The sequence below is a fragment of the Arthrobacter liuii genome (assembly GCF_014639275.1).
GTDB classification, from domain to species: Bacteria; Actinomycetota; Actinomycetes; order Actinomycetales; family Micrococcaceae; genus Arthrobacter; species Arthrobacter liuii.
The window spans coordinates 1-53,746 of sequence record NZ_BMFW01000027.1 but is presented as its reverse complement, the minus strand read 5'-3'; the positions used below and the strand labels follow the sequence as shown (position 1 = coordinate 53,746).

Annotated in this window: 50 protein-coding genes and 3 pseudogenes; 30 read left to right on the top strand and 23 right to left on the bottom strand. The window is 65.8% G+C overall.

The features are described from left to right. Positions 1-130: 130 nt before the first annotated feature. Positions 131-661, top strand: a pseudogene (locus tag IEW19_RS18815) (DUF3100 domain-containing protein); the annotation flags it as partial. Positions 662-876: 215 nt separating this feature from the next. On the opposite strand, the gene IEW19_RS18810 reads toward IEW19_RS18815, so the two are convergent. Beyond that, a complete protein-coding gene (locus tag IEW19_RS18810; RefSeq protein WP_188573109.1) occupies positions 877-1,428 on the bottom strand; it encodes a hypothetical protein in 552 nt (183 codons plus the stop codon). Between the two features lie 172 nt (positions 1,429-1,600). On the opposite strand from IEW19_RS18810, the gene IEW19_RS18805 reads away from it, so the two are divergent. Beyond that, positions 1,601-3,127: an anti-phage dCTP deaminase gene (locus IEW19_RS18805; RefSeq protein ID WP_188573108.1), complete on the top strand. Its 1,527-nt coding sequence runs from the start codon at positions 1,601-1,603 to the stop codon at positions 3,125-3,127. 334 nt (positions 3,128-3,461) lie between these two features. Here the strand turns inward: IEW19_RS18805 and IEW19_RS18800 are convergent, their stop codons facing one another. Together IEW19_RS18800 and IEW19_RS18795 are read right to left on the bottom strand one after the other, a co-directional pair. Beyond that, positions 3,462-5,528 (bottom strand): ABC transporter ATP-binding protein, encoded by a 2,067-nt coding sequence (locus tag IEW19_RS18800; protein WP_308420016.1) that lies wholly within the window; start codon positions 5,526-5,528, stop codon positions 3,462-3,464. Next, a complete protein-coding gene (locus IEW19_RS18795) occupies positions 5,525-7,273 on the bottom strand; it encodes an ABC transporter ATP-binding protein (RefSeq protein ID WP_188573113.1) in 1,749 nt (582 codons plus the stop codon). Before IEW19_RS18795 ends, IEW19_RS18800 begins: the two co-directional genes overlap by 4 nt. 227 nt (positions 7,274-7,500) lie before the next feature. Here IEW19_RS18795 and IEW19_RS18790 point away from each other — a divergent pair, with 227 nt between their 5' ends. Then, positions 7,501-8,736, top strand: coding sequence for an MFS transporter (locus IEW19_RS18790; RefSeq protein WP_188573107.1), 1,236 nt, complete (start codon positions 7,501-7,503; stop codon positions 8,734-8,736). Here IEW19_RS18790 and IEW19_RS18785 read toward each other — a convergent pair. Both IEW19_RS18785 and IEW19_RS18780 read right to left on the bottom strand, forming a co-directional pair. Continuing rightward, positions 8,690-9,805 carry an SDR family oxidoreductase gene (locus IEW19_RS18785; protein WP_188573106.1) on the bottom strand — a complete coding sequence of 372 codons (1,116 nt, stop codon included), beginning with the start codon at positions 9,803-9,805 and terminating at the stop codon, positions 8,690-8,692. The genes IEW19_RS18790 and IEW19_RS18785 overlap by 47 nt on opposite strands. Before the next feature lie 162 nt (positions 9,806-9,967). Continuing rightward, positions 9,968-10,783 (bottom strand): LysR family substrate-binding domain-containing protein, encoded by an 816-nt coding sequence (locus tag IEW19_RS18780; protein WP_229748585.1) that lies wholly within the window; start codon positions 10,781-10,783, stop codon positions 9,968-9,970. Between the two features lie 250 nt (positions 10,784-11,033). Here IEW19_RS18780 and katG point away from each other — a divergent pair, with 250 nt between their 5' ends. Next, positions 11,034-13,328: a catalase/peroxidase HPI gene (katG, locus tag IEW19_RS18775; protein WP_188573105.1), complete on the top strand. Its 2,295-nt coding sequence runs from the start codon at positions 11,034-11,036 to the stop codon at positions 13,326-13,328. Positions 13,329-13,405: 77 nt separating this feature from the next. Here katG and IEW19_RS18770 read toward each other — a convergent pair whose 3' ends face one another. The 5 genes from IEW19_RS18770 to IEW19_RS18750 all read right to left on the bottom strand — a co-directional run bounded on the left by IEW19_RS18770 (position 13,406) and on the right by IEW19_RS18750 (position 17,727). Then, complete coding sequence (locus tag IEW19_RS18770) at positions 13,406-14,638, bottom strand: GAF domain-containing sensor histidine kinase (RefSeq protein ID WP_373283626.1); 1,233 nt, start codon at positions 14,636-14,638, stop codon at positions 13,406-13,408. 298 nt (positions 14,639-14,936) lie between these two features. After that, a complete protein-coding gene (locus IEW19_RS18765; RefSeq protein ID WP_188573103.1) occupies positions 14,937-15,122 on the bottom strand; it encodes a hypothetical protein in 186 nt (61 codons plus the stop codon). 112 nt (positions 15,123-15,234) lie between these two features. Further along, the gene (locus IEW19_RS18760; RefSeq protein ID WP_188573102.1) at positions 15,235-15,627 is read right to left on the bottom strand and encodes a VOC family protein; all 393 of its coding nucleotides are present in this window, start codon (positions 15,625-15,627) and stop codon (positions 15,235-15,237) included. Between the two features lie 103 nt (positions 15,628-15,730). Further along, a complete protein-coding gene (locus IEW19_RS18755; RefSeq protein ID WP_188573101.1) occupies positions 15,731-16,390 on the bottom strand; it encodes a response regulator in 660 nt (219 codons plus the stop codon). After that, positions 16,387-17,727 (bottom strand): sensor histidine kinase, encoded by a 1,341-nt coding sequence (locus tag IEW19_RS18750; RefSeq protein WP_188573100.1) that lies wholly within the window; start codon positions 17,725-17,727, stop codon positions 16,387-16,389. Before IEW19_RS18750 ends, IEW19_RS18755 begins: the two co-directional genes overlap by 4 nt. A gap of 166 nt (positions 17,728-17,893) precedes the next feature. On the opposite strand from IEW19_RS18750, the gene IEW19_RS18745 reads away from it, so the two are divergent. The 3 genes from IEW19_RS18745 to IEW19_RS18735 all read left to right on the top strand — a co-directional run bounded on the left by IEW19_RS18745 (position 17,894) and on the right by IEW19_RS18735 (position 20,372). Next, positions 17,894-18,997, top strand: a complete 1,104-nt coding sequence (locus IEW19_RS18745; RefSeq protein WP_188573099.1) for an FtsX-like permease family protein — start codon at positions 17,894-17,896, stop codon at positions 18,995-18,997. 31 nt (positions 18,998-19,028) lie between these two features. Further along, on the top strand, positions 19,029-19,745 hold the full coding sequence (locus IEW19_RS18740) for an ABC transporter ATP-binding protein (RefSeq protein ID WP_188573098.1): 717 nt from the start codon (positions 19,029-19,031) through the stop codon (positions 19,743-19,745). A gap of 153 nt (positions 19,746-19,898) precedes the next feature. Beyond that, the gene (locus tag IEW19_RS18735; RefSeq protein ID WP_188573097.1) at positions 19,899-20,372 is read left to right on the top strand and encodes a sensor histidine kinase; all 474 of its coding nucleotides are present in this window, start codon (positions 19,899-19,901) and stop codon (positions 20,370-20,372) included. Between the two features lie 213 nt (positions 20,373-20,585). Here IEW19_RS18735 and IEW19_RS18730 read toward each other — a convergent pair. Then, a pseudogene (locus tag IEW19_RS18730) lies at positions 20,586-21,196 on the bottom strand (NADPH-dependent FMN reductase). 227 nt (positions 21,197-21,423) lie between these two features. Here IEW19_RS18730 and IEW19_RS18725 point away from each other — a divergent pair. Further along, positions 21,424-21,576, top strand: a complete 153-nt coding sequence (locus IEW19_RS18725) for a hypothetical protein (RefSeq protein WP_188573096.1) — start codon at positions 21,424-21,426, stop codon at positions 21,574-21,576. Here the strand turns inward: IEW19_RS18725 and IEW19_RS18720 are convergent. Continuing rightward, the gene (locus IEW19_RS18720) at positions 21,573-22,043 is read right to left on the bottom strand and encodes a DUF4383 domain-containing protein (protein ID WP_188573095.1); all 471 of its coding nucleotides are present in this window, start codon (positions 22,041-22,043) and stop codon (positions 21,573-21,575) included. The two genes, IEW19_RS18725 and IEW19_RS18720, sit on opposite strands and share 4 nt — an antisense overlap. A 261-nt stretch (positions 22,044-22,304) precedes the next feature. Here IEW19_RS18720 and IEW19_RS24290 point away from each other — a divergent pair, with 261 nt between their 5' ends. From IEW19_RS24290 to IEW19_RS18700, 5 genes are all read left to right on the top strand, one after another. Next, the gene (locus IEW19_RS24290) at positions 22,305-23,636 is read left to right on the top strand and encodes an exo-rhamnogalacturonan lyase family protein (protein ID WP_268236300.1); all 1,332 of its coding nucleotides are present in this window, start codon (positions 22,305-22,307) and stop codon (positions 23,634-23,636) included. A 107-nt stretch (positions 23,637-23,743) separates the two neighbouring features. Continuing rightward, complete coding sequence (locus tag IEW19_RS24285; RefSeq protein ID WP_373283625.1) at positions 23,744-24,943, top strand: exo-rhamnogalacturonan lyase family protein; 1,200 nt, start codon at positions 23,744-23,746, stop codon at positions 24,941-24,943. Positions 24,944-25,180: 237 nt separating this feature from the next. Continuing rightward, positions 25,181-25,909: a polysaccharide deacetylase family protein gene (locus tag IEW19_RS18710; RefSeq protein ID WP_188573094.1), complete on the top strand. Its 729-nt coding sequence runs from the start codon at positions 25,181-25,183 to the stop codon at positions 25,907-25,909. 134 nt (positions 25,910-26,043) lie between these two features. Next, entirely contained in the window at positions 26,044-27,000 is a 957-nt protein-coding gene (locus IEW19_RS18705) for an SRPBCC family protein (RefSeq protein WP_188573093.1), read from the top strand. Between the two features lie 437 nt (positions 27,001-27,437). Then, the gene (locus tag IEW19_RS18700) at positions 27,438-28,079 is read left to right on the top strand and encodes an NADPH-dependent F420 reductase (protein ID WP_188573092.1); all 642 of its coding nucleotides are present in this window, start codon (positions 27,438-27,440) and stop codon (positions 28,077-28,079) included. Between the two features lie 71 nt (positions 28,080-28,150). On the opposite strand, the gene IEW19_RS23680 is transcribed toward IEW19_RS18700, so the two are convergent. Beyond that, on the bottom strand, positions 28,151-28,417 hold the full coding sequence (locus IEW19_RS23680; RefSeq protein WP_229748584.1) for a hypothetical protein: 267 nt from the start codon (positions 28,415-28,417) through the stop codon (positions 28,151-28,153). Next, on the bottom strand, positions 28,414-28,683 hold the full coding sequence (locus tag IEW19_RS23675) for a hypothetical protein (RefSeq protein ID WP_229748583.1): 270 nt from the start codon (positions 28,681-28,683) through the stop codon (positions 28,414-28,416). Before IEW19_RS23675 ends, IEW19_RS23680 begins: the two co-directional genes overlap by 4 nt. 156 nt (positions 28,684-28,839) lie before the next feature. Between IEW19_RS23675 and IEW19_RS18690 the strand changes: the two genes are divergently transcribed. Continuing rightward, positions 28,840-29,193 carry a hypothetical protein gene (locus tag IEW19_RS18690; protein ID WP_188573091.1) on the top strand — a complete coding sequence of 118 codons (354 nt, stop codon included), beginning with the start codon at positions 28,840-28,842 and terminating at the stop codon, positions 29,191-29,193. Positions 29,194-29,245: 52 nt separating this feature from the next. On the opposite strand, the gene IEW19_RS18685 is transcribed toward IEW19_RS18690, so the two are convergent. From IEW19_RS18685 to IEW19_RS18675, 3 genes are all read right to left on the bottom strand, one after another. Beyond that, the gene (locus IEW19_RS18685; protein ID WP_188573090.1) at positions 29,246-30,178 is read right to left on the bottom strand and encodes a threonine/serine dehydratase; all 933 of its coding nucleotides are present in this window, start codon (positions 30,176-30,178) and stop codon (positions 29,246-29,248) included. Beyond that, complete coding sequence (locus IEW19_RS18680; protein ID WP_188573089.1) at positions 30,175-30,444, bottom strand: hypothetical protein; 270 nt, start codon at positions 30,442-30,444, stop codon at positions 30,175-30,177. Before IEW19_RS18680 ends, IEW19_RS18685 begins: the two co-directional genes overlap by 4 nt. Before the next feature lie 181 nt (positions 30,445-30,625). Then, positions 30,626-31,504 carry a hypothetical protein gene (locus IEW19_RS18675; protein ID WP_229748582.1) on the bottom strand — a complete coding sequence of 293 codons (879 nt, stop codon included), beginning with the start codon at positions 31,502-31,504 and terminating at the stop codon, positions 30,626-30,628. 161 nt (positions 31,505-31,665) lie between these two features. On the opposite strand from IEW19_RS18675, the gene IEW19_RS18670 reads away from it, so the two are divergent. Further along, complete coding sequence (locus IEW19_RS18670; protein ID WP_188573088.1) at positions 31,666-32,865, top strand: N-acetylglucosamine-6-phosphate deacetylase; 1,200 nt, start codon at positions 31,666-31,668, stop codon at positions 32,863-32,865. A gap of 94 nt (positions 32,866-32,959) precedes the next feature. Here the strand turns inward: IEW19_RS18670 and IEW19_RS18665 are convergent, their stop codons facing one another. The 3 genes from IEW19_RS18665 to IEW19_RS18655 all read right to left on the bottom strand — a co-directional run bounded on the left by IEW19_RS18665 (position 32,960) and on the right by IEW19_RS18655 (position 36,101). Then, positions 32,960-33,787 (bottom strand): MBL fold metallo-hydrolase, encoded by an 828-nt coding sequence (locus IEW19_RS18665; protein ID WP_188573087.1) that lies wholly within the window; start codon positions 33,785-33,787, stop codon positions 32,960-32,962. A gap of 154 nt (positions 33,788-33,941) precedes the next feature. Then, on the bottom strand, positions 33,942-34,820 hold the full coding sequence (locus tag IEW19_RS18660) for a Rieske (2Fe-2S) protein (protein ID WP_188573086.1): 879 nt from the start codon (positions 34,818-34,820) through the stop codon (positions 33,942-33,944). Positions 34,821-35,081: 261 nt separating this feature from the next. Further along, entirely contained in the window at positions 35,082-36,101 is a 1,020-nt protein-coding gene (locus IEW19_RS18655) for an Lrp/AsnC family transcriptional regulator (RefSeq protein ID WP_188573085.1), read from the bottom strand. 136 nt (positions 36,102-36,237) lie between these two features. On the opposite strand from IEW19_RS18655, the gene IEW19_RS18650 reads away from it, so the two are divergent. Both IEW19_RS18650 and IEW19_RS18645 read left to right on the top strand, forming a co-directional pair. Then, entirely contained in the window at positions 36,238-37,476 is a 1,239-nt protein-coding gene (locus IEW19_RS18650; protein WP_188573084.1) for a M20 metallopeptidase family protein, read from the top strand. Positions 37,477-37,544: 68 nt separating this feature from the next. Further along, complete coding sequence (locus IEW19_RS18645) at positions 37,545-38,834, top strand: MFS transporter (protein ID WP_188573083.1); 1,290 nt, start codon at positions 37,545-37,547, stop codon at positions 38,832-38,834. Positions 38,835-38,934: 100 nt separating this feature from the next. Here IEW19_RS18645 and IEW19_RS18640 read toward each other — a convergent pair whose 3' ends face one another. After that, complete coding sequence (locus IEW19_RS18640) at positions 38,935-39,786, bottom strand: hypothetical protein (protein WP_188573082.1); 852 nt, start codon at positions 39,784-39,786, stop codon at positions 38,935-38,937. A 204-nt stretch (positions 39,787-39,990) separates the two neighbouring features. Between IEW19_RS18640 and IEW19_RS18635 the strand changes: the two genes are divergently transcribed. From IEW19_RS18635 to bcp, 7 genes are all read left to right on the top strand, one after another. Beyond that, positions 39,991-40,791, top strand: a complete 801-nt coding sequence (locus IEW19_RS18635) for a hydroxypyruvate isomerase family protein (protein ID WP_188573081.1) — start codon at positions 39,991-39,993, stop codon at positions 40,789-40,791. 108 nt (positions 40,792-40,899) lie between these two features. Next, complete coding sequence (locus IEW19_RS18630; protein ID WP_188573080.1) at positions 40,900-41,778, top strand: 2-hydroxy-3-oxopropionate reductase; 879 nt, start codon at positions 40,900-40,902, stop codon at positions 41,776-41,778. A gap of 211 nt (positions 41,779-41,989) precedes the next feature. Continuing rightward, positions 41,990-43,780 (top strand): glyoxylate carboligase, encoded by a 1,791-nt coding sequence (gcl, locus tag IEW19_RS18625; protein WP_188573079.1) that lies wholly within the window; start codon positions 41,990-41,992, stop codon positions 43,778-43,780. A gap of 2 nt (positions 43,781-43,782) precedes the next feature. Continuing rightward, positions 43,783-44,976 (top strand): glycerate kinase, encoded by a 1,194-nt coding sequence (locus tag IEW19_RS18620; RefSeq protein ID WP_188573078.1) that lies wholly within the window; start codon positions 43,783-43,785, stop codon positions 44,974-44,976. Further along, positions 44,969-46,312, top strand: coding sequence for an allantoinase AllB (gene allB, locus IEW19_RS18615; RefSeq protein ID WP_188573077.1), 1,344 nt, complete (start codon positions 44,969-44,971; stop codon positions 46,310-46,312). The genes IEW19_RS18620 and allB overlap by 8 nt, the downstream gene beginning before the upstream one ends. A gap of 9 nt (positions 46,313-46,321) precedes the next feature. Next, the gene (locus IEW19_RS18610; protein ID WP_188573076.1) at positions 46,322-46,984 is read left to right on the top strand and encodes a winged helix-turn-helix domain-containing protein; all 663 of its coding nucleotides are present in this window, start codon (positions 46,322-46,324) and stop codon (positions 46,982-46,984) included. 81 nt (positions 46,985-47,065) lie between these two features. Then, positions 47,066-47,545, top strand: a complete 480-nt coding sequence (gene bcp / locus IEW19_RS18605; RefSeq protein WP_188573075.1) for a thioredoxin-dependent thiol peroxidase — start codon at positions 47,066-47,068, stop codon at positions 47,543-47,545. Between the two features lie 66 nt (positions 47,546-47,611). Here the strand turns inward: bcp and IEW19_RS18600 are convergent. Together IEW19_RS18600 and IEW19_RS18595 are read right to left on the bottom strand one after the other, a co-directional pair. Beyond that, positions 47,612-48,042 (bottom strand): annotated as a pseudogene (locus IEW19_RS18600) (MFS transporter); the annotation flags it as partial. Between the two features lie 169 nt (positions 48,043-48,211). Beyond that, positions 48,212-48,481, bottom strand: coding sequence for a hypothetical protein (locus IEW19_RS18595; RefSeq protein ID WP_229748581.1), 270 nt, complete (start codon positions 48,479-48,481; stop codon positions 48,212-48,214). Between the two features lie 262 nt (positions 48,482-48,743). On the opposite strand from IEW19_RS18595, the gene IEW19_RS18590 reads away from it, so the two are divergent. From IEW19_RS18590 to uraH, 6 genes are all read left to right on the top strand, one after another. Beyond that, the gene (locus tag IEW19_RS18590) at positions 48,744-49,856 is read left to right on the top strand and encodes a PP2C family protein-serine/threonine phosphatase (RefSeq protein WP_188573073.1); all 1,113 of its coding nucleotides are present in this window, start codon (positions 48,744-48,746) and stop codon (positions 49,854-49,856) included. After that, positions 49,853-51,811, top strand: a complete 1,959-nt coding sequence (locus IEW19_RS18585) for a glycosyltransferase (protein ID WP_188573072.1) — start codon at positions 49,853-49,855, stop codon at positions 51,809-51,811. Before IEW19_RS18590 ends, IEW19_RS18585 begins: the two co-directional genes overlap by 4 nt. Continuing rightward, positions 51,811-52,143 (top strand): STAS domain-containing protein, encoded by a 333-nt coding sequence (locus tag IEW19_RS18580; RefSeq protein ID WP_188573110.1) that lies wholly within the window; start codon positions 51,811-51,813, stop codon positions 52,141-52,143. The genes IEW19_RS18585 and IEW19_RS18580 overlap by 1 nt, the downstream gene beginning before the upstream one ends. Then, on the top strand, positions 52,136-52,561 hold the full coding sequence (locus IEW19_RS18575; protein ID WP_188573071.1) for an ATP-binding protein: 426 nt from the start codon (positions 52,136-52,138) through the stop codon (positions 52,559-52,561). Before IEW19_RS18580 ends, IEW19_RS18575 begins: the two co-directional genes overlap by 8 nt. Positions 52,562-52,739: 178 nt before the next feature. Continuing rightward, on the top strand, positions 52,740-53,237 hold the full coding sequence (uraD, locus tag IEW19_RS18570) for a 2-oxo-4-hydroxy-4-carboxy-5-ureidoimidazoline decarboxylase (protein WP_188573070.1): 498 nt from the start codon (positions 52,740-52,742) through the stop codon (positions 53,235-53,237). Then, positions 53,234-53,572: a hydroxyisourate hydrolase gene (gene uraH / locus IEW19_RS18565; protein ID WP_188573069.1), complete on the top strand. Its 339-nt coding sequence runs from the start codon at positions 53,234-53,236 to the stop codon at positions 53,570-53,572. The genes uraD and uraH overlap by 4 nt, the downstream gene beginning before the upstream one ends. Positions 53,573-53,746: the final 174 nt, after the last annotated feature.

The following is a 53,746-nucleotide window of genomic DNA, read 5'->3' as shown; positions in this document are numbered from 1 at the left end:
CAGCGACCATCGCCATCAACGGCACCACGCAGACGTTCGCCCCCGATATTGCCGCCGAGCAGCAGGCCATTCTCGATGCCATCCGCAACCCAAAACTCACGCACTAACGAAATGAGCCAAGTCAGGTGGTGCTCCTGCTGTTTCTGCTGCCGACGCCGAGCGCGAGGCCGCGCAGGCTGAGGAGAACCGGCTGTTCCGTGAGCGGGTGGCGGAGTCCTCGGCCGAGATGAAGCTGCCGCTGTGGCTCTCCTTGTCCGTGCTGACGGTGCTGGGTATTGGAACTGCTTCCGTTGCGGCGAAGGGGTTGTCGCTCTCGATCGTGCTGGGGTACGTGATCATGGTGGCGCTGGTCCTGGTGAGCATTGCGCTGGCCAAGGTCACTCGGAAGATCTCGGCGATCGTGTTCATCACGACCATCGGCGCATACATCTCCAGTCCATGGTTCTTCGGGGCCGAGGCGCTGAACGCGGCGGTCAAGACCGTGGACTTCCTTTCCATCGCCACCGTGATGCTGACCCTGGCCGGCCTGTCCCTGGGCAAGGACATCCCGCTGCTGAAGAACATCGGCTGGAAGATCATCCCGGTGGGATTGGTGGCCATCACGGCCTCGTTCCTGCTGTCCACAGTCATTGCAGAGTTCGCGCTGGGGCTGTGGCACTGAGGTAGTTATTGGGCCGCCCCGGCTGGGTGGCTGGGCGAGGCGGACGACGGCGGTTGGCATCCGCCGTCGTCCGCTTTGTCTTGCAGGTGGGATGGAACCCACGTCGACAACTTCCGGCCGTGATTCCAGCTTGGCCTCCGTCGAGCAAGTACGGCCGGGCTTGCACGACCCTAGTAATCAGACGACGCTCGCATCGAAGGGCTCATGCATAGGGTCTATGGACGGCAACCGGTACGAGTTACTGGGGCAGTCTCCTCACAACGTATGCGAAGAAAGTTATTGTACTTCTCTCGAAATAAAACTTGATCCGGAATTCGTTCATGGGGCGGAAGCTCCGAAGAGGCGAGAGACTCGGGCAGGACCGCAGACATTTCAATGAGGCCCTTGATGGCCGAATCACTACCCTGGACCCACACTTCATTCGCCTGCCCCTGGAACTCAAATCTAGCCAGTCGAAAACGAACCTCGGCATCAGCTTTTGCTTTATCTTCATTTGCCCTTGAGAGTTCATCCCAAGAATAGAAGTACTTGTTAGCAGCTTCCAAGTAGCCCTTATATGCCACATCTCGCTTATCTTGAGATCGAGCGATAACTCCCGCGGCAATCTGTTTCTCCACGCCACCTAGTGCGGCGTTAGCTCCGATTCCTGCTCCAACAAGCGCAAGCACTGCACCGAGCAGTCCCACGAACACGGTCATCAGGTTTCTATGCCGGTCCCAGAAGCTTTCGGTGCGAGCAGGGCGAGTAATCTTCCGGTCATTCTTCACGTCAGAATCCTACTACTCGATTTACAACTCTATCACTCAGCCATCCAGGCACCGACTCCGTCAAAAAGTGCCTTCAATTGATTCAGTGCAATAGCAGCTGTTGGATGTGGCGCGCCCTTCGGATCACAAGAGGACACGAGAATACTATGATCATGGCGACCAAAGGAGCAGCATGCTGATCAGTGACACCCGCGAGCAAGATTTCGAAATAGTTATCGGACTGGTAGCCCCAATTGGAACGGATCTGGACCAGGTGATCACTAGCATCGAGAACAACCTTCGTGTATATGGATATGACAGCACATCCATACGACTAAGCAAACTGCTGCGGGGCGGCACTATAGAATCTTCAGGGGCCACCGAGGCAGGAATTTCAGGAGCGTCATACTACGAAGATCGCATGAACCTCGGTGATCTTTTGCGAAAGAAGTTCAACAGCGGTGATGCCGTCGCTGCGCTTGCTGTTGCAAATATTGTTGGCACCAGAAAAAATGCCACGGGATCGCACTCTCAGCGTCGTCGGCATGCCTGGATACTCAGAACCCTCAAACATGAAGATGAAGTTAAACTTCTCCGTACTGTATACGGAAGCCGATTCATCCTGGTCGGTGTTCATCAAGATGATTCTCAACGCGCCTTGTCTCTGAAACATCAAGTGACTTATGCCGATCCAACCGTTGCGAACGCTGCCGCGAAGGTCGCCGACCTGATGGCACGCGACGAGCAGGATGCCATAAATAAATTGGGCCAACGAGTGAGGGAAACCTATTCAATGGCCGATTATTTCATTAACATGAATGATGATCCAGAAAGAGAAATAGCGCGATTTGCATCTGTTTTGTTTGGCTCACCGTTTGAAACGCCCACCCAAGATGAACAGGCAATGTTTCACGCCTTCGCGGAAAGTCTCCGTAGCGCAGATCCAGGACGGCAAGTCGGTGCCGTGATCGCCGACTCTCAGGGGCTACTTCTTGCGCTCGGCTGCAATGACGTTCCAGCCGCGGGCGGCAGTATCCCTTGGCCGGGTAGCGACGGTGATGCTCGCGACTTCCGGAGGGGCTATGACTTCAACAAGCAGATGACCAATCAAACGATGTCAGAGCTCCTTGACATACTTGCCGAAAGCGGAGCGCTCACTGAGAACCTCGTTTCTCTTACGCGAGAGAACCGACTGGCAGAGGTGCTTGGCCTTGGCGATGGGAAGGTGAGGAAAGCCAGGATCATGTCGTTGATCGAGTTCGGTCGTATCTCGCATGCTGAAATGACTGCCATCACGGCAGCTTCAAAGCTTGGTACACCCGTGGACGGCGCCACCCTTTACACGACGGCGTTTCCGTGCCACATGTGTATGAGACTCATAGTCGCTTCAGGCATCAAGAAGGTGGTTTACGTGGACCCGTATCCGAAGTCTCTCGCGTTCGAAATGTACAGTGAAGCATTGTCTACGATCCCGTCGGACGACTCTCGGGTCCTCATTGCTCCGTTCTGGGGTGCGTCTTGGAATATATTCCGACAGGCGTTTCTGTCTGAGGGTCGTTCGAGGGACAAAGACGGTAGGTTTGAACTACCGAAACCGAGGGAGCAACGGATGAAGCTAGCTCCAGCTGATCCTCTGTTGGGTGCGGAGGAGACTGAACGACAACTCTTGATAGCAGTAGTAGAAAGACTCAACAGTAAGGACTCACCCGATGAAAACTGATGACATGGAAACCTTGCCGCAAACCGCTGTGCAGTGGTTTACAGATTTAGCTTTGGATGCTCAGAGAGACCTGAACACTCTACCTGAGTCTGCCCAACCGATTTGGTTCAGAACAGAGACACACCTTGTTGCTCCCGGATCAACATCTGAGTAGCAGCACTTCCTGTTCGCAGTCGATCGGAGGACGGACTGCTGAAGGGCATGTAGCTGGCCTCCTGATGTGGCAACTTCAATAAGTCGGACGACCATAGGCACAAGCTGCAAAGTTGTCAGACGCCCATAAAGAAAGACATCTGCCCAGCACATCTATAGTCCCGATCTGACAGGTAGCCCCTCAAACCTCCGCAACAGGCGCCGCGAACTGGGCCTCGTACAGCCGCGCGTAAGCCCCGCCGGCGGCGAGCAGTGACGCGTGGTTCCCCTGCTCCACGATCTGCCCGTTCTCCATCACCAGGATGAGGTCGGCGTCCCGGATCGTGGACAGGCGGTGCGCAATCACGAAGGACGTCCGGTCGGACCGCAGTGCGCTCATCGCCTTCTGCACCAGCACCTCCGTCCGGGTATCCACGGACGACGTCGCCTCGTCCAGGATCAAAACAGAAGGCTGCGCCAGGAACGCCCGGGCAATCGTCAGCAACTGCTTCTCGCCGGCCGACACGTTGGAGCCCTCGTCGTCCAGCACGGTGTCATACCCCTCGGGCAGGGACTTCACGAACCGGTCCACGTACGTCGCCCGCGCCGCCTCCAGCACATCGGAAGAAGAAGCCGCAGGGCGCCCGTACGCGATGTTGTCCCGGATGGTCCCGCCGAACAGCCACGTATCCTGCAGCACCATCCCCATCCGCGAGCGCAGGTCGTCCCGGGTCATGGTGGTGATATCCACGCCGTCCAGCGTGATCCGCCCGGCGTCCAGCTCGTAGAACCGCATCATCAGGTTCACCAACGTGGTCTTTCCGGCCCCGGTCGGCCCCACAATCGCCACCGTCTGCCCCGGCTCCGCCACTAGGGACAGGTTAGAGATCAGCGGCTTGTCCGGCGAATATGAGAAAGACACATCCTCGAACACCAGCCGCCCCCGCCCGGCACCGTCAGGGCTCTGCAACGAAGCACCCACAGGATCCGCCGACTGCTCCTCAGTATCCAGCAGCTCGAACACCCTCTCGGCGGAGGCAACCCCGGACTGCAGCAGGTTGGCCATGGACCCCAGCTGCGCCAACGGCTGGGTGAACTGCCGCGAGTACTGGATGAACGCCTGCACATCACCCAGCTGCATCGCCCCGGAGGCCACCTGCAGCCCGCCCACCACCGCGATCCCCACGTACACCAGGTTCCCGATGAATGTCATGGCCGGCATGATCAGCCCCGAAATGAACTGCGCCCCAAAGCTCGCCTCATACAGCTCGGCGTTCTTCTGCCGGAACCGCTCCCCCACCTCACGCTGCCGGCCGAACACCTTCACCAGCGCATGCCCGGTGTAGGTCTCCTCGATCTGCCCGTTCAGCTCGCCCGTGTTCTTCCACTGCTGCACGAACAGCTTCTGCGAGCGCTTGGCAATCAGCGTAGTGATCCCCAGCGTCAGCGGGATGGTCACCAGCGCGATCAGCGCCAGCGTGGGCGACAGGATGAACATCATCACCAGCACGCCCAGCACCGTCAGCACTGACGTCACCGCCTGGCTGATGGACTGCTGCAGGCTCTGCGAAATGTTGTCCACATCGTTGGTCACCCGGCTGAGCAACTCGCCGCGCTGGATCGAGTCGAAATACCGCAGCGGCAGCCGGTTGATCTTCGCCTCAATCTGCTCGCGCAGCCCAAACACGGTCCGCTGCACCACGCCGTTCAGCACATACGCCTGCCCCCACATGAACGCCGACCCCAGCACATACAGCACCAGCGCCCACGTCAGCACGCTCGCCAGCGCCCCGAAGTCGATCCCCGCTCCGGGCGTCAGCGTCATGGCGCTGAGCATGTCCGCCTTCTGGTTCTCCCCCGACGCCCGCAACATCGCAATCAGCTGGGCCTGCGACATCCCCGGCGGCAACTGCTTGGACACCACGCCGGAAAAGATCAGGTTAGTGCCCTCGCCCAGCAGCCGCGGCCCGATCACCTGCAGCACCACACCGGCCACGGCCATGGCCAGCACCAGAATCAGCCAAAGCCGTTCCGGGCGCAGCGTGCCCAAGAGCCGTTTGGAAGAGCCGCCGAAGTTCATCGCCTTCTCAGCCGGAACGTTCATCCCGGCAAAGGGTCCGCCCCTTCCGGGTCCGCCAGCGGGACGGGGGATGCGTACGACGTCGGCCTGGCCGGCTTTGCCTCCAGCTGCGGTCCCAGCGGACGCACCTCCGCCGTGCCCGCCTCCCGCGGTTCCGCCGGGTCGGGTTCCCGGGCGCTGCGTGATCATACCGTCTCCTCCGCCGCCAGCTGGGACGAGACAATCTCGCGGTACGTCTCCGAAGTCTGCAGCAATTCGTGGTGCGTGCCGTGCGCAACGATCCTGCCGTCGTCGAGCACCAGAATCTGGTCCGCATCCACGATGCTGGACACTCGCTGGGCGATGATCACCATGGTGGCCCCGGCGGTATTTCGCTTGAGCGCCTGGCGGAGCCGGGCGTCCGTGCCGGTGTCCAGGGACGAGAACGAATCGTCAAAGATGTACAGCTCAGGCCGCTTCACCAGGGCCCGGGCGATGGCCAGCCGCTGCCGCTGCCCGCCGGAGACGTTGGTGCCGCCCTGCGAGATGGGCGCGTCCAGCCCCTCGTCCATCCGCTCCACGAAGTCCCGCGCCTGGGCGATCTCCAGCGCCGTCCACAGTTCATCCTCTGTGGCGTCCGGGTTGCCGTAGAGCAGGTTGCTGCGCACAGTGCCGGAGAACAGGTAGGGCCGCTGCGGCACCAGGCCGATGTGCCCCCACAGCAGGTCCGGGTCCAGGTCCCTGATGTCCACGCCGTCAATGAGCACCGCACCGGACGTGACGTCGAAGAGCCGCGGCATCAGGTTAACCAAGGTGGTCTTGCCCGAGCCGGTGCTGCCGATGATGGCGGTTGTCTCCCCCGCGCGGGCGGTGAAGCTGATCCCGGACAGGACGGGCTGATCGGCACCCGGGTAGGCGAATCCGACGTCGCGCATTTCCAGCTCGCCGCGCCGGGGCTTGCCGGCAAAATCCGCGCTGGTGACCGGATTCTCCGGCGGCAGGACGCTGGAGCTGGTGCCCAGCACCTCGCCGATGCGGTCCGCGGACACCGACGCGCGCGGGATCATCACGGCCATGAACGTGGCCATCATGACGGACATCAGGATCTGCATCAGGTAGCTCAGGAACGCGATCAGTGTGCCCACCTGCATGGACCCGTCCTCGATCCGGAACGAGCCGAACCAGATCACGGCCACGCTGGAGATATTCAGGATCAGCATGACCGTGGGGAACATCAAAGCCATCAGCCGCCCGGCGCGCAGGGCAACATCCGTGACGTCCGCGTTGGCCCCGGCGAACCGCTCCGTCTCCATGTCCTCGCGCACGAACGCCCGCACCACGCGGATGCCGGTGAGCTGCTCGCGCAGGACCCGGTTCACAGTATCGATTCGTGCCTGCATCTTGCGGAACAGCGGCACCATCCGCGTGACAATGAGCCCGACGGCGATCAGCAGCACCGGGACGCACACGGCAATGAGCCAAGACAATTGGGCGTCCTGCCGGATGGCCATGATCACCCCGCCGATACTGAGCATGGGAGCGGCCACCATCAGCGTGGCGGACATCAGCACCAGCTGCTGGACCTGCTGGACGTCGTTGGTGGACCTTGTGATGAGGCTGGGAGCACCGAACCTGGTGACTTCCTGCTCCGAGAACCCGCCCACCCGTTCAAAGATGGCGCCACGCAGGTCACGGCCCAACCCCATGGCCGCCTTGGCGCCGAAGTACACGGCCACCACGGCGCACGCGATCTGGGCCAGCGTGATTAGCAGCATGAAGCTGCCGGTGGACAGGATGTAGCCGGTGTCGCCCCGGGCCACGCCCTGGTCGATGATGTCGGCGTTCAGCGTGGGCAGGTACAGCGACGCGATGGACTGCGCCAGCTGGAAAACCACGACGGCGATCAGCAGCGGCCGGTGCGGCCGCAGGTATTCGACAAGCAGCTTCCAGAGCATGGGCGGCTCCAACGTGTACGAGGTGTCCACAAACGTGGTTGCGAAGGTCAGTGTACGTCCGGAAAGGGCCATTGATCCTTCCAGTTGGCTGGGAAAAACGGCAGTTCTTCCCACGGCGTATTCATCGATCCTGCGGGAGATTCGAAGCCGCCGCTGGGTACTTCAATGGAGAGAACTAAAAGGGCGCGAGGAACGCGCCAACCCACCGCCTGACGGAAGAACGAACGATGCCTGCCACCACACAGAACGCCCCGCACCGCACTGCGAGATTCGGAATAGCCTTCATCGGCGTCCTGCTCATCGCCGTCAACCTTCGCGTGTCCTTTGTCAGCGTGGGGCCGGTCCTGGTTAACATCAGCAGCGACCTGGGGCTCTCCAGCGCCGCAGCAGGGTTCCTCACCGGGCTTCCGCTTATCGCTTTCGCGGTCTTCTCACCCTTGGCACCCGTATTCGCTTCCCGACTGGGCCTGGACCGGGCGATGTGGATGTCCCTGCTGATTCTCGCCTCGGGCATCGTGCTTCGCTCCTTGCCCGTGCCCGGTTTCATCTGGGCGGGAACTGTACTGATCGGCGTGGCCATTGCCTTTCTCAATGTCCTGGTTCCCTCCCTCGTGAAGCGGGACTTTCCGTTGCGGGTCAGCCAGGTCACCGGAAGCTACACCGCTGCCCAGGCCGCCTTCGCGGCAGTGGGGGCCGCCGTCGTCGTCCCCGTGGCGCAGACGTCCCCGGCGGGATGGCGCCTCGCCCTGGGAGTCTGGGCGGGACTGGCCCTCGTCGCCATGGCGGTGCTCCTGCCCTGGCTCCGCCGGCACACGCCAAGCACGCGGCAGTTCGCCAAACCCGAGGCCGCCTACCGGTCGCCCTGGGGTTCAGCCCTCGGCTGGCAGGTGACGGCCTTCATGGGGCTGCAATCCATTGCCTTCTACGTGCTCATGGCGTGGTTGCCCACCATCGAGCAAAGCCGCGGGATCCCGGCCACCACTGCCGGCCTGCACTTGTCCGTCTTCCTGTTGATCAGTGTCTTCGCCAGCCTGGGGACGGGCGGCGTCCTCCACCGGGGATCGGACCAACGGCTGGTTTCCTTTGCCAGCGGGGCATTGGTGTTCGTGACCTTCCTCGGGCTGGCACTCGCGCCGGAACTCATCCTGCTGTGGGTTGTCCTGGGTGCTTTGGGCTGCGGGAGCCTCATCGTCATTGCCCTGTCGCTGTTCAGCCTCCGGACGTTGAACCACCCCCAGGCAGCATCACTGTCCGGCATGGCTCAATCCGTGGGCTACGCCCTTGGCGCCGCGGGGCCGGTGGTCTTCGGCGCACTCCACGATGCCATCGCGGACTGGACGCTTCCACTGCTCGCCACCGCCGGTGCCATGGCCGTTTTAGCGTTGATGGGTCTGTTTGCCGGCCGTGACCGGGTGATCAGGGAATCAGCTGGTCGGCGCGGTACCGGTCGAACAGTGCGGTGAAGGAGTCCAGCGTCCGCCGGTATCCCATGAAGCCGGCATCCCTGCTCTTGCCCATGTCCGTGACCACCTCGATGCCGCGCCCCAGGTCACCGTCCGTGTGCCACCAGGACGCCACCCGGTTCAGGTCCGGTTCGCTGAGGTTGTGGTTCGCGGCAAGCTTCCGCCACTGGCCCTCCCGGCCTGCCATGGACTTCTCAAGGGGACGGGGCTCCCCCTGGTACCCCTCCCACTCCACGCCGAAATAGGCTGCGAGTTTCGGCCACATCCAGCGCCAGCGGAACACATCGCCGTTGACGATGTTGAAGGCCTCATTAGCGGCTTCAGGGGTGGTGGATGCCCAAAGCATGTGCTCGGCAAGCAGGCCGGCGTCCGTCGTGTCCGTCAGGCCGTTCCACTGTGTTTCGGACCCCGGGAAGACGAACGGCTCCCCGCTGTCCCGGCACAGGGCGGCCTGCGCGGCGAGCGTGAGGCCCATGTTCATGGCGTTGCCCACCGCGTGCCCGATCACGGTATGGGCACGGTGCACCGACCAGGCGAATCCCTGCCGGGCCGCCGCGGCCCAGAGTTCATCCTCCTGGGCGTAGTAGAAGTTCGGCACCGGCAGGCGCGGTTCCTCCTCATGGAAGGGAGTATCCGGCATTTCCCCGGCAGCGTAGGCCTCGAACGGTCCGAGATAGTGTTTGAGGCCGGTCATCAGGGCAACGTGGGCCACGTCCTTTCCCCGAAGGGCTGCCAGGAGGTCACGCACCATGCCGGCGTTGACGGCGGTGTTCTCTTCCTCGGTGGGGCGCCGCGACCATGCGGTGAAGTAGACGCGTGAGGGGTTCTCCGGGCCAAGCACAGCGGCGAGGGAAGAAGCGGACGTCAGGTCCGCGGAGAGCCACCGGACGCCGGGGCGCTCGGCTCCGGGGCGGCGGGACAGGGCAAGGACGGCCCAGCCCTCGCTAACCAAGGTGTCCACCAGGGCGGACCCCGCGATGCCGGTGGCTCCCACTACGAGGGCCGTCCGCCCGGTGCCCGCTGCTGATGCTAATCCAGCTACCGCTGCTGTTCCTGGGCCGATGGTCATAGTGCTCCTTCTGGTAGGTGCTGCGTGTATCCGCGCGTCAGCACGGCCTTCCGCTTTGGCGGAGGCCCGAGCGCTGCGTCGCGCCGGGACGTTGGGCCGGGATTGTTTGTGCGACGACGGCCCTCTAGCGACAAGCCGCGGCGTCAGGCAGATATTCCGGCGCTAGCCAGTCGCCACTCCGGAAACGGCAGGCCAGACACGTTCCGCGAGCGCGATGACCGGCGGCAGGGCCGGGTTGTCCGAGTCCCCGTGCCACGCCATGCGAAGGTAGATGGGGAGCGTCTCGTCCAGTACGCGGAGAAAACGCACGTGCGGATCGGACACGTTCTCCGCGACGGAGGAGACGGTCAGGGAGCAGCCTACTTCGGCCCCCACCAGTGCCATGGCGGTCCAGGAATCCGGGGCCCGCTGGACGATTTCCGGGTCGAAGCCCGCGCCCAGGCTCAGCCGCCGCAGCCGGTCGCTGAGGACGGACCCCTCATGCGGGGGCAGTGCGACGAAGGGTTCCCCCGCCAGTTCCCCCATCCGGACTTCTTCGTGTTCCGCCAGCCGGTGGGAGGCGGGGACGGCCATCACCAAGTGCTCCTCCACGATGATGCGGGACTGGACGCCGGCCGGTACGAAATCCCAGCGGCCAAGGCTGACATCCACATCGCCACGAAGCACGCGCGCCAGCGCTGGAAGCGCGAAGTCCTGGCTGTTCAGCCGCACCTCGATGCGCGGGTGGGCCCTGCGGACTTCCCTGGCCAGGACCCCCACCAGGACATGCGTGGAGGCACCCGCATAGGCGAGCTTGACGATCCCCACCTCACCCCGCCCGGCCGCGAGCGCCGTGGCTTTTGCGCGGTCCGTTGCTGCAAGGGCGGCTGCCGCGCCGTACACGAAAAAGTCGTAGTACTCGAGGGCGCTGCCGAGCAGTGCGGCGGTGGCCGCGCGGCGGGGCGTCATCGCTGGCGGCGACGCAGAGGTGCTGGTCATGTGTTTCTCCCTTGAAACAGGCATTGGGTGTGGGCAGAGCCCGTGTCGGCTCTTTGGGCCTGCAACCACGCTAGAGGTGTGGCGCAGGCCACAGTGTTCCAATGTGAAACAGGCCGCCGGCGGTATGCCGGCGGGGTTCGCTTGAGGCGAAGGAGGGTCTTGTCATGGCACCCGTCCGTGTTCAAATAGGAGGGTTGCACCGGCTGCCCGAGTCCAACCGCGGCCTCGGCCCAACGGAAGGAATAAGCACATGACCGATCCCCAAGACCATCCCCCGGTCCCCACTCCCGGGAGCGCGCAGGGCCTGGACCAGAAGGTTGAGGGCGGGTGCCCGGTGGCCCATGGCAGTGCCACCGCCCAGGGCAGTGAAAGCGAAAACCCTGCGATCGATTCCCCGCAGCCCAAGGGGCACCGGCCGCGAACCAACCAGGACTGGTGGCCCAACCAGCTGGACCTCTCCGTGCTGCACACGCACGGCCAGGCAAGCAATCCGCTCGGCCCCGCCTTCAGCTACCGCGAGGAATTCCGGAAGCTCGACGTCGAAGCCCTCAAGCAGGACATCAGCCAGGTCCTGACCACCTCGCAGGACTGGTGGCCGGCAGACTTCGGCCACTACGGCGGCCTGATGATCCGCCTGAGCTGGCACGCCGCCGGAACCTACCGCGTCCACGACGGACGCGGCGGAGCGGGCGACGGCAGCCAGCGGTTCGCGCCGCTGAACAGCTGGCCGGACAACGCCAACCTGGACAAGGCCCGGCGCCTGCTCTGGCCCGTCAAGCAGAAGTACGGCCAGAAGCTCTCCTGGGCCGACCTGTTGGTCCTCGCGGGCAATGTTGCCCTGGAGTCGATGGGCTTCAAGACGTTCGGCTTCGCTTTCGGCCGCGAGGATGTGTGGGAGCCCGAGCAGATCATCTGGGGTCCTGAAGACGCCTGGCTCGGCGATGAGCGCTACACCGGTGAGGGCACCATGGCGGACAACGTCGGTTCCACCGAGATGGGCCTCATCTACGTCAACCCTGAGGGCCCCATGGGCAACCCGGACCCGGTGGCCGCCGCCGCGTTCATCCGCGAGACGTTCAAGCGCATGGCGATGAACGACGAAGAGACTTTCGCGCTGATCGCCGGCGGCCACACGTTTGGGAAGACCCACGGCGCCGGCCCCGCCGACGCGCACGTGGGCCCCGAGCCAGAGGGCGCAGACCTCGAGGCGCAGGGCCTGGGCTGGCTGAGCACCTATGGCAGCGGCAAGGGTGGCGACGCCATCACCTCCGGCCTCGAGGTCACTTGGACGGACAAGCCCACGCAGTGGAGCAACCGCTTCCTGGAAATCCTGTTCGAGTATGAATGGGAACTGGTCAAGAGCCCTGGAGGCGCCCACCAGTGGGTTGCCAAGGACGCCCCCGAGATCATCCCGGACGCCCACGATCCCAACAAAAAGCACCGCCCCACGATGCTGACCACGGACCTGTCGCTGCGCTTCGACCCCACCTACGAGAAGATCGGCCGGCGCTTCCTGGCGAACCCGGACGAGTTCGCGCTGGCGTTCGCCAAGGCCTGGTACAAGCTGCTGCACCGCGATATGGGGCCCGTGGGCCCGCACATGCTGGGCCCGTGGGTTCCGGAAGCGCAGTTGTGGCAGGATCCGGTTCCCGACGTCGACCATGAACTGATCGGCGAGGACGACATCGCCCAACTCAAGGCCAAGCTCCTCGACTCCGGCCTGACCATCCCGCAGCTCGCCGGCACCGCCTGGGCTTCGGCTGCCACGTACCGCAAGACCGACAAGCGCGGCGGGGCCAACGGTGCGCGGATCCGGCTGGAGCCGCAGCGCAGCTGGGAAGCCCACGAGCCGGACCAGCTCTCCACGGTGTTGGAGACGCTTGAACGGGTGCAGGACGAGTTCAATGCGGCACAGTCCGGCGGCAAGAAGATCTCGCTCGCTGACCTGATCGTCCTCGGCGGCGCTGCCGCAGTGGAAAAGGCAGCAGCCGACGCCGGGTTCCCCGCCACTGTGCCGTTCCGCCCCGGCCGCACGGACGCCGCACAGGAGCAGACCGACGTCGAATCCTTCCAGTACCTGCAGCCGCGGGCAGACGGGTTCCGCAACTACCTGCGCCCGGGTGCGAAGCTCCCGCCGGAAACCCTCCTGCTGGACAAGGCGTACATGCTGGATCTTTCGGCGCCGGAGATGACGGCGCTCGTGGGCGGCATGCGTGCCCTGGGCACCAACGTGGGCGGCTCCACCCACGGCGTGCTGACGGACAAGCCGCAGGTCCTGACGAACGATTTCTTCGTCAACCTGCTCTCGCCGGGCACCAAGTGGAAGGCCTCAGAGTCCGGGGAGAACGTCTACGTGATCACCGACGCCGCCACGGGTGAACTGAAGTGGACTGCCACTCCGGTGGATCTGGTCTTCGGCTCCAACTCGCAGCTGCGGGCACTGGCCGAGGTCTACGCGAGCGAGGACGCCAGGGAGAAGTTCGTCAACGACTTCGTGGCCGCCTGGACCAAGGTGATGGAGCTGGACCGCTTCGACCTGAACTGACTCCAGTCCAACGACTGACACGTACGGGGCCGGCTGCCAACGCAGCGGGCCCCGTATTCTTTTGAGCCCCTCACAGGTCAGCCCGGGAAGCTGATGACCGCGGTGGTTCCACCGCCCGGTGTCTCTTTGAGGCTCAACTCTCCCCCATGCGCTTCCGCAATACGCAGGCAGGTGGCCAACCCCAGGCCCGATCCCTGGCCGTCGCCTTCCCGGTGCAGCCGGACCAGCGGTTCCAGCACGCGCTGCCGGTCCTTCGGGGCTATCCCCTTGCCGTTGTCCGCCACCAACACGGTGGTCCCGTGGTAGTTCGAAATGCCGCTGATCCGCACCCCAAGTTCCCGGTCCGGGCTTTGGTAGTTCACGGCATTCGCAACCAGGTTCTGCAGCAGCGTGCGCAGCTGGCCGGGGTCAACATGGAGCTTCAGATCTTCGCTGTCCAGGACAGCGCCAGGCCCGAAGGACAAGCCAAGGTCATTGGCCACCTCGGCGGCCACGGTGTTCAGGGATACATGCTGCCGCTGGATGGCGCCGCCTACCCTTGAGTAGTTCAGGACGTCCTGGAGCATGGCAAGCATCCTGTGGCCGCTGGCACCTATGAGCTGAAGATACTCCACAGCCGGGTGGTCACTGTCCACATCGGGATCGTCCTCGCCCATCTCCACGTAGCCCAGCATGGTGGTGAGGGGACCGCGCAGGTCATGGCTGACCCGGCCTGCGAACTCTGCAAGCTTCGCGTTGCTTTCCCGCAGCTCGTGGAGAGCATTGTTCAGCTGCAGGGTGCGGCGCTGGAGTTCGAGCAGTTCCACTGCCTGACGTGCGAGGATCTCCAACATGGCCACCTGCTCCCCGTTCAGTGCAGCGGGTGAGTCGGAGAATACGCACAGCGACCCGATCACGAACCCTGATGAGGTCTCCAACGGAACGGAGGCGTAAAACCGCACGGCGGCGATTTCTCCGGTAACGAAGGGATTCGACGCGAAACGGGGATCTAGGGAAGCATCGTGAACAACGGTGGGCTCACCTGAGAGGAAGACCTTTGAACACATGGAGTCTTCACGGGAACAGACGGCGGCTTCAAAGCCGACGGCCGCCACCTGCCGTTGCTCGTCCGACGTGACGACGTTGACCACCCCGTACGGGAGCCCACAAAGTTTGGCAGCCAGCTCAACGAGGTTCTGAAGGGGTTCCGTTGAGAGCTCAGCCGCAACGGGCCCTTGGCCGCCGCCGTCCACGGTTGCCAGCCCATATTCCTGCAGGACTTCATCCCGTCCTGCAGCTGAAACCGTGGGCGTTGCCGTTATCGAATGAATCCCAGCCAATGAGCTTCCCCTTTCAGACCACACAAAGGGTCCCCGGGGAGATAGTACAGGCAGGGGCCAGTGGAAGGGACGTTGACCGGCGTTGGATCGAAACATGCGTGGTAAGGCCGCCTTGAGTTTGGGAAGGAAGCCCCCGCGCGAGTCTGGCTCCAGCGCGGGGGCTTCCCGTGCTTCCCGCCGGGGAACTGGCGTGGAGGCCCTTAAAAACTACCGGCCGGTAGGTTGCCCTTACGCCCGATTCCAGCACCTTTGGCCAATCTTGATCCAACCTTGAGTGCTCCCCGGGACGCTAGCCTGCCGGGCCCGCCGCAGCGTCCGGGTCCTCTTCGGGTTCGAAAGTGTTGGGCTCCGCGCCGTCGGAAATCCCGACGCCGTCCTTCCCGCCCGGGATCCCGCCGCCGGCGTTGCCCTTGCCGGCCGCGGTGCCCTCCTGTGGCTCGTCCTCCGGCAGTGAATCAGGTGAGTTGATGGACATCGCTCCTCCTTCGTTGGCTGGGCCTCCACGCTAACAGCCAGTGTTGGAAAAGGCGCCCGAACAGCCTGAACTTTTCCCGAAGCGCACAAGTGCCAGGATGACGGCTAACCTGTCATGAGGAAAGGCCCGGTTCGTAGGTACCGACGCTCCATTCCCGTCCCTGCGGATCGAGGACCCGGGCCCGGCGCGAACCCCACTCTGTGTCCTCCGGCTCAATGACGGAAACGCCGCCGGCGGCGAGTGCCGTCCGGTAGAACGCATCGACGTCGTCAAGCAGCAGATACAGGCCGCTGCCCGTTGACCGCCCCACCAGCGGGGGACGTTCGTAAGCGGCATCATCGCTGGAAACCATCACCACCGCGTCGCCCATGCGGACTTCCGCGTGAACAACCTTGCCGTCGGGGCCATCCTGGCGGCGCACGGGTTGGAACCCTGCTTTTTCCAGCCAATCAAGGGCGGCAGCAGCGTCGGGATAGCTGACGTAGGCAAACAAGCGGCTCTCCATGCGGCGATGCTAGTTTCGCGAAACATCATCTTCAAGAGGCCGCGACCACGGAAATGACGACCGGATACGCCACTGTCCCGCCCCCGTCGGAGAGCAAAGAACATCAGCCCTTGGCCCCCGGCGGCCTGATGATGCGCCGCCGGGTGGCCTCGGCGATGGCGGCGGTGCGGTTGTCCACGCCGAGCTTGCCGTAAATGTGGACCAGGTGGGTCTTCACCGTTGCCTCGGAAATGAAAACCTCCTTGGCGATGGCACGGTTGGACAGGCCTGTGGCCAACAGTTCCAAGAGCTGCACCTCGCGCTGCGTCAGCGACGTGCCTGGGTTGCTGATCCGGTCCATCAGCAACGCCGCCGCGCGCGGTGCCAGGACAGTGCCGCCCGCCGCGGCCTGCAGGACGGCCTGCCGAAGCTGTTCCGGCGGCGCGTCCTTCAGCATGTAGCCGCTGGCCCCCGCCTCCACGGCGGCGAGGATGTCCGCGTCGGTGTCATACGTGGTGAGGATGAGCACCGGCGGCGTCGAGGCGAGCTTCCGGATGGCGGCCGTGGCGGTGACGCCGTCCATCCCCGCCCCCATCTGCAGGTCCATGAGGACAACGTCCGGGGCCTCGCCCAGGGCTGTGAGCCGCGCCAGCTCCTTCAGCGCAGCCTTGCCGTCGGAGGCCTCAGCGGCAATGGAAATGCCCTCGAACCCGGTGAGCATGGCACGCAGTCCGGCGCGGACAACCGGGTGATCGTCCACCAGCAGGACGCGCACCTCCGTCATCGAAGCTCCTTCGCCGAGGCGCCGGCCTGAACGCCGTCCAGCGGCAGCCGGATGGCCACCACCGTGCCCTGGCCGGGTGCTGATTCGACCGCCAGCGAACCGTTCAAGGCGGTGACTCGCTCCCGCAGCGAGCGCAGCCCGAACCCGCTGCCGTCCGCTGCGTCCGCGGCACCGGCCGCAGCTGACGGATCAAAACCTGCGCCGTCGTCGTAAATGTCCATGGTCACCTCGGTGCCCAGGAAGGCCAGGCTGACGACGGCGTTCGCGGCCCGGGAGTGTTCGCGGACGTTGGCGAGGCTCGCCTGCGCCGCGCGCAGCAGGGTCACGCGGACCGGCTGGGGCAGATCCTGCGGTTCGCCGTCCACGTCAAGCCGGCAGCGCAGCGCCAACCCTGAAGGGGCGGCCCCGGTCTGGGTGCTGTGGCACAGGCGCTGCAGGGCTTCCACCAGCGTTGTCCCCTCCAGCCGTGGCGAGGACCGCCCCCGGACAAAGCTGCGTGCCTCGGCCAGGTTGTCCGCAGCGGTCTGCTGCACCAGCGCCAGGCGCGCGGAAGCCGTGGCCGCATCACCGTCCCCCAGAGACTTCTCCGCCGCCCGCCCCAGCAGCACGATGCTGGAGAGCCCCTGCGCCAGGGTGTCGTGGATTTCCCGGGCCAGCCGCTCCCGCTCCGCCAGCACGCCGGCCTGATGCTGGGACCGTGCCAATTCCTCCCGCGTCCGCCGCAGCTCGTCCGCCGCGCGCCGCTGGTTTTCGGCCTCGCGGTAGAGGGCGGCGTAGGCAAGCCCCGTGATCACCGAGAAGATTGCGCCCAGCACGGGCCCGACGACGGCCGCCGCATGGGGAACCGGGGCACCGCTGGCCGCCCATTGCGAGGCGATCACCGCCAACGTCATCAGGGCTATCGCCAGCAGCGCGGCGCGCCGGGGCAGCAGGTGCAGGTGCAGGAAGAAGATGGGGAAGGCCAGCCAGGCGAAGTCAGCGCTGCCGGCAAGCAGGAACGCCCACAGGGCCGTGACCAGGCCCAGCCACAGCAGGCCGTAGCGGCGGGGGTTGAAGCCGATCCGGCCCTCAGCGTGGCGCTTTTCGAGGACGGTCCCGGCCAGGTACACGGCCGCCAGGACGACGGCGGTGCCGGCCCACAGCCAGCCCAGGGAACCTCCGGCCACCAGCATGCGGGCCAGTGCCACGGCCAGCAGCACCGCGAACCCCGTGTGCAGGGTGACCCGCAGGATTCGGAGGATCGCGGCCGAGGACGCGTTTTCGAGGGCATTGAGCGGTCCATTTGCCGGGATGCCGCCGCCCTTTCCGGGTGGTTGCGGGAGGGGCGTAGCAGGCATTCCATCAGCTTATGCCGGGACGGCCTGCACGGGATCAACCGAAAGGTTGATCCCGGGCTCCACCGTTCCATTCCTGCGGATCAACCGTTCCCGTGATGCCGCTTCGGGCCGCCCCCGGGAGAGTGGAAGGACAGAAGAATCCACCCCTGCTGAGAGAAGAAACAACGTGTTCCTGGCAATCCGCGATATCCGCTTCGCCAAAGGCCGGTTCGCCATGATGGGCGGCGTCGTAGCCCTGATCACCCTCCTGCTGGTCATGCTGTCAGGCCTGACCGCGGGACTCGCCGAGCAGTCGACATCCGCCATCGACAGGCTGGGCGCGTTGGCATCCAGGCAGGTGGACACCATCGCCTTCGGCGCGCCCGGTTCCGGCACCCCCAAAGCGTCCTACACGGAGAGCTCCGTGACCGCCGCCCAGGTGGACAGCTGGCAGCACCAGCCGGGCGTCCAGTCCGCCGAGCCGCTGGGCATCACCCAAACCCGGGCGCAGGCGGCCAACGGTTCGGGCACGGCCAACGTGGCAGTCTTCGGCGTTTCGCCAGGCAGTCCGCTGGCGCCTGTTGACGTGTCCGCAGGCACCGCCGCAGTGGGCGCTTCAATAGCGGAGGCCCTCTCCGTTGGCCAAGGCGACAAGATATCCCTCGGCGGCGTGGAGCTTTCCGTCGCCGTGGTGGTGCCGGACCAGTGGTACTCACACACCGGCGTGGTGTGGACGGCGCTGCCCGCCTGGGCCAAGGCGTCGCACGTGTCCGACGGCGGTCAGTTGGCTACCGTCATAGCCGTCACCTACTCCGCCGGTTCCAAGGTGGACGAAGGCGCGGCCGACGCGGCAGCGCATACCGCCAGCGAGTCCCGCACCGGATCCTTCCAGGCCCTGGGCTCCTTCAAGAGCGAAAACGGATCACTGACCCTGATGCAGGCATTCCTGTACGGGATTTCATCCTTGGTGATCGTGGCATTCCTGACCGTCTGGACCATCCAGCGCACCCGGGATATCGCCGTGCTGAAAGCCATGGGCGCCCCGGGTTCCTACATCCTCCGCGACGCCATGACCCAGGCTGCCGTCGTGCTCCTGGCGGGGGCCGCCCTTGGTGGGGCCGTGGGTGTTGCCGCCGGCGCACTGGCCGCCCAGGCCGCCCCGTTCCTGCTGACCGCGGGCACCACGGTGGTTCCCGTCGTCGGGATCGTTGCCCTGGGACTGGCCGGCGCTGCGCTTGCAGTCCGCCGCGCCACCAAGGTTGACGCGCTCCTGGCGCTCGGCGGCAACTAAACACCTCCCCCTCTCCCTGAAAGGAATCCCGATGCATCACTCCCCCTCAGCCGCTCCCCTGCGCCTGGTCAACGTCACCCTCGAATACCCGGACGGCGGCGGAACCACCACCGCCCTGGACCGGGTCAGCCTCGCCGCCGAGGCAGGGCAGCTGGTCTCGCTCGTCGGGCCCTCCGGATCCGGCAAATCCAGCCTCCTCGCCACCGCAGCCACCCTGGTCCGGCCCAGCCGCGGGCAGGTCATCATCGACGGCACCGATACCGCAGGCCTCACGGACAAGGACCTCGCCGCACTGCGCCGCGGAAAGGTGGGCATCATCTTCCAGCAGCCCAACCTCCTCCCCTCGCTGACCGCCGTCGAACAGCTCATCATCAGCGACCACCTTCGCGGCAAGCCCGCCAAGGCGGCGCGGACCAAGGCGGCCGAGCTGCTGGACGTCGTGGGCCTTTCCGCGGGCGCCCGGAAGCTGCCGCACCAACTCTCCGGCGGCCAGCGCCAGCGGGTGAACATCGCCCGGGCGCTCATGGGCAGCCCCAAAGTGCTGCTGGTGGACGAGCCAACCGCTGCGCTGGACCACGAACGCAGCGCCTCGATCATCGCGCTCCTGCGCCAAGTGACCACGGAGTTCGGGGTGGCCACGGTGATGGTCACGCATGACACCGAGTTCGTACCGCTCACGGACGTCGTGGCAACCATGCGCGACGGTGTGATCACCGCCCCGGTCCTCACCCGAAATGGTGCACAGTGAACGCCGTCAGGCGGAGCAGGGGGACCGTCGATCAGCCCGTCACGCTGCGCACGCAGAATTGATCGGATCTTGAGGAAAATCTTGCCCTCCCTAGACATTTCAGGTCCACGCTGGAGTTATTAGACCAACCCAGCTTGTGGGGAGCAGGAAGTCATGGGAAGCAAAGTGTTGGACAACGAAGTCACCACCGTGGGAGGCGTGCTGACCGACCAGCAGCCGCTGGATTTCCACACCTTGGGGCTGGCCGGTTGCATCGACCGGCTCACGTCGCCCCTGCGTCAGCGCGGGACCGTGGTCCGCTGGGATACTCCTCACTGGGGCGTCGAGATCCCGGCGGACTGCGCGTCCCTCCTGTACCAATCCGCCCGCGAGATGCTCAGCAACGCCTACAAATACTCCGAGGCCTCCACGCTGACTGTCCAGCTGGCGGCCGTTGACCACGGCATCCGCCTTGTGGTGGCCGACGACGGCACGGGCTTTGACTGCGAGCTCGCCACGTGCGGGCGGCACCACGGCTACGGGCTGCGGCTCATGTCCGTCGCCGTCCATGAGGCGGGCGGCGCGGTAGAGATCAGTTCCAGTCCCGGCCAGGGCACCAGCGTGTCGGTGACGCTGCCACTGGACTGACCCGCGCTGGACTGACCCGTTTGAACCGGCTCAAACTGCCGGTTCACAGGCTCGAATGCCCGCCGTTGGTGGGATGGCGGGCATCCGTACGCCTGGCGGGAAACGGACCTAGAGATATGAAGTGGAACGGCCGGCTGGCACACGATGAGCGGCCCCCAGGAACCAAACCCGGGAGCCGCTCATCCATGTTCTCTTGACAACCAGACCTACATATCAGCGGGAAAGCTTGGCGGCGTCCGGCTCCAGGTCGCCGATGTGGCCGGGCGCGTTGGCGGCCAGGACCCTTGCCACGAACGCCGCGTACTCGTCCATGTAGTGGCCCAGGAATTTGGCGGTGGACCCATCCTTGACCTCGCCGTCGTCGCCAAAAACCTCTGCCTTGTAGGTGATGTAGGCCTCGGGGGCGTTCAACTGCGGGGCGTCCAGGAAGCTCAGGACGCTGCGCATGGAGGACTGCATCACGGCGGTGCCGATGCTGCCCGGGGAGGCGCCGATGATGCCGGTGGGCTTGCGGGCAAACGAGTTGGTTCCCCACGGACGGGAACCCCAGTCGATGGCGTTCTTCAGGGCGCCCGGGATTGAACGGTTGTATTCGGGGGACACGAACAGGATCCCGTCCGCGGCCTCGATGGCTTCCTTGAGGGCACGGCCTTCGGGCGGGAAGTCGGCGTCGTAGTCGTAGCTGTACAGCGGCAGGTCCTTGATGGTGATCTCGGTGAACTCCAGTTCTTCGGGAGCGAGGTGGATCAAGGCCCTGGCCAGCCTTCGGTTGATGGAGCCGCTGCCAGGCTGCCCACGGAATATCCGATCTTGTACGTTGCCATGCGTGATCCTTTCCAATAGCCGGTCCGCGCCGGCTGGCTGTACGGTGACTGGAAACAGCACCGCCCCGGAACGGGGGTGGTGTCCACTGCGTCACCAGTCCAGCACAAAGGGCCACCCGCGGCCAGAGCGTATGGATGGTCCTTGACAGCCAGGATGCCGCGGCGCTGAATGATGGGTAGCGCAACCGCTCCGGCTTCCGCAGTATCTCCAGCTTCGAGGAGCAGCAATGACTGAAGACCATTCACGGGACGACGACGACCGGGTCCACGCCGAATCACCTGCCGAAGGCGATCCGGACGCGGACCCGGCCGACATCCGTGTGCACAGCCAGGACCCCGCCGAAGGAGCGGACGACGACGGGGCCGCTGCGAAAAGCTAACCCTTCTGTTCCGCGCCGGTCATGTCGCGCCCCAGCACGTAGCCGAGAACTATCATGGCGACGCCCAGTACGGCATGGAGCCAGTTGTCCGCAGTGTTGATGGGGATGAAGTTGGCCCCGGACCCCTGGTCGATCAGCAGGCCATACAGCCAGATCGCCAGGTACACAACGCCGCCGCCGAGCAGGAAGTACCTCGACTGCGCCGCGGTCCTGCCCATGAGCAGGCCCGCCGCACCGAAGAGCAGGTGGACGATGTTGTGGAGGATGGACACCTGGAATACGCCCAGAAGCAGGGCGCCGGAGTCATGACCTGCGAAGGTCATCTGCGAGTAGTTCGTAGTGATGCCGGGAATGAATCCCAGGATCCCCACAAGGGCGAAGATTCCGCCGGAAACAAGGGCAGTGAGTTCGATCGGAGTACGGTGGTGGCTCGCGCCAACGCCGGGATGCGCTGATGACGCAGACATGGTTTTTCTCCCTCAAATCGGATGCGGTGCTGATTGTGCGTACGCGGGGAGGCAGCATTTAGCCCCGTTCCTGCCGCATCCCCCGTACAGTTCCACTTTCAACTGGTCCGGTCAGCGCATTCAGAGTCTTAGGTCCCGAGCTTTTCCGCAGCCGCCTCCGTGGGCCGCCCCTTGCGGCACGTCCCATGCGGGGCTAGTTTTGAAACGTATCAGAAACCGCTTTCAGGACGGCCTAACGCAAAACATATGGAGTTGGAGCACATGGCGGAAACTCTCATCAGGTGGATGGACGGCGGGGCACCTGCAGAGATCAGCGGCGGAACAACGTGGGGCATGCCTTTCGCCCGGGGAACAGTCCCCGGGCCAGGCAGCCTGCGCATGAAGGATGCTGCGGGCAATCCCGTGGCCAGCCAGGCTTGGCCACTGGCCACCTGGCCGGACGGCTCCCTGAAGTGGGCGGGCATGGCACTCCCGGCGACAGGCTCGCCGTCGGACACCTACCTTGTGACGGCCGACGGCGGCGCAGCCCCCGCGGCCAGCCAGCCGCCGTCGGGCGGAGCCTCAGTCACAGTCACCGAAAGTGCCGACGCCATCACCGTGGACACCGGCAGATTGCAGATGGTGATCAACCGCCGCGGCTCCACCCTGTTCAGCAGCCTCTCCCGCGATGGCCGGGCTGTTGCCCGCGACGCACGACTGGTCAGCCTGCTGCAGGACCGCATCCACGAGGGCGCGGGGACAGCACGCCGGGCCGCCTTCACAGGTGGGGTCACCGCCGTCGCCCTGGAACAGAGCGGACCCGTGCGCGCCGTGGTGCGGCTGGAAGGCAACCACCGTCCGGACGCGCCGGAAAGCGGAAGGCGGGACTGGCTGCCCTTTGTGGTCCGGTTCTACTTCTACGCCAACGCCCGCAGCGTGCGGATGGTGCACTCCTTTATCTGGGACGGCGACGCGGAACGGGACTTCCTGTCCGGACTTGGCGTGCGCTTCACGGTGCCGCTGGAGGACGAACCGCACAACCGGCACATCCGCATCGCGGGAGCCGACGGCGGCTTCCTCACCGAGGCGGTCCGCGGACTGACCGGGCTCCGCAGGGACCCGGGCACGGACGTGCGGGAGGCGCAGATCGCCGGGCGGCCCACTCCTGCCCCGGATACCTGGAACCCGGAGGTCTCCGAACGCCTGCACTTGATCCCCGCCTGGGGCGACTACACGCTGACCCAGCTCAGCGCCGATGGATTTGAGCTGCGCAAGCGCACCGCCGCCGGCCACGGCTGGGTGGGAATCTCCGGCGGAACCCGCGCGTCCGGGTTCTGCTCCCTGAGCGATACCCGCGGCGGGCTGGGGATTGGGATCAGGGACTTCTGGCAGTCCCATCCGGGCCAGATGGATATCCGCGGCGCGGCCACCGGCGAAGCCGCCCTGACGGCATGGCTCTTCTCGCCCGAGGCCCAGCCGATGGACCTGCGTTTCTACCATGACGGCCTGGGCCAGGACACGTTCGAAGAGCAGCTCGAAGGCCTGGAGATTACGTATGAGGACTACGAACCGGGCTTCGGCAACCCCACCGGGATTGCCCGCACACATGAGTAACCCTCTTTGCCTATGAAGCCACCCCGTCCATCGAAAGCCTCGCTGCAGACGCCGCGTCGGCGTCCACCCCGGCCCTGCTGCAGGCCACCCCGGATTACCTGCACTCGGTGGGCGTGTTCGGCGATTGGGATCCGGTGGACCGGAGCACTCCGGCACGGGCGCGCTTCGAGGACCGGCTGGACTTCCTCTTCGACTTCTACGCAGGCCAGGTGGAGCAGCGCCGCTGGTACGGCTTCTGGAACTACGGCGACGTGATGCACACGTATGACGTCGACCGGCACGTGTGGCGGTACGACGTGGGGGGCAATGCATGGGACAACTCCGAGCTCTCCCCCGACCTCTGGCTCTGGTACTCCTACCTGCGCTCCGGCAGGGCGGACATCTTCCGTTTCGCGGAGGCCACGACCCGGCACACGGCCGAAGTGGACGTCTACCACCTGGGCCCATGGAAAGGCCTGGGCTCCCGGCACAACGTCCAGCACTGGGGCTGCAGCGCCAAGCAGCTGCGGATCAGCACCCCCGCCTACCGCCGTTTCTATTACTACCTGACGGCGGATGAGCGCACCGGGGACCTGCTCTCCGAACTGGTGGACAGCGACCAGAACTTCCTGGGCCTGGACCCGGTCCGCAAAGTCCGCCCGGACACGGACACCTACCGGCCCAACCGCGGCGCGTTGGGCGTTGGGCTGGGAACGGATTGGGGCTCGCTCGCCGCAACCTGGCTCACGGACTGGGAGCGCACCGGCAATCCGCGCTCCCGGGACCGGCTGCAGGGCACCATGGCGGACATCGGCTCCCTCAAGTATGGCTTCCTCACCGGCGAAGCACTGTACGACCTCGACAAGGGCCGGTTCGATACCGGCCGGGAGCAGATCCAGGTCTCGCACCTCAGCGCGGTCTTTGGGCTCGTGGAAATCTGCAGCGAGCTGGTGGACCTGGTGCCGGATCCGGAGTTCGAACGGGCCTGGCTGCAGTACTGCCGCCTGTTCCTTGCCACCAAGGAGGAGCAGGTGGAAGCCGTGGGCCAGCCGCTGGAGGGCATCCACCTCACGCAGGCACACAGCCGCCTTACCGCCTACGCGGCGGCCAGGTTGCAGGATCGTAACCTTGCCGCAAGGGCATGGGAGAGCTTCGCGGAGGGCGGGGAACACTTGAACCACGAATCAGCGTTCACACTGCGGAAGATCGAACCACCTCACGTACTGCTTCCCGTGGATGAGGCGCCCACGGTTTCCACCAATGACACCGCGCAGTTCGGCCTGGCAGTTATCCAGAACCTTGCCTTGGTAGGGGAGCACTTGGAGTGACATGGCCCCTTGGAACAGACCCGCGACGGCGGCACTTGGGCAGGTGCCGCCGTCGTTCATAACCGCATCCTGCGCATCTTCAGGTAACGCCCGGATAACACCTCTTTGCGGGTGATGAGCGGGTCAGGAGAAGTTACCCAGTCGACGCCTGCCAGCTGTTTACACCCTCTTTAAGCCCGCCATAGGGTGCTCACCTAAACAAGGTTGAAAGCAACCTTGGGAAGGGAACTGAGCACCATGAAGAGCAAGATTGCCACCGCAGCACTGGCCATCGCCAGCCTGGCCATGGCCCTGCTGGTGGGTAGCCCTGCGTCGGCCCAGGCTGCCGACAAACCGCTGATCGGCCTCACATTCGACGACGGGCCCTCGCCCGAGCGCACCGCCTTTGTCCTCGACGTTCTCAAAGAGAAGGGCGTCAAGGCGACGTTCTTCATCCAGGGCTCGCACGCCCAGCAGTACCCCGACCTTGTCCGCCGGATCAAGGACGAGGGGCACGTTATTGGCAACCATTCGTTTGACCACGCCAATTTCCCAGACCTCACCCAAGCGAACCAAAAGCAGGAGATCGACAACACCAACGCCACGCTCAAGGCAATCACCGGCACCACACCCACGCTGCTGCGTTTCCCGTTCGGCAACAGCACCCCCTACTCGCTGAAATACCTCAGGAGCATTGGCATGAGCGGCGGAATCCAGTGGCACTGGGCGGTCGGTGAACCGGGCGACTTCGAGTGCCCCGGTGCAGCTGGAGTCCAGAAGTATGTGCTGGATGAGGTTGCCTCCGGTGCAATCATCCTGCTCCACGACGGCAATGACGTCCTGTCCTGCCCCGCCTCCCAATGGGATTACCTCGCGAGCACCATCGACGCAATCCGGGCCAGGGGCTACGACTTCGGTGTGGTGGCTCCTTCCACCAAACCAAGCGCGCTCAACGAGGGCTCGTATGGCGTCGTCGTGGCTCCCTAGGTAAGCCGTCCTGCGGACGCTTCACCTTTTGTCACCCCGCTCTGGAAACCGGACCAGCCAAAAGGTATGTTGGTAAGCATGCTGATGATTTTTCCCGACTCATCAGTTCCCGGTGACACAGCGAAGGAGACGTTATGAGCACGAAGGTGGAAAAACGCATTCTGGTGAATGTACCGGTGAGCACCGCTTACAACCAGTGGACCCAGTTCGAGGAATTCCCGCACTTCATGGGCGGCGTCAAGAGCGTTACGCAGCTCAGTGACGACCGGCTGGAGTGGGTGGCCGAGATCGGCGGCGTCCGCAGGCAATGGGAAGCCAAGATCTTGGAGCAGGCCCCGGACCGAAGGGTTGCCTGGGCCGCCACCGAAGGCGCCACGAACGCCGGCGCCGTGGACTTCGAGGACGTTGGAGGCGGCCAGACCTCGTTGCGGCTGACCCTCGAATACGAGCCCGAAGGCCTCATTGAAAAGGTGGGCGACAAGCTGAACGTCGTGGACCGGCAGGCCGAGTCGGACCTGCAGAAGTTCAAGGAATTCATCGAAGATGAAGGCTACGCCAGCGGCGCCTGGCGCGGATCCGTCAACGCCGGCTCGGCCGTAGGCACGCCGGGCGTTGAGCACGCGGGAGCCTCCCGCGGCGACTCCGGCAAGGCCGGCGTTTCCGGCAAGGTTGCCGCTGGCGTGGGTATCGCAGCGGTTGCCGGCGCCGCCGCGGCGATGGCTGCCGGTGGCAAGAAGGACGAAACCGAGACCCGGGACGTGACGGTCACTGAGACCACCCCTGTAGTCCCGGCAGAGCCTGTTGTTCCCGCGGAGCCCCTGACCACCGGTGCCACCACGGGTGCTGCCTGGCCCGAAACGGACACCACCACTGGCACGGCGCCGGCCGCGGGGTCTTCCGGTTCTGTCGCCGACCTCGACGACGGCAGGGTGGGCCACCCGTTCGACCAGACCAACGGGCTGGTGGACACCATGGGCGAGTCCGATGACACGGTGGCGGGAGAAAACCGAAGCGCCGGTGAACGGCGTGAGGACGACCGCGGCACCGAGGGCGGCCTGCCTCCAGTCGGCGGCAACCTCGGCGGCCACTGACGCAGCCTGCCCCAAAAGCCAGCGCCGCCCGCCTTCCCCCAAGGCGGGCGGCGCTTTCGCGTCCGGGCTCGGCGTACCAGGAGGCAGCAATCATGGGCGTGAAGCCACCAAAGGCGACCACTGCGGAGTTGTAGCTGAAGGATAGTCCGGAGGCCCGGGTCCGGGGAACGAAGGAATCGGATATGACGGACGGCAGGGCCCCAAAGTAGGCGGCCTTGAGCAGGCCCAGGATCGTCATCACCAAGGCCAGCACCAGGAAGGAGCGGGCGCTGATCACCCAGAGGAACGGCGGGACGACGGCGGCGCCACCCTCCTGAACCTGGTCCTCGTCCTGAACCACCGGCCCGGGCGGTACTTGGGAAAGTAGGCACGTGCCCGGCTCTTTATTCCCCGCCGCCGGCTGAAATATCTGCGCGGGGACCGGTGTTGCCGCCCATATGACAACAATCGGAATCATCGGTGCAGGACATATTGGAAGCCAGGTTGCACGGAAGGCCGTGGAGCTGGGCTACGACGTAGTCATCAGCAACTCCCGTGGGCCGGAAACCCTCCAGGACCTGGTGGCTGAGCTTGGCCCTAAGGCCCGGGCGGCCACGGCAGCTGAAGCGGCAGCGGCCGGCGACTTCGCCGTGGTCACGGTGCCCTTGAAGAACTACAAGGACGTCCCGGCGGAGCCGCTGGCAGGCAAGGTTGTGATCGACACCAACAACTACTACTGGGAACGCGACGGCCGCATCCCGGCCCTGGACAAAGGCGAAGCCACGACGTCCGGGCTGCTGCAGGAGCACCTGCCCCAGTCCAAGGTGGCCAAGGGCTTCAACCACATCATGGCCCGCGACATCACCACCGACGGCTCGCCCGCCGGCGCCGAAGGCCGGCGGGCCCTGGCCACCGCCAGCGACTACCCGGAAGCCGCCGAACTGGTGACCCGCCTCTACGACGAGTTCGGCTTCGATACCGTCAACGTGGGCACCCTCTCCGAGAGCTGGCGCGTGGAGCGGGACCGCCCGGCGTACATTGCCCGGCAGACCGCCGCGGAGCTGAAGGACAACCTGGCCAAGGCACCGCGGACCATCTGACTTCACCCGCTCGGTTTCAAACGGAAACTGGCTGGCAGTTCCTACTGCCAGCCAGTTACTTGTTTAAGCCCTCACTTGCGGGCCGGGACCAGCACCACCTCGAACGGGCTGGGCGGCTGGTTGAACTGCCCGTTGACCACGGTGAGGGTGTTCCCGAACAACGCAACGGTGGTGGGGACATTGAAGGCGCCACTCTTGATGGTGGCAGCTGCAATGCCGTTCAGGTTGAACCCTTGGGAGAGATCCGCTGCGGGACCGCTCAGCTTGAGTGTCTTCACCGTGCCCAGTCCGCCGCCGCCTGCCACGAACAGCAGGTCACTGCAGGTGTCGGCCTTCATGCCGACGGCGGCGCGCCCTTGGGACGCATGGATGAACCGGGGGGCGGTGCCTTTGCGGATGTCACCGCGGAAGATATCACCGGTGGTGAGTTCCCCGGCATAAAGGTGGTGCCCTCCCCTGCCGCCATGCCCTCGGCGGAGGTGGCGCCGTCGAGCACTATTTCACCCGTTGGCGGCGCGGCCAGCGCCGGAAGGGCGGCGGGAAGGAGCAGCGAAAGGGCGCCCACAAGGCCGGCCGCAGCACGTCGGCGCACTGTTCGGCGCATGCTGGTTCCTTAGTCTGGGTTGATGCGCGCGGGGCCCATTTGCGGAAGCTCCGCACGATTGGTGTTGCCATTTAAAGCGCTGATGAAGCGCACGCGAAGGCATCGGGGTACCCAATCTGCTTACAATCGAAACCTCTGACCACTACCGAGGGACCCATGAAGAAATTCGCCACAGCCCTGTTTGCCGCCGGCCTCGTTGCTTCCGCGACGGCCTGCACCGCCACCCACCAACTGACCACCGCTGAAACCTGCGAGCGGATCCAGGCCGTTGTGTCGAACCCCGCCAACAACGCCGGCAAGACGGGCATGAACAACCTCGCCAACCAGATCCGCCCCATCCACGCGGTGGCCTCGGACGATCTCAAGCCCGCCCTCGCCTCGATCCTTGCCTACACGGACGAACAGGCCAAGGAAAACCCGGACAAGGACAAGCTGGCCGGGCTCCAGTCGGGCTACCAGGAAGCCGGCGCCACCTACAGCAAGTTCTGCAGCAGCCAGGCCGGCGGCTAGGCACTGCCGTTGAAGGGACCGGCCGCCTTCCTGCCAGGCTGCCGGTCCCGGGCTAAAGGCTGGCCGGATCCGTGTTGGCGCCGCAAAGGATGACGGCAACGCGTTCACCCCTGCCGGGCACGTAGGCGCCTGAGGTCAGCGCTGCGTAGGCGGCTGCTGCGCCATGCTCCACCACTATCCGGTAGTCATTCCACAGCGCGGAGCGCGCGGCAACGATCTGTTCATCGGGGACCAGGACGCTTTCGACGCCGCCGCGGACCGCCACGGAAAAGCCAATGTCGCCCACGCGGCGGGCACCCAGGGAGTCTGCTGCGACGCCCGAGACCGGAACGTCCACCGGTTTCCCGGCGGCCAGGGCAGCGTGCAGGGTGGGCGCGGTTTCCGGTTCCACGGCAACCACTTTGGCGAAGCCTTCGACGGCGGCGGCTACTCCCGCCATGAGCCCGCCGCCGCCGACTGCCACCAGGACGGTGTCCACCCCCGTCACTTGTTCCAGCAACTCGGAACCCACCGTTCCGGCGCCGGCAGCAATTTCGGGCTGGTCATAGGCGTGGCAGTAGACCGCCCCGGTTTCCCCTGCGTGCGCCACGGCGGCCTGGTAGGCGGCCGCATACTCGGCGCCGCCCTGGACCACGGTGGCGCCGATGGCTTTCAGCTTGTTGACCTTGACTGCCGGGGCGGCTTCGGGGACGAAGACGGTGGCGGGTACCCCGAGCTGGGCGGCTGCGTAGGCGTTGGCCAGTCCCGCGTTCCCGCCGGAAGCCACTACGACGCCGACGTCGGCCCGCAGTTCCCCGCGCTCCTTGCTGGCCAGGATGCGGTTGAGGGCACCCCGGGCCTTGAACGTGCCCGTGTGCTGCATGAATTCGCATTTAAACCAGACCTGGGCGCCGGCCGGGTCCGGGTCCGCCTCCATCACCGGTGTCCTGCGGATCAGGCCGGCCGTGCGCTGCGCTGCCTGGTCCACGTCATCGCGGGTGATCATGCCTGGACTTCGTCGTCCCAGGTGCCAGGCTCCTCCAGCGCCTCCTCCGGCTTGGGCTCCCGCGCTGCGTCTTCGCCTCCCACGTATGAGGCCGGCACGGTTCCGGCTGCATGGGCCTGCTGTTCTTCGCGGATGTTCGCTGCACCCGGCTGTTCCAGGTGCTGTCCGGACTGGGGTGCCTTCCTGGCTGCGTCCATGGCCTCCTGGGGGTCGCCCGGGCCGCGGAGGTCTGCGGCGTTCTGGGGATCGTCACTTGAAACGGTCATGGTCCTGCCCTTCACCTGGGAACTGCCTCATCCTGAAACTGCCTTATGCGGCCGGGGAACCCCTGCCCGTCCTCCAGCCTACGGTCCAGAGGGAGTCGCCGGCCCGTTCCCGCGCGATTTCCAGCAGAACGGGCGGGCCAGGACCATGGAGTCCCGGCCCGCCCCTACTGCTGTGTCCCCGCTACCGCGAGGAGGTCGGAGAGGCCGACGACGAGGCGCCACCCGAGGACATCGTCGCCGAGGAGGTGGATGACGCGGTTGACGAGGCCGTGCTGCTCGGCGAGGACGTTCCCGCTGAACCGGACGTACTGGTGGAGGACGGGCTCGACGTGGCGCCGCCGCTCTCGGCCTTCTTCAGCACGTCGTTGATCAGGCCCTCAAGTTCCTTCTGGTCCTTGTCGCCCAGATCTGTGCCGCCCTTGGTGGCTACCACCAGCAGGCGGCCCTGGGCAGCGGAAACCTGCATCAGCTTCTGCTGGTCGTCGCCGCTGCGGGTACTGACGGTGGCGAAGGTCTTCTCCGCGTCGGTGTGCGCCTTCAGCTCCTGGCTTGAGACGTCGTACTTCTGCCCCAGCGCGGAGACCGAGAACTTGGCGCACTGGCTCATCTTGCCGCTGATGCCGTTCAACGTCTTTACGGCGTCCGGGCCGTCACTGCCGGACTGGGCGGACAGCGTGCGGGGCTTGTTGCCCTCGGAAAGCGCCACGGCCACGTCGCCGTTTTCCACCTTGTCCAGCAGGCCGGCGGTGGCAATGTCCTTGCAGTCCTTGGGATCGATGGTTGCCGTGCTCATGAGCAGCTTGGCGATGTTACCGCCCTGGTTGACCTGTTCCTTGGAGTAGAGCTTGAGCTCGTTTCCGTCGTCATCCTTCATGCCCGAGATGAGGTCGCGGAGCTGGTCTTCCGAGTACACCTTGGCTTCCGCGGTCTGGCTGGCAGATGCCGACGCAGACGTCGTTGCCGTGCCTGACGGGCTGGCCGTCCCGGTGCCCCCTCCCGAGCAGCCGGCCAAAGCCAGCATCGCCGCAGTTACCAATCCAAGCGCAGAGACTTTTCGCATCAGGTTCATCCTCCGAAATAGACAGCATGCTTATTACTTCCACTGTAGAGGTTCCCCTCCGGACTGGAAAATAACGCCGCGTTCCTGCCGGCGCTGAACTGGTGCGCTGAGGCTGCCCACGATCCTTCGTGTGGAATAATCCGTGCGGGAGGCGGTGAGGCATGGACAGGGAACTGGTGCTCCGCGGGCAGATCGTCTCTGCCACCTTGGACATTCCGGACGGGGTATTGGCGGTCGACGGCGGCCTGGTCGCCTTCGCAGGGCCAGCGTCACGGTTCCCGGGGGTCCTTCCGAAGCCTGCGCCGGCTCCCCGGATTTTGTTGCCCGGCCTGGTGGATCTGCACTGCCATGGCGCTTACGGTTCTGATTTCTCCGCAGGAGATTCCGAGGGCGCAGCGCGTGCGGCACGGTACCTGCACAGCCGCGGCACCACCACCCTGCTGGCCAGCCTGGTCACCGGGGCGCCCGCCGACCTGGTACGGAACCTGCGGATGTTGAAGGAGCTGGCCGGCCAGGGGCTCGTTGCGGGCTCGCACTTGGAGGGCCCTTTCCTGTCAGGCCGGCAGCACGGAGCCCACGATCCCGCGCTGTTGCTTTCTCCCGATCCTGAGTTGGTGGCTGAACTGCTGGCGGCGGCAGGGGGGTCCCTCGCATCCATGACGCTGGCGGCGGAACTTCCCGGCGCCTTGGAACTGGCCGACCAGCTCTCTGCCCACGGCGTGGTCCCGTCGCTGGGGCACACTGCCGCGGATCATCCGGGGGCGGCCGCCTTCCTTTCACGCGCGGCGGCCGCCTTATCCTCCGCGGTTGGCCCGAAGCGCGGAACCCGGCCCACGGTGACCCATCTTTTCAATGCCATGCCGCCCCTGCACCACCGCTCCCCCGGGCCGGTTTCAGCCAGCCTCAGCGCCGCTCGGGCAGGAAAGGCTGTGGTTGAACTCATTGCCGACGATGTGCATCTGGCACCTGAGACGGTGAAGCTGGTTTTCGACCTTGTGGGGGCTGGGAATATCGCGCTGGTCACCGATTCGATGGCCGCAACGGGCATGGACGACGGCCACTATCGTCTGGGGTCGCTCTCCGTGACGGTAAGCACGGGGGTTGCACGGGTGGAGGGCACGGGGGCCGTTGCCGGCGGTACCAGCACCTTGCTGGACGTCGTCCGGTCCACCGTGTCCGCGGGAGTTCCCCTGCAGGATGCGGTCACTGCCGCGTCCGCTGTTCCCGCGTCGGTACTGGGGCTTTCAGGGCAGGCGGGTGACCTTCGTGCGGGGATGCCAGCGGACGTGGTGATGCTTGACCAGGATTTGAAGCTGGCTGGAGTGCTGCGCAGGGGTGCATGGGTTGGCGTAACCGGCTGAGCCGCCCACCGCTCAGAATGCCGGACCCCCGTTGGATGTAGATCCGAGGCCTGTAAACGTGGATTTGCAGGCGTCACACTGGTTTTGCCCACAGTTAAACAGCCTTGGGTGGCCCCGCAATTCGGCGTCCAAGTGTGACCCGTGGGGCGCGCTCCTTGTTTGCCAGGGCTCGAAGGCGCGGAACGACCCCCAAGGACAGTGGCTGGCCATGCCCGGGCGCCAGCAGCCGGGGGCCCAACGCCGCCATGTGGGCAACGGAGTCCATGGACAGCTTCCAGTTCCAGGTGGTGTACCACGGCGGTCCAGCGAGATCCGGCGCTCCCGCCAGGATTCCGCGCACCGAGTTCAGGTTGGTGGTTACAACCGCATCCCCAGTTATCAGGACGCCATCCCGGGAGCGCCAGTAGGCAACATGTCCGGGGGTGTGACCAGGCGTAGGAACGGCAACCCAACCAGGCAGACCCGGCACTTCCCCGTCTCGAGGGAGGCTTTGCACGACGTCGGTGATATCGCCCGTGGCTTCAATCCGGCGGCGGGCACGGGCTGGCAACGACCACAGAAAGGGGGCAACGAACCACCGGTCCAGCGGCATCGAAAACTCGGGAACGTACCGCCCGGCAGCCATTGCCAGTTCTGCCGGGTGGACGTAAACCGGCACGTCCCACACCCGCGCCAGGGCGCCGGCAGCACCAGAGTGGTCAGGATGGATGTGCGTCAGGAAAATGGCGGCGGGCCCGTTCCCGGGGCCGAGCATTTCCTCCACAGCCCCGCGGACCGGCGCGGCGCTGCCCGCCCATCCGCAGTCAACCATCGCCCAGGCGGGACCAGAGCGGACAAGGTAGAGATTTGAGGCCCTCGGCCCGGCGCCGCTGGTCATGAGCACGAGGCCGGGAGCAATCTCGCGGGGTTCTGAAACGCGCATCACCTTACCGACACACCACCGGCCGGGAGATCACCCTGTGCATCTTTTCCGGTGCGCTCCAGCGAGGGTGCCCGGATGGTTTCGCGCCACAGGACCTCGCCATGGAAGCAGTCTTCCGCCGCCCAGCCTCAGGCGGTAGGGCCGAACGGCCTCTCTACCCGTCCGCCCCGGGCAGGCATACCTCCACGAGTTCCCCGCTGATGTGCGTTTCGAAAACCGGCTGGCGGGATGTGGCGGGTCCGGCCTTCACTTCGCCGGTATGGAGCGAGAAAGTGCTGCGGTGCCAGGGGCAGACGACACATGCCTCCGCGCCGTCGTCCTTGATCTTGCCCTCGTGAAGCGGACCGGAAAGGTGGCTGCAGACGTCGGACAGCACGTTGACGGTGGCGCCTTTGCGGTGAACCAGCAGCGGGATACCAGCCACGACGCGCTTATGGAGGCCGCCTTCGGGCAGCTCCGCCAACGGCGCCAGCGGGTGCCAGCCGGACGGGAAGCGGTGTGGAATTTCTTCGCTGTGGTTTACCCCGGCGGCCTGGCGGTAGGTCAAGTGACCGCCAAGGAAGCCACCGGCGCTCACCGTGGCAAGCCCCAGATAGGCGAGCATCTTGCCGCTGCCTTGGCTGCCCCTTGCCCGCTGGACCAATGACGCGATATAAAGGCCCGTTGCCGTCACGTTGGCCGCCGCATGCACCAGCCCCACCCTCTGCTGCTGGGGGTGCAGCTGCGACCAGTCTGCGAACCCGGCCAACGCCGCGGGAACCACGCTGGCGGTGCCCACACCGATCAACAGCCTGGCAGCATTCCCGCCGCCGGGCACTGCATCAAGCACTCCCGCCGAGAGCCATGCGCCAATCGGGACCTGGACTGCAAGGGGGTGTACAGGGTGGCCGATGGGAACGCCATGCAGGATATCGCGGGCCCACCGGGGTTTGATGACCTTTTTGACGGCTTTCCTGATGCTCTTGGCCAGCGGGTCAAGCCATTCGGCACCCTCGAGACGGGTTACAAGCTCAAGTGCAGGCAACGGTTTCATGTGTCCTCCCTTACCCCAAACACGGCAATCCACTCACGACAGGCCACCCCGTTTATTGGAGAATTTAGGGGGAGGGACGCCGCCTGGGCCGGTGGCACCGCAGCGGCAGGACCGTGACAATAAAACAGTGGCCAAACGTCTTGAAAAACCCGCCAGTAGGGCGCTCGAAACCTGGCGAAGCCCAAGACGAAGACGACCGGTACAGCCCGAACAGTGGGGAACCCGGGGCAGGGCCCTGATTCCCCACTGTGTCCGTCCATCTCAGTCCGCGGCACCAAGGCTGCCGGCATGCACGACGGCGCCACTCGCCGTCGTATCTTCCTTCAGCATCCAGCCCACCCGCTTGACCGTCCGCAGCATCACTGCGCTCTCCACGATCTCGATGCCGGGCACCTTCTGCTGCAGCGCCAGCTCGGCGGACATGACGTCCGCCAGCGTGTGCAGCCACATGATGATCACGAAATTGGTGGGCCCGGTGGTGGAGGCGCTCAGCCGGACATTGCTGATGGTGCGGATTTCTGCGGCGGCCGCCTCATGCTGGCCCGCCGGGACGTTCACGAACCACTGGCATGTCACCGGGAACGATGAGTACCGCTGGGCGATTTCGCAGCGGAATGACAGGAGGCCGCTGGCCAGCACCCGGTTCAACTGGCGTTGGACAGTGGCCGGATGGCGGCCGAGGGCACGGGCGATGTCAGCCGCAGTAGCCCGTCCATCCCGTGCCAGGAACGGCAGCAGGTCAAGGTGGCTCTGCGGAAGCTGGGCAGCCTGCCCGGGCTCTGGACGAACCTGGGCCGCAAGCGTCCGGAGCGCCGCCAGTTGGAAGCGGCTCAGGACGTTCAGCCTCCAGTCGTCCCCGCTGCTGTGCAGGCGCGTGCACAGGGCCACCTGGTACTTGGTCAGCCCCTCAACACCCTTAAGCCGGGAAATGACCTTGGCACTGAATTCCTCCAACGAACGCGTGATGACGGTCAGCATCAGGTCCCGGTTACTGGCAGCCTCTTCCACCGTGACGATTTCCGGGACAGCGGCCAGCTCCGCCGTGACGCTGTCGCGTCGGTTCATTTCGCAGTCCACCGCCACGTAGGCCAGGAGCATCTGTTTCGGATCACCCGCCAGATGGGCCGTCACCCATGCCGCCCCATTCGAGGTCAGCCGCTCCCACCGGGCCGCCAGCGTGGTGGCATGTGCGCCCAGCACCTTGGCCGCATCTGCCCAGCCAAGCCGCGGCGAGGCCTGCAGGACCTGGATGAGGGCCAGATCGTCCTCGCTGATCTCCATGGGACCTCCTTATGTATTGCATGAATCCTGCATGGAATGGGCAGCTGAAGAATAGTTCCAGCGCTTGCGGGCAATGTGAACCACGCCACTTCACAATAGTCCACAAGCCCTGACGCCGACTGCCGAGGAGAAACACGTGCCCATTACCGACGACGCCAAAGACCTGCAGGAAGACCTGGTCCGCCTGCGCCACGATCTTCACCGGCAGCCGGAAATCGGGCTCCATCTCCCCCGCACCCAGGAGAAGGTCCTCCAGGCCTTGGACGGGCTCCCGTTCGAAATCACCTTGGGCAGGGAGACGACGTCGGTCACCGCGGTCCTCCGCGGCGGCGCCGACGGCGGGGGGCACCAAAGCTCCGGCAGCGAGGCCCGCCCGGCTGTCCTCCTCCGTGCCGACATGGACGGGCTGCCCGTCCAGGAGAAGACCGGGGTGGACTTCACCTCGCAGGCCGACGGCGCCATGCACGCCTGCGGCCACGACCTGCATACCTCCATGCTCGCCGGCGCCGCCACCCTTCTCGCAGAGAAGAGGCACCAGCTCACTGGCGACGTCGTCCTCATGTTCCAGCCCGGCGAGGAAGGCTTCGACGGCGCCAGCTACATGCTCCGCGAGGGCGTCCTGGATGCCGCCGGCACCCGCGTCCAGGCCGCCTACGGCATGCACGTGTTCTCCTCACTGGAACCGCACGGCACCTTCTGCACCAAGCCGGGCGTCATGCTCAGCGCCTCGGATGGATTGGAAGTCACGGTGCTCGGTGCCGGCGGCCACGGTTCCGCCCCGCACTCCGCCAAGGATCCGGTTACCGTGGCCGCGGAGATGGTGACGGCCCTGCAGGTGATGGTCACCCGGCAGTTCAACATGTTCGATCCCGTGGTCCTGTCCGTCGGCGTGCTGCATGCCGGCACCAAGCGCAACGTCATCCCCGAGTCGGCCCACATCGAGGCCACCATCAGGACGTTCTCGGAAGCATCGCGGCTGAAGATGATGGACGCCGTGCCGCGCCTGCTCAAGGGGATCGCGGCCGCGCACGGGGTGGAGGTCGCCGTCGACTACCTCCAGGAGTACCCCCTCACCATTACCAGCGAGGACGAAACCCACACCGCCGAAAAGGTGATCACTGAACTCTTCGGCGAGCGCCGCCTTTCCCGCTGGGCCACCCCGCTGAGCGGCTCCGAGGACTTCTCCCGGGTGCTGGCCGAGGTCCCCGGGACGTTCGTGGGGCTCAGCGCCGTAGCACCCGGCGCCGACCCTGACGCCTCACCCTTCAACCACTCGCCGTACGCAACATTTGATGACGCCGTGCTGGCTGACGGGTCCGCGCTCTACGCGGAACTTGCCGTCTCGCGGCTCGCCGCCCTCTCCCAAGCATCCTGAAACACGTCCGTAAACCGGCAGCAGCGCCGCTGCCTCCTCCCCCAGACCAACCGACCAGGAAGAAGACCATGTCCGTTGCAGTAAGCAAGCCCCGGACGGGGCGCATGTCCACCGCCAAGACCATCGTCGGCACCGGCATCGGCAATGCCGTTGAGTGGTACGACTGGGCCATCTACGCCACGTTCACCCCCTTCATCGCCAGCCAGTTGTTCAGCAAGGAGGACCCGGCGTCGGCCGTGCTGTCCACCCTGGCGATCTTCGCCGTCGGCTTCGTGGCCCGGCCCTTCGGCGGCTTCCTGTTCGGCTGGATCGGCGACCGGGTGGGCCGCAAGACCTCGATGACCTTCGCCGTCGGCCTCGCCTCGCTGGGCAGCCTGATGATCGGCGTCGCACCCACCTTCGCCAGCGTCGGCGCATTCGCCTCGCTCATGCTGCTGGTGGCCCGGCTGGTGCAGGGCCTGGCGCACGGCGGTGAGCTGCCGTCGTCGCAAACGTACCTGTCCGAGATGGCACCCAAGGAGCACCGCGGCTTTTGGGCCACGCTGATCTACACGTCCGGGACGGTGGGCATCCTGTTCGGCACGCTGCTGGGCGCGGTCCTGAACATGGCGTTGAGCACGGAGGCGATGAACGCGTGGGGCTGGCGCGTGCCGTTCCTGATCGGCGCGGCAATGGGCCTGTACGCGCTGATCATGCGGTCACGGCTGCACGAAACCGAGGCATTCCAGGGCGAAGCGACCACCGAAAAGCGCGCGCCGATCTGGCCCCAGATTGTCCACTACCGCAAGCAGGCACTGCAGGTGATCGGCCTGACGGTGGGCCTCACGGTGATCTACTACATCTGGGGCGTGGTGGCTCCGAGCTACGCAACCACCGCACTGAAAATCGACCGCGGCGAGGCCCTGTGGGCCGGCGTGATCGCCAACATCGTGTTCATCGCCGCGCTGCCGGTCTGGGGAAAGCTGTCGGACCGGATCGGCCGCAAGAAGGTCCTCTGGGCCGGGGCCATCGGCTCCGCGGTGCTGCACTTCCCCATGACCTGGCTGCTGAAGGACTCAGCGTGGCAGCTGGCCGTGAGCATGTCCGTGATGCTGGTTTTCGTGGCCGCGAGCGCCGCCATTGTCCCCGCCGTCTACGCTGAACTGTTCCCGACGTCGATCCGCACCGTGGGCGTTGGCGTCCCCTACTCCATCTGCGTGGCGGTATTCGGCGGCACCGCACCCTACCTGCAGCAGTGGCTGGGTTCCTCGCTGGGTGCGCCGCAGGTGTTCAACGTGTACGCGGTGCTGTTGCTGGTGGTCAGCGCGGCGTTCGTCTTCACCATCCCCGAGACCAAAGGCAAGGACCTGACGCACTGACTCCCTGCTCCACAAGACATCCCCTGCGCATGCTGCTGCGCCGGGGATGTCTTGTTAATGGCCGATGCGCCGCGGTCCAGGAGATGCAGCGTGCAGCAGCCTAACCCTGGGCAGCCACCGGCAGCACCAGCAGGTAGCCGGCTGCCAGCCCGCTGCTCCAACGCCGCGGCTCCCGGACCACGAACTGCGTGGCCAACTGCTCAGGCGTGAGCAGGCTGTTGGGCGCGGGCGACGGCCCCCACTGCCCGCTGCCGTACGGGTAAAGCGGGTCCAGGACACGGATGCCGGTCACTGCAAACTCCGGGAACTGGCGGGGATCGCCCAGGGATTCGAACCCGCTCATCACCCAGGCGTGGCGGCCGCTCCACATCACCAGCCCCACAGGCCGGCCCGTCCCAGTGATGGCACTGGCCGCTGTCCGCAGAGCTTCCGCATAGCCAGGGACGCTGACGACGGCGTATGGCCCCATCCCCGATTCCGTGAGCACCTGCGCCCAGCCGAAAGGGTTGGCGCCGTTGAACGAATCGGACGAGCGTGCGCGCGCCTTCTCCCACAGTTCATTTTGCTGCGCCCTGTCAGCCCACGTGCCGCCGCCTGTGTCGTCAATGAGGTTGTGGGTCATCTGGATGCTGGCCGCCACGCACCAGTCGAAGGTGTACTGCGGCACGAAGTCACCTTGCCGGTACAGGTCGAGGGCGAACGGCCGGGGCGCCGCAGCCGGGACCGGAGCCTGGGTGGGCGCGGGCGACGAAGGAGGAGCCGCCGTCGGGATGGGAACCGGTGGAGGAGCAAGCGCGGTGGCCCGCGGCGGCCCGGCAGCCGTATCGGATGATGCGGCAGACGGAGCGGGAGCGGTGGCACCCTCCTGGAAGCCAACTGTCGGCGAGCAGGCCGCGAGGAATCCGGCCAGGGCGACGAGCCAGGCCGAGAAACGGAGACGGGCTCCGGTCATAATCGCCCCATTCCTGCAGCGCGGGCCATTCCCGTAGAGCGGGCTTACCTCCTAACAGTCTCCCGCCCACGCTTCCCCTTGACTACCCTGCCGACCATTCCCTACACTTTTCATAAAGCAGAATCTAAATTCCATAAAGCGGAAAAACGACGAAGCCAAGCGCAAGGGAAGATAGATCAAATCCCCTCCTCGGAAGGACCTACGATGACGTACACAGTGAACTGCTCCATCCTCCTCACGGAGCTGCCCCTGCTCGAGCGCCCCGCCGCCGCAAAGGCCGCCGGCTTCGATGCCGTCGAGTTCTGGTGGCCGTTCGAAACCTCAGTCCCGGCCGACTCCGAAATCACCAAGTTCGAGAACGCCATCACGGATGCCGGCGTCCAGCTCACCGGGTTGAACTTCAATGCCGGCAACATGCCCGGCGGCGACCGCGGCCTGGTCTCCTGGAAGGGACGCTGCTCCGAGTTCAAGGACAACATCGACGTCGTTGCCGGCATTGGCGAGCGCCTGGGCTGCAAGGCCTTCAACGCCCTCTACGGCAACCGGCAGGACGAATTCGCCCCTGAAGAACAGGACGAACTCGCCGTCAGGAACCTGGCTGCAGCGGCCGAAGGCGTCGCCCGCATCGGCGGCACCGTCCTCCTGGAACCGGTCAGCGGCGCACCCAGGTACCCGCTCCTCACCGCTGCTGACGCACTCAAGGTCATTTCCCGCGTGAAGGCGGAGGCCGGCGTCGGCAACATCAAGCTCCTCGCCGACTTCTACCACCTCTCAGTCAACGGCGACGACGTCGAGTCTGTCATCGAAAACCATGCCAAGGACTTCGGCCACATCCAGATCGCCGACAACCCCGGCCGCGGCGCCCCCGGCACCGGAACCCTGCCGCTCGGCGAATGGATTGCCCGCAGCCGCGAACTCGGCTACCAGGGCTACATCGGCCTCGAATACAAGGAACCGCAGGAAACGGCCTTCAGCTGGGCCATCCGCGAGCACGCCGCCAAGTAATCGCCACCCGCACCCAACTAAGTAGCAGCAAGTGTCGTTTTGAGCTTCCAAAACGACACTTAGCGCGACCTAGTTGGGCCACCACAGACTTTTAGAAAGAGAACCATCATGAGCAACGTTGCAGTCATCGGACTCGGAATCATGGGCCTGCCCATGGCTATCAACCTCGTCAAGGCCGGACACACCGTCACCGGCTTCAACCGCAGCCAGGACAAGATCGGCAAGCTGGTCTCTGAAGGCGGCAAGGGCGCCTCGAGCATCGCCGACGCCGTCAAGGACGCCGACGTCGTCATCACCATGGTGCCGGACTCCCCCGACGTTGAGGGCGTGGTCAGCGGCGAGGACGGCGTCTTCGCCAACGCCAAGCAGGGCACCCTGTGGATCGACGCCTCCAGCATCCGCCCCGACGTCGCCAAACGCCTCTCCGACGACGCCCGCGAGGCCGGCATCCGCCCCCTCGACGCCCCGGTCTCCGGCGGCGAACAAGGTGCCATCGACGCAGCACTCTCCATTATGGTGGGCGGCGACAAGGCAGACTTCGAGGACGCCCAGGACGTCCTGAACGCCGTCGGCAAGACCATCGTCCATGTCGGCCCCTCCGGCTCCGGCCAGACCGTCAAGGCAGCCAACCAGCTGATCGTCGCCGTCAACATCGAGGTTCTCGGCGAGGCCATCGCCTTCCTCGAGGCCTACGGCGTTGACACCGACGCAGCCCTCAAGGTCCTCGGCGGTGGCCTGGCCGGCTCCAAGGTCCTTGACCAGAAGGGCCAGAAGATGCTGGACCGCAACTTCGACCCCGGCTTCCGCCTGGCCCTCCACCACAAGGACCTCGGCATCGTCACCTCCGCCGCCCGCGAAGCCAACGTCGCCATCCCGCTCGGCGCCGTCGCCGCCCAGCTCGTCGCCGCCACCGTCAACCAGGGCGACGGCGCACTGGACCACTCCGGACTCTTCAAGCAGGTCCTCCAGCTCAGCGGCAGGAAATAGGAGCAGCCCCGCCGAAACGGGGCACTTCGACACAAACACGCCGGCCGCCGTCGTCAATTACGACGGCGGCCACCCCCCAAAGTGCCCCGGTACCGCCGGGCCTCCCTTCAGCACACCCTCCCCGCCCACTCCCTACCCTCGCAAGCTCGGTCAGGGAACCCTGCGGGCGTGGGCCCACCGACTTTCCCCACAAATTTTCAAGGAGCACCCCATGAGCAAGATGCGTACCGTTGATGCAGCGGTGGCCATCCTGGAAAAGGAAGGCGCCATCGAGGCGTTCGGCCTGCCAGGCGCCGCGATCAACCCCTTCTACTCCGCAATGCGCGCCCACGGCGGCATCCGCCACACCCTGGCCCGCCACGTTGAAGGCGCCAGCCACATGGCCGACGGCTTCAGCCGCGCCAAGGACGGCAACATCGGCATCTGCATCGGCACCTCCGGTCCCGCCGGTACCGACATGATCACCGGCCTCTACGCCGCCTGGGCAGATTCCATCCCCATGCTCTGCATCACCGGCCAGGCCCCGGTAGCCAAGCTGCACAAGGAAGACTTCCAGGCCGTGGACATCGAGTCCATCGCCAAGCCCGTCACCAAGATGGCCATGACCATCCTGGAACCCGGCCAGGTACCCGGCGCGTTCCAGAAAGCCTTCCAGCTGATGCGTTCCGGCCGCCCCGGCCCCGTGCTGCTGGACCTGCCCATCGACGTCCAGATGGCCGAGATCGAGTTCGACATCGACACCTACGAGCCGCTGCCCGTCGAAAAGCCCAAGGCCTCCCGCAAGCAGCTCGAAAAGGCCCTGGACATGCTGCTCGCCGCCAAGCACCCGCTGATCGTGGCCGGCGGCGGCATCGTCAACGCCGGCGCCTCCGCCCAGCTGGTAGAACTTGCCGAGACCCTCAACGTGCCGGTCATCCCCACCCTGATGGGCTGGGGCACCATCCCGGACGACCACCAGCTCATGGCCGGCATGGTGGGCCTGCAGACCAGCCACCGCTACGGCAACGAGAACTACCTGCAATCCGACTTCGTGATCGGCATCGGCAACCGCTGGGCCAACCGCCACACCGGTGGCCTGGAAACCTACACCGCAGGCCGGAAGTTCGTGCACATCGACATCGAGCCCACGCAGATCGGCCGCGTGTTCTCGCCGGACCTGGGCATCGCGTCCGACGCCGGCGCGGCGCTGGCGGGGCTGGTTGAGCTCGCCAGGGAGCGGGCTGACGCCGGGTCCCTGCCGGACTACAGCGCTTGGGTTGCCGAGTGCCAAGACCGCAAGGCCTCCCTGCACCGCAAGACGCACTTCGAGAACATCCCCATCAAGCCGCAGCGCGTGTACGAGGAGATGAACAAGTCCTTCGGCCGCGACACCACCTACGTGTCCACCATCGGCCTGTCCCAGATCGCCGGCGCGCAGATGCTGCACGTCTTCGGCCCGCGCAAGTGGATCAACGCCGGCCAGGCAGGCCCCCTGGGCTGGACCGCACCGGCAGCCCTCGGCGTCGCCCGTTCCAACCCGGACCAGACCGTGGTGGCACTCTCGGGCGACTACGACTTCCAGTTCATGATCGAGGAACTGGCCGTGGGCGCGCAGTTCAACCTGCCCTACATCCACGTGGTGGTGAACAACTCCTACCTGGGCCTGATCCGCCAGTCCCAGCGCGGGTTCAACATGGAGCAGAACGTGTCCCTGGCGTTCGAGAACATCAACAGCTCCCACCTGTCCGAGGACACCCGCGGCTACGGCGTTGACCACCTGAAGGTGGCCGAGGGCCTCGGCTGCAAGGCCGTCCGCGTGGAGGACCCCAACGACCTCGCCGCCGCGTTCGACAAGGCCAAGGCCCTGATGGGTGAGTTCCAGGTTCCCGTGGTGGTGGAAGTGATCCTCGAAAAGGTCACCAACATCTCCATGGGCGTGGAAATCAACGCCGTCAACGAGTTCGAGGAACTGGCCGAGACCGCCGCCGACGCCCCCACCGCCATCCTGGCACTGCAGGGCTAACCATGCGCATCGTGATTGCCCCGGACAAGTTCAAGGGATCGCTCTCAGCACCGGAGGTCTGCGCGCACCTGGAGAAGGGCCTGCAGCGCGGCGCCGGCGGGAACCTTGACGTGGTCCGGATTCCGGTGGCCGACGGCGGCGAGGGCACCCTTGACGCCGCCGTCGGCTCCGGTTTCACCCGCCGCACGGCAACGGTCTGTGGGCCCACCGGCCAGCCGGTCGAGGCCGAGTTCGCTGTCCGGGGCCACGAGGCCGTCATCGAGATGGCCACGGCGTCCGGGCTTGCCCTGGTGCCAAGCGTCCAGAAGGGCGGCCGGCCGGATTCGGCGGATGCCACCACGGCCACCAGCCTGGGCACCGGACAGCTCATCCGGGCAGCGCTGGACGCGGGCTGCCGCCGCATCGTGCTGGGCGTCGGGGGAAGTGCGAATACCGACGGCGGCGCGGGGCTCCTTCGGGGCCTCGGCGCCAGGTTCCTGGACAGCAGGAACAACGAACTTCCACCCGGCGGGGCTGCGCTGGCAAACCTGCACAGCATTGACTTCACCGATTTCGAGCCCCGCCTGGTGGACACCCGGTTTGTGCTGGCATCCGATGTGGACAACCCGCTGCTCGGCGCCCAAGGCGCCGCAGCGGTGTTCGGGCCGCAGAAGGGCGCCACACGACAAGACGTCGGCATGCTCGACGCCGCCCTGGCCAGGTTTGTCGAAGTCCTGGCCAGGGAGATCGGATTCCGCGCCGTCAAAGCTGCCGAGGCTCCCGGAGCCGGAGCAGCCGGCGGTGTGGGCTACGCCGCCATCGCCGTCCTGGCCGCAACGCGGCGGCCGGGCATCGACGTCGTCCTCGAATTCACTGGACTGGCGGACCGGCTGGGCGGCGCGGACCTGGTGATCACGGGCGAGGGCAGCCTGGACGAGCAAAGCCTGCTGGGCAAGACCCCCATGGGCGTTGCCCGGGCGGCCGCAGCGCAGGGCGTTCCGGTCGTTGCGGTCTGCGGCCGGACCACCCTGGACCGGGACCAGGCGGCTGCCGCCGGATTCGGGAACATCCACGCTTTGACGGCGCTGGAAAGCGATGTAAACAGGTGCATAGCAGAGGCAGGGCCGCTGCTGGAGCAGCTGGGCACCCAGATCAGTGCGGGGCTGGCGGCCAACAGGCCTGCCACCGCAAGTACCAAGGAGGACCTCCGTGTCTGAAGAACGCTTTGACCTCGTCATCCGGGGCCAGCGCATCCTGACCACCGCCGGCATTGCCCCGCGCGAGGTGGGGGTGCGCAACGGCAAGATCGTGGCCATCGAGCCGCTGGGCAACGGGCTGGCCGGTTCCGAGGTCATCGAACTGGCCGACGACGAAACCCTGCTCCCCGGCCTGGTGGACACCCACGTCCACGTCAACGAGCCCGGCCGCACTGAGTGGGAGGGCTTCGCCTCCGCCACCCGGGCCGCGGCGGCCGGTGGCGTCACCACCATCATCGACATGCCGCTGAACTCCGTTCCGCCCACCACCACGGTGGAAAACCTCAAGCTCAAGCGCGAGGTGGCCGAGGACCAGGCGTTCGTCGACGTCGGATTCTGGGGCGGCGCCATCCCCGGCAACAAGGCGGACCTGCGCCCCCTGCATGACGAGGGCGTCTTCGGCTTCAAGTGCTTCCTCCTGCACTCCGGCGTGGATGAGTTCCCGCACCTGGACGCCGACGAGATGGAGGAGGACATGGCCGAGCTGAAGTCCTTCGACTCGCTCATGATCGTCCACGCCGAGGACTCCCACGCCATCGACCGAGCGCCCCATCCGGGCGGCGACCACTACTCCACGTTCCTGGCATCCCGCCCCCGCGGCGCCGAGAACAAGGCCATCGCCGAGGTCATCGAACGGGCCCGCTGGACCGGTGCCCGTGCGCACATCCTGCACCTGTCGTCGTCGGACGCGCTGCCCATGATTGCCAGTGCCAAGCGCGACGGCGTGAAGCTCACCGTGGAGACGTGCCCGCACTACCTGACCCTGATGGCGGAGGAAATCCCGGACGGCGCCACGGCCTACAAGTGCTGCCCGCCCATCCGCGAAGCGTCCAACCGGGAATTGCTGTGGCAGGGCCTGCAGGACGGCACCATCGACTGCATCGTCTCGGACCATTCCCCCTCCACGCTGGACCTCAAGGACCTGGAAAACGGCGACTTCGCCGTCGCATGGGGCGGCGTCTCCTCGCTGCAACTGGGCCTGTCCCTGATCTGGACCGAAGCCCGGCACCGCGGCATCCCGCTGGAACAGGTGGTGTCCTGGATGGCGGAGAAGCCCGCCAACCTGGCCCGCCTCACCAACAAGGGGCAGCTGGCCCTGGGCTACGACGCCGACTTCGCCGTTTTCGCGCCCGACGAGGCCTTCGTGGTGGACGTGTCCAAGCTCAAGCACAAGAACCCCATCACCCCTTACGACGGCAAGGCCCTGTCCGGCGTGGTGCGCAAGACCTTCCTCCGCGGAACCGTAGTGGACGGCCAGACCCCCACGGGCAGGCTGATCCGCCGCGGCGGCGTCTAAGGGCCCGCCATGGCAGTGGAAGCCCACCATCCACGGGCGGCCGCAGCGCATCCGGCCCTCCAGCCGGTTCCGGCACGGCGCGCCACCGCCCATGGGCTGGCCCTGTGGGTGGTTCCGGCCGAAGGAACCAGCCCGGAGCTCCTGCTCCATGCTGCCCAACTGGTCCTTGCCAGGGCCCTCGAAACTGCTCCGGAGGCGGAAGTCCACTGGCCTGCCGCCGGAGCCCCCACGTCCGCCGTGGAGGATGCAAAAGACGACTCCTCCCGCGCTTCCTCCGCGGCGGAGGCAACCAGCCCGGCACTTTCAGCAGCCGACGGCGGGACGCGCCTCCCGCCGTCGGCCGGCCCCGTCAGCCGGGTCGCCGTGGACCTCGCCGCCGACACCGTCCTGCTGGACGGCAGCCCGGTGGCGCTGACCGGCGTGGAGTACAAGGTGCTGCGCTACCTGGTGACCCACCTGTCCCGGACGGTGGACCGCGGGGAACTGCAGCAGTTCCTGGAATCGCTTGACTTTCCCGGCGCCACCGCACGCTCCATCGACGTCTATGTGGGCAGGATCCGCCGCAAACTGGGCAACGCCCGCCATGCCGTGGCCACCGTCCGCGGCGGCGGGTACCAGTTTGTGCCCGGTCCGCACGCGGCCGTTCGCGGTCCCGCGGAATACTGCATATGACGCGCTGGTTTGTATGAGTAGGCGGCAACCCGCTTCACTGGATGTTTGGCCATCACTGACCGAGTCTTACAAAGGAACGCCATGAGCCCCACCCTGACCACCAAGCTTCAGCCCGGCACCCCGGCTCCTGATTTCACCCTCCGGGACGCCCAGGGCCGGGAGACCTCCTTGGCCGAGTACCGCGGCAAGAACGTCATCGTCTACTTCTACCCCAAGGCCGCGACCCCCGGCTGCACCACCGAGGCCTGCGACTTCCGCGACAGCCTGGCCTCCCTGCAAGGTAAGGGCTACGAAGTCGTCGGCATCTCCCCTGATGCCCAGGAAGCCCTCGCCGGCTTCAGCGGCGACTTCTCGCTGACCTTCCCGTTGCTCTCCGACCCCGACCACGCCGTGGCCCTGGCCTATGGCGCCTGGGGCGAAAAGCTGGTCCACGGCGAAATCCACGAAGGCATCGTCCGCTCCACGGTTGTGGTGGACCCCGACGGCAACGTCACCCTGGCCCAGTACCAGGTGAAGGCCGACGGCCACGTAGCCCGCCTCAAAGAAGCGCTCGGACTCTAAACCCCTCATCACTTCCTGCAGCATTCCCCCGGACGCCCCAGCACATCCTGCTTGGGCGTCCGGCATTTAATCAGCTGCCTGCGCCTCTGCCGCCGTCGCCCAATACGAAGCCGAAACCCGCCGGTAAACAGGAGCCAGGAAGGCCAGCAGCGCAGCCGCGATCATGATGATCCCGGCCGCCAGGAACACCAGGGCGATTCCGATGGAGGTGCCCTCACCCAGCAGCGGTGCCAGGGCGGCCACGCCGTCCGCAGACCGCGCGTAGGGGATGATCCAGAACTGCGCGATGGGGGCGATGACGAACGCGGTGACCGGTGCCGCCGCGGATTCGAATGCATGGCGAAGCCAAACACGCGCCCCTGCCGCTCCAACGGCACCACGCGCTGAATGACGGTCTGCTCGGCCGCCTCGACGAACGGGACCAGCACCAGGTACAGCCAGATCCCGAGAATGTAGAGCCACGCCCACTCCCGCAACGTGAATACGGCGCCAAGGACGCTACTTCCTGCGCCAGTACTTGCCCCAGTCAACTTCCATGGCCCACAGCGCCAGGAGCATCGCGTCCATGGTCATCAGTCCCGCCATTAGGTACGACCAACCGAGCAACAAACTCACAGCAATCTCCTGACTATCCCCCAGCCAATCGATTGCTGCTAAGTGTGGCACCTAAAGCGCCGCTACGGAATGCCCTCCGCCCGCAGTCTTGAAGAGAATGCCAAGCCTGTGGTGTGCCTCGGTCTCCAGCTTGAGCCTGCGGGTCAGTTGCTCCACGTGCCGGGACATCTCTTCCCCCACCGGGAGCCGGTCTCCGGGCCAGCTGGAAACTGCGCGCGATTCGGCAAGGGCATGCTCCAGGTCCCTGGCCGCTGCCCGTACCTTTCGGGAGTGGAAGTAAAGACGAAGCAGCGCTTCGCCCTTCCTCTTGACCTGTTCCATTGGCTTCCCCGCCTTCCGCAACCCTTACAGCCTCCGCACGGGTCGTCGTCGTACCCTGTTCCCAGGAAGCTGCTGCGTCCTTCGAGTGTGACCGGCGTTCCTCAACGTCCCGGCAAGCAGATGCCAAGATTTCCGCAAGATCTGCTGAGTGGCGCGCACAGGCGGCCGCGGAAGGGGCAGGTGACGCTGCTGTCAGCGAAGTCACCGGAAACTGTGAAGCCCAAGACATGCCGTGTCCGCTTTAATACGGTAGAAGTAGAGCATGGTCTCTCCCCCCGAATCCCGCCGTGCGGTGGTCATCGAAGATGACCCGGACATCCGCGGACTGCTGGTCCGCGTCCTGGTAAAGCAGGGCTTCGACGTCACCCACGCCGGAGCCGGCCTGCCGGGGGTGGAGGAAGTCCGCCGCCGCAAACCGGACCTGGTGACGCTGGACCTGAACCTGCCGGACCTTGACGGGCTGGAGGTTTGCAAGCTGTTGCGGGAGTTCTCCGACGCGTTCATCGTGATGCTCACCGCCCGCGCGGACGAACTCGACAAGCTGACCGGCCTGGACAACGGCGCCGACGAATACATCAGCAAACCGTTCAGCCCGCGGGAGCTTCAGTCGCGGATCAACGCCCTGTTCCGCCGCCGCCCCTCCGCCGCGGCGGAGTCCGCCGCCCGGGGCGAGCTGGAACGCGCCACCGAAGTGCAGCAGAGCCTCCTGCCCAAGGAGGACATCCGGGTGGCGGGTTACGACGTCGCGGGCGTCTTCCGTCCCTCCCGCAACGTGGGCGGGGACTTCTACGACTGGTACCAGACACCCGAGGGCCTCCACCTGACCTTCGCCGATGCCATGGGCAAGGGCATGGGTGCGGCGCTGATCGCGGCAACGGTCCGCGCAGTGATGCGCTCCACGGGCCTGCGGCAGGACCTCGACGCCGGCTTCGCCTCTGCCAGCAGGGCGATTGCCACGGACCTGGACTCCTCCAATTCCTTCGTCACCCTGTTCCACGCCCGGCTGGACGCGGCATCCGGCCGGGTCAGCTATGTCGACGCCGGGCACGGACTTGCGCTGCACGTCCAGCCGGCCGGGGCGGCGGACCGCCTCCCCTCCGGAGGACCGCCGGTGGGCGCCTGGCCCGGGACACAGTGGCCGCAGGCGGAACTGGACCTGGCCCCGGGTGATTCCCTGGTGGTGGTCAGCGACGGCGTGCTGGACGTGTTCGGGTCAGTGGAGGAGTTCACCGACGCCGTGCAGCAGGCAACGCAGTCGGCGGCTTCCGCGAACGAAGCCAGCAACTCCATCCTGGCGCTCGCCCCCGCAGAGACCGCCGAAGACGACGTCACGGTTGTTGTGGTCCGCCGGCTCCCCGTGGAGGTGGCGGCATGACCCGATTCTGGACCCGGCTGGTGGTGGTGCTGACCGTCCTCACCGGCCTGAACTACATCGCCTGGCGTTGGGCGGCGTCCCTCAACTGGGACGCCTGGTGGATCGCGCTCCCCCTGGTGGTTGCAGAAACCTACAGCCTTATCGACGTCATGCTGTTCGGCATGACGGTCTGGAAACTGAAGATCCGCAAGGGCGCCCCTCAGCCGCCCCACGACGCAACCGTGGACGTCTTCATCACCACCTACAACGAAGACCTGGACATGGTCCTCACCACTGCGCTGGCAGCCCAGAAGATCCGGCATCCGCACAGCACGTGGATCCTGGACGACGGCGCGCGTCCCGAGCTCAAGGCCCTGGCGGAACAGCATGGCCTGGGCTACGTCACCCGGAGCGCGGACTGGACCAAGAACCTCCCCCGGCATGCCAAGGCCGGCAACCTCAACAACGCCCTCATGGTCACCCATGGCGAGTTCCTCCTGATCCTTGACGCGGACCAGATTCCGGAGCCGGACATCCTGGAAAAGACCCTGGGCTACTTCAACAACCGCCGGGTGGCCCTGGTCCAGACCCCGCAGTACTTCAGCAACGTCCCCGAGAGCGACCCGCTCGGCAGCCAGGCACCGCTGTTCTACGGCCCCATCCAGCAGGGCAAGGACGGCTGGAACGCCGCCTTCTTCTGCGGCTCAAACGCCATCCTGCGCCGCGAAGCCCTGATGCAGCTGGGCTTGGTCGGTTACGTGAAGGAGACCGAGAAGAGCATCCGCCGCGCCCTGGCTGCTTCCCGGGCTGCCATCAGGCAGGCCCGCAAGTCAGCGGACGTGGAGTCGCCCCTGGTGTCCGAGGTCCTCGACGAGGTGGAAGCCGCCACCCGCGAGGCGCAGGAGGAAGTCGACGCCGGCCGGCCCCTCAGCGAGGTGACCTACCGGGTCCGCCGCCGCGTGGACGCCGCCGTCCAGACCCTGGTCGAGGCAGACGTCGCAGCCCTGCAGGCAGACCTGGAAGAAATCGCCGCCATGGAACTGGCCCACGTGGGTGAATCCGGCGTCCCAGTGGTGGCCGATGACGCCGTCCAGCGCATGTCCGCCCGCGACTGGTCGCCGCTGGGCGCACTGGAATCCGTCCAGGCCGTCCTGGATGCGCTGACCGTGGAACGCAGCGACGAAGCCCAGCCGGTGATGCCGCTGGCCACCATCTCCGTCACCGAGGACATGGCCACCGCCATGCGCATGCACGGCATGGGCTGGGAGAGCGTCTACCACCACGAGATCCTGGCGTACGGCCTGGCACCGGAGGACATTGCCACCATGCTCACCCAGCGCCTTCGCTGGGCGCAGGGCACCATCCAGGTGCTGCTCCGCGAGAACCCCCTGGTGCAGAAGGGCCTGAAGCTCGGCCAGCGCCTGATGTACTTCGCCACCATGTGGACCTACCTGAGCGGGTTCGCCGCCGTCATCTACTTCGCGGCCCCCATCATCTACCTGCTGCTGGGCATCCTTCCAGTCAGCAGCCTCAGCTGGGACTTCTTCATCCGGTTCATCCCGTTTATGGTGGTCAACCAGCTGCTGTTCGCCGTGGCCGGCCGCGGCATCCCCACGTGGCGTGGCCAGCAGTACAGCCTGGCGCTGTTCCCCACCTGGATCAAGGCATGCACGACGGCGGCCCGCAACGTTTGGTTCGGTCGCCCGCTCGGGTTTGCCGTCACGCCCAAGGCGCGCCAAAGCGGTGGACCCAGCTGGAGCCTCATCAAGCCCCAGATCGTGGTGTCCGTCCTGCTGGCCGTCGCCGCCGTCGTCGGAATCATCCGCCTGGCCACCGGGCTGGCGGAACCGCTGGGCACCCTGGTCAACGTCGTCTGGGTGGTCTTTGACCTGGTGGTCATGAGCATCCTGGTCCGCGCCGTGCTCTACAAGGGGTACGAACCGGCCGAAGAACCTGCAAACAGAGAGGAATCATGATGGAGTTCAGTTACGAGGTCAAGGATTCGTACGCGGAGGTCAAAGCGGACGGGCGGCTTAACATGGTCTCCGCGCCCAAGCTGCGCGAATTCGTCACAGACGTGATCGCCGGCGGGTCCAACCGGATCGTGGTCAACCTGGAACACACCGCCTTCATGGACTCCTCAGGCCTGGGTGCGCTGATTGGCTGCCTCAAGGCTGCCCGCCAAGCCGGCGGCGACCTTCGCATCGCCGCGGTGCAGCCCCAGGTGGACATGGTGCTGAAGCTGACCAGCATGGACAAGGTCCTCACCGCCTACCCCTCGGCCGAGGAGGCGTTCAGCAATGACTGATGTCCTGGCCTCGCGCAGCTTCCGGGGGCTGGCCGCCGAAGACGCGATCGAAGCGGTCCACAACGACCTCGACAGCCTCTGGTTGGACGCCCCGTTCGTCAACGACGTGGACCAGATGACGTTTACCACGGCGGTGATCGAGTCTGCATCCAACATCGTGCAACACGCCCAGCCGGCCGGGGAACGGGACGTGGAGCTGGGCGTGGAAACCACGGTACAGCCCGCACTGCTGCAGGCCCGGGTCAGCGCCTACCATGCCAAGCCGCCGTTCGGCCCCATGGAGCCGGCCATTCCCGGGGAAGATGCGGAGTCCGGGCGTGGCCTGGCGCTGATCGAGGCGCTGGTCACCACGGTGACCTTCGAACGCCAGGACGGCACCAATACGTGGGTGCTGTCCAGGACCTCCTCCCAGGACTAGGGTTTGGCGCGGCCCTTGACACTGCCGCATCGCTGCTCTTGAATATTACGTATGCTGAAATAACAGTTCCATGATGCGGAAGCTGATGGTGGTGTTCCACCGATCAGTGCCGGGTACTCTGGCATCCGCATAGCCGTCACCGTGGATGCCAGCATGACCTTCAAGGATTACGACCAGCATGAAGCTTGCCGAATTCAACAGCGCGGACCCAGCCGCGGCCCAGGCCATCCTTCGCCCCTGCATCGACGTCAGCCGCTGGGTGGAGGCGGTGGCAGCAGCCCGTCCGTTCGCCGGCCGGACGGAACTCCTGGAGTTTGCCGCCCAGGCCGCCGGCCCCTTCACCCCGGACGAAGTTGAGGCCGCCATGGCCCACCACCCAAGAATCGGGGAACGCCCGACGGCGGCCGGCACCGAGGCCTCGATGTCCCGTTCCGAGCAGGCAGGGGTGGACCCGGCAGACGCCGCTGCCGCAGAGGCCCTGGCCAGGGGCAACCGGGAGTACGAGGAAAAGTTCGGCCGGGTCTTCCTGATCCGGGCGGCGGGACGCACCGCGCCGGAAATCCTGCAGGCCCTGAACCAGCGGCTCACCAACTCCCCCGAAGAGGAAGACACCATCGCGGCCCAGCAGCTGCGCGAAATCGCCGTACTGCGGCTTGAAGGACTGATCAGCGAATGAGCGTCTCCCACGTGACCACCCACATCCTGGACACAGGTGCCGGGCGCCCTGCGGTGGGGGTCGCCGTCGTGCTTTCAAAGAACGACGCCGGCACCTGGCGCGAGCTCGCGGCGTCCAGCACCGACGCTGACGGCCGGGCCAAGGACCTGGGGCCGGAACAGCTGGAACCCGGGCACTACAAGCTGAACTTCGCCACGGGCAAGTACTACGCCGGGCTCCAGACGGCAACGTTCTTCCCGGAAGTGGACTTGGTCTTCGACGTCACCGGTCCCGAGCACTACCACGTGCCCCTGCTCCTTAGCCCCTTCGCGTACTCCACCTACCGCGGAAGCTAACAGCGCAGCCGATGCCCGCGAAATGGCATCTGACGGCAGTGCGCGGCTGGCAAAGTCATAGGGTCGTTGCAACGCTCTGATTGATGGAGCGTTAGATGGTCAAGTTGTTCCCGTCGAATGCCCGCACTGAGTTTGTTGATTTGGTGTGCGGCGGGCTGTCGATTCTGGAGGCCT

Excerpts from the sequence above, each read along its gene's own strand:
- IEW19_RS18805 (WP_188573108.1), top strand. The coding sequence starts at position 1,601 with ATGCTGATCAGTGACACCCGCGAGCAAGATTTCGAAATAGTTATCGGA.
- IEW19_RS18800 (WP_308420016.1), bottom strand. The coding sequence starts at position 5,528 with ATGATCACGCAGCGCCCGGGAACCCGACCCGGCGGAACCGCGGGAGGC.
- IEW19_RS18795 (WP_188573113.1), bottom strand. The coding sequence starts at position 7,273 with ATGCTCTGGAAGCTGCTTGTCGAATACCTGCGGCCGCACCGGCCGCTG.
- IEW19_RS18790 (WP_188573107.1), top strand. The coding sequence starts at position 7,501 with ATGCCTGCCACCACACAGAACGCCCCGCACCGCACTGCGAGATTCGGA.
- IEW19_RS18785 (WP_188573106.1), bottom strand. The coding sequence starts at position 9,805 with ATGACCATCGGCCCAGGAACAGCAGCGGTAGCTGGATTAGCATCAGCA.
- IEW19_RS18780 (WP_229748585.1), bottom strand. The coding sequence starts at position 10,783 with ATGACCAGCACCTCTGCGTCGCCGCCAGCGATGACGCCCCGCCGCGCG.
- katG (WP_188573105.1), top strand. The coding sequence starts at position 11,034 with ATGACCGATCCCCAAGACCATCCCCCGGTCCCCACTCCCGGGAGCGCG.
- IEW19_RS18765 (WP_188573103.1), bottom strand. The coding sequence starts at position 15,122 with ATGTCCATCAACTCACCTGATTCACTGCCGGAGGACGAGCCACAGGAG.
- IEW19_RS18760 (WP_188573102.1), bottom strand. The coding sequence starts at position 15,627 with ATGGAGAGCCGCTTGTTTGCCTACGTCAGCTATCCCGACGCTGCTGCC.
- IEW19_RS18755 (WP_188573101.1), bottom strand. The coding sequence starts at position 16,390 with ATGACGGAGGTGCGCGTCCTGCTGGTGGACGATCACCCGGTTGTCCGC.
- IEW19_RS18750 (WP_188573100.1), bottom strand. The coding sequence starts at position 17,727 with ATGCCTGCTACGCCCCTCCCGCAACCACCCGGAAAGGGCGGCGGCATC.
- IEW19_RS18740 (WP_188573098.1), top strand. The coding sequence starts at position 19,029 with ATGCATCACTCCCCCTCAGCCGCTCCCCTGCGCCTGGTCAACGTCACC.
- IEW19_RS18735 (WP_188573097.1), top strand. The coding sequence starts at position 19,899 with ATGGGAAGCAAAGTGTTGGACAACGAAGTCACCACCGTGGGAGGCGTG.
- IEW19_RS18725 (WP_188573096.1), top strand. The coding sequence starts at position 21,424 with ATGACTGAAGACCATTCACGGGACGACGACGACCGGGTCCACGCCGAA.
- IEW19_RS18720 (WP_188573095.1), bottom strand. The coding sequence starts at position 22,043 with ATGTCTGCGTCATCAGCGCATCCCGGCGTTGGCGCGAGCCACCACCGT.
- IEW19_RS24290 (WP_268236300.1), top strand. The coding sequence starts at position 22,305 with ATGGCGGAAACTCTCATCAGGTGGATGGACGGCGGGGCACCTGCAGAG.
- IEW19_RS18710 (WP_188573094.1), top strand. The coding sequence starts at position 25,181 with ATGAAGAGCAAGATTGCCACCGCAGCACTGGCCATCGCCAGCCTGGCC.
- IEW19_RS18705 (WP_188573093.1), top strand. The coding sequence starts at position 26,044 with ATGAGCACGAAGGTGGAAAAACGCATTCTGGTGAATGTACCGGTGAGC.
- IEW19_RS18700 (WP_188573092.1), top strand. The coding sequence starts at position 27,438 with ATGACAACAATCGGAATCATCGGTGCAGGACATATTGGAAGCCAGGTT.
- IEW19_RS23680 (WP_229748584.1), bottom strand. The coding sequence starts at position 28,417 with ATGAAGGCCGACACCTGCAGTGACCTGCTGTTCGTGGCAGGCGGCGGC.
- IEW19_RS23675 (WP_229748583.1), bottom strand. The coding sequence starts at position 28,683 with ATGCGCCGAACAGTGCGCCGACGTGCTGCGGCCGGCCTTGTGGGCGCC.
- IEW19_RS18690 (WP_188573091.1), top strand. The coding sequence starts at position 28,840 with ATGAAGAAATTCGCCACAGCCCTGTTTGCCGCCGGCCTCGTTGCTTCC.
- IEW19_RS18685 (WP_188573090.1), bottom strand. The coding sequence starts at position 30,178 with ATGATCACCCGCGATGACGTGGACCAGGCAGCGCAGCGCACGGCCGGC.
- IEW19_RS18680 (WP_188573089.1), bottom strand. The coding sequence starts at position 30,444 with ATGACCGTTTCAAGTGACGATCCCCAGAACGCCGCAGACCTCCGCGGC.
- IEW19_RS18675 (WP_229748582.1), bottom strand. The coding sequence starts at position 31,504 with ATGCGAAAAGTCTCTGCGCTTGGATTGGTAACTGCGGCGATGCTGGCT.
- IEW19_RS18670 (WP_188573088.1), top strand. The coding sequence starts at position 31,666 with ATGGACAGGGAACTGGTGCTCCGCGGGCAGATCGTCTCTGCCACCTTG.
- IEW19_RS18665 (WP_188573087.1), bottom strand. The coding sequence starts at position 33,787 with ATGCGCGTTTCAGAACCCCGCGAGATTGCTCCCGGCCTCGTGCTCATG.
- IEW19_RS18660 (WP_188573086.1), bottom strand. The coding sequence starts at position 34,820 with ATGAAACCGTTGCCTGCACTTGAGCTTGTAACCCGTCTCGAGGGTGCC.
- IEW19_RS18655 (WP_188573085.1), bottom strand. The coding sequence starts at position 36,101 with ATGGAGATCAGCGAGGACGATCTGGCCCTCATCCAGGTCCTGCAGGCC.
- IEW19_RS18645 (WP_188573083.1), top strand. The coding sequence starts at position 37,545 with ATGTCCGTTGCAGTAAGCAAGCCCCGGACGGGGCGCATGTCCACCGCC.
- IEW19_RS18640 (WP_188573082.1), bottom strand. The coding sequence starts at position 39,786 with ATGACCGGAGCCCGTCTCCGTTTCTCGGCCTGGCTCGTCGCCCTGGCC.
- IEW19_RS18635 (WP_188573081.1), top strand. The coding sequence starts at position 39,991 with ATGACGTACACAGTGAACTGCTCCATCCTCCTCACGGAGCTGCCCCTG.
- IEW19_RS18630 (WP_188573080.1), top strand. The coding sequence starts at position 40,900 with ATGAGCAACGTTGCAGTCATCGGACTCGGAATCATGGGCCTGCCCATG.
- gcl (WP_188573079.1), top strand. The coding sequence starts at position 41,990 with ATGAGCAAGATGCGTACCGTTGATGCAGCGGTGGCCATCCTGGAAAAG.
- IEW19_RS18620 (WP_188573078.1), top strand. The coding sequence starts at position 43,783 with ATGCGCATCGTGATTGCCCCGGACAAGTTCAAGGGATCGCTCTCAGCA.
- IEW19_RS18610 (WP_188573076.1), top strand. The coding sequence starts at position 46,322 with ATGGCAGTGGAAGCCCACCATCCACGGGCGGCCGCAGCGCATCCGGCC.
- bcp (WP_188573075.1), top strand. The coding sequence starts at position 47,066 with ATGAGCCCCACCCTGACCACCAAGCTTCAGCCCGGCACCCCGGCTCCT.
- IEW19_RS18595 (WP_229748581.1), bottom strand. The coding sequence starts at position 48,481 with ATGGAACAGGTCAAGAGGAAGGGCGAAGCGCTGCTTCGTCTTTACTTC.
- IEW19_RS18590 (WP_188573073.1), top strand. The coding sequence starts at position 48,744 with ATGGTCTCTCCCCCCGAATCCCGCCGTGCGGTGGTCATCGAAGATGAC.
- IEW19_RS18585 (WP_188573072.1), top strand. The coding sequence starts at position 49,853 with ATGACCCGATTCTGGACCCGGCTGGTGGTGGTGCTGACCGTCCTCACC.
- IEW19_RS18580 (WP_188573110.1), top strand. The coding sequence starts at position 51,811 with ATGGAGTTCAGTTACGAGGTCAAGGATTCGTACGCGGAGGTCAAAGCG.
- IEW19_RS18575 (WP_188573071.1), top strand. The coding sequence starts at position 52,136 with ATGACTGATGTCCTGGCCTCGCGCAGCTTCCGGGGGCTGGCCGCCGAA.
- uraD (WP_188573070.1), top strand. The coding sequence starts at position 52,740 with ATGAAGCTTGCCGAATTCAACAGCGCGGACCCAGCCGCGGCCCAGGCC.
- uraH (WP_188573069.1), top strand. The coding sequence starts at position 53,234 with ATGAGCGTCTCCCACGTGACCACCCACATCCTGGACACAGGTGCCGGG.